General features: G+C 35.8%; 45 protein-coding genes and 2 tRNA genes (1 of these 47 cut by a window edge). 31 read left to right on the top strand and 16 right to left on the bottom strand.

Annotation, left to right across the window (positions count from 1 at the left end; all coding sequences use genetic code 11):
- Positions 1-592 precede the first annotated feature (592 nt).
- From BM084_RS03320 to BM084_RS03305, 4 genes are all read right to left on the bottom strand, one after another.
- Positions 593-1,801, bottom strand: a complete 1,209-nt coding sequence (locus BM084_RS03320; RefSeq protein WP_093302439.1) for a site-specific integrase — start codon at positions 1,799-1,801, stop codon at positions 593-595.
- Positions 1,802-2,022: 221 nt separating this feature from the next.
- Positions 2,023-2,097, bottom strand: a tRNA-Pro gene (locus tag BM084_RS03315).
- A gap of 215 nt (positions 2,098-2,312) precedes the next feature.
- Positions 2,313-2,394 (bottom strand) — tRNA-Ser (locus BM084_RS03310).
- 147 nt (positions 2,395-2,541) lie between these two features.
- Positions 2,542-3,780 carry an NAD(P)/FAD-dependent oxidoreductase gene (locus tag BM084_RS03305; RefSeq protein WP_093302739.1) on the bottom strand — a complete coding sequence of 413 codons (1,239 nt, stop codon included), beginning with the start codon at positions 3,778-3,780 and terminating at the stop codon, positions 2,542-2,544.
- Positions 3,781-3,899: 119 nt separating this feature from the next.
- On the opposite strand from BM084_RS03305, the gene BM084_RS03300 reads away from it, so the two are divergent.
- From BM084_RS03300 to BM084_RS03215, 17 genes are all read left to right on the top strand, one after another.
- Complete coding sequence (locus BM084_RS03300) at positions 3,900-5,432, top strand: flexirubin biosynthesis tyrosine ammonia-lyase FlxA (protein ID WP_075327969.1); 1,533 nt, start codon at positions 3,900-3,902, stop codon at positions 5,430-5,432.
- Positions 5,433-5,798: 366 nt separating this feature from the next.
- Positions 5,799-6,530, top strand: a complete 732-nt coding sequence (fabG, locus tag BM084_RS03290; protein WP_075326917.1) for a flexirubin biosynthesis SDR family reductase FlxB — start codon at positions 5,799-5,801, stop codon at positions 6,528-6,530.
- A gap of 3 nt (positions 6,531-6,533) precedes the next feature.
- Positions 6,534-7,412: an LpxL/LpxP family acyltransferase gene (locus BM084_RS03285; protein ID WP_075326916.1), complete on the top strand. Its 879-nt coding sequence runs from the start codon at positions 6,534-6,536 to the stop codon at positions 7,410-7,412.
- Positions 7,413-7,424: 12 nt separating this feature from the next.
- Positions 7,425-7,874: a hotdog family protein gene (locus BM084_RS03280; protein ID WP_075326915.1), complete on the top strand. Its 450-nt coding sequence runs from the start codon at positions 7,425-7,427 to the stop codon at positions 7,872-7,874.
- 1 nt (position 7,875) lies between these two features.
- Positions 7,876-8,295 carry an acyl-CoA thioesterase gene (locus BM084_RS03275; protein ID WP_093302737.1) on the top strand — a complete coding sequence of 140 codons (420 nt, stop codon included), beginning with the start codon at positions 7,876-7,878 and terminating at the stop codon, positions 8,293-8,295.
- Positions 8,295-9,437, top strand: a complete 1,143-nt coding sequence (locus BM084_RS03270) for a beta-ketoacyl synthase N-terminal-like domain-containing protein (protein ID WP_093302759.1) — start codon at positions 8,295-8,297, stop codon at positions 9,435-9,437. Before BM084_RS03275 ends, BM084_RS03270 begins: the two co-directional genes overlap by 1 nt.
- Position 9,438: 1 nt before the next feature.
- Positions 9,439-10,059 carry a hypothetical protein gene (locus BM084_RS03265; protein WP_075326913.1) on the top strand — a complete coding sequence of 207 codons (621 nt, stop codon included), beginning with the start codon at positions 9,439-9,441 and terminating at the stop codon, positions 10,057-10,059.
- Positions 10,034-10,291, top strand: coding sequence for a phosphopantetheine-binding protein (locus tag BM084_RS03260; RefSeq protein ID WP_075326912.1), 258 nt, complete (start codon positions 10,034-10,036; stop codon positions 10,289-10,291). Before BM084_RS03265 ends, BM084_RS03260 begins: the two co-directional genes overlap by 26 nt.
- A 3-nt stretch (positions 10,292-10,294) precedes the next feature.
- The gene (locus BM084_RS03255) at positions 10,295-11,485 is read left to right on the top strand and encodes a beta-ketoacyl-[acyl-carrier-protein] synthase family protein (RefSeq protein ID WP_093302735.1); all 1,191 of its coding nucleotides are present in this window, start codon (positions 10,295-10,297) and stop codon (positions 11,483-11,485) included.
- Positions 11,475-12,539 carry a beta-ketoacyl synthase chain length factor gene (locus BM084_RS03250; protein ID WP_075326910.1) on the top strand — a complete coding sequence of 355 codons (1,065 nt, stop codon included), beginning with the start codon at positions 11,475-11,477 and terminating at the stop codon, positions 12,537-12,539. Before BM084_RS03255 ends, BM084_RS03250 begins: the two co-directional genes overlap by 11 nt.
- Positions 12,529-13,299, top strand: coding sequence for a polysaccharide deacetylase family protein (locus BM084_RS03245; RefSeq protein WP_075326909.1), 771 nt, complete (start codon positions 12,529-12,531; stop codon positions 13,297-13,299). The genes BM084_RS03250 and BM084_RS03245 overlap by 11 nt, the downstream gene beginning before the upstream one ends.
- Complete coding sequence (locus tag BM084_RS03240; protein ID WP_075326908.1) at positions 13,286-13,906, top strand: flexirubin biosynthesis/transport protein LolA2; 621 nt, start codon at positions 13,286-13,288, stop codon at positions 13,904-13,906. Before BM084_RS03245 ends, BM084_RS03240 begins: the two co-directional genes overlap by 14 nt.
- Before the next feature lie 70 nt (positions 13,907-13,976).
- On the top strand, positions 13,977-14,348 hold the full coding sequence (locus BM084_RS03235; RefSeq protein WP_075326907.1) for an ApeI family dehydratase: 372 nt from the start codon (positions 13,977-13,979) through the stop codon (positions 14,346-14,348).
- Between the two features lie 60 nt (positions 14,349-14,408).
- On the top strand, positions 14,409-15,608 hold the full coding sequence (locus tag BM084_RS03230) for a DUF2062 domain-containing protein (RefSeq protein ID WP_093302732.1): 1,200 nt from the start codon (positions 14,409-14,411) through the stop codon (positions 15,606-15,608).
- Complete coding sequence (locus BM084_RS03225; RefSeq protein WP_093302730.1) at positions 15,609-18,584, top strand: MMPL family transporter; 2,976 nt, start codon at positions 15,609-15,611, stop codon at positions 18,582-18,584. It begins immediately after the preceding gene.
- Positions 18,585-20,255, top strand: coding sequence for a C45 family autoproteolytic acyltransferase/hydrolase (locus BM084_RS03220; RefSeq protein ID WP_075326904.1), 1,671 nt, complete (start codon positions 18,585-18,587; stop codon positions 20,253-20,255).
- On the top strand, positions 20,256-21,512 hold the full coding sequence (locus BM084_RS03215) for a flexirubin biosynthesis putative acyl-CoA ligase FlxY (protein WP_075326903.1): 1,257 nt from the start codon (positions 20,256-20,258) through the stop codon (positions 21,510-21,512).
- Positions 21,513-21,515: 3 nt separating this feature from the next.
- Here BM084_RS03215 and BM084_RS03210 read toward each other — a convergent pair whose 3' ends face one another.
- Together BM084_RS03210 and BM084_RS03205 are read right to left on the bottom strand one after the other, a co-directional pair.
- The gene (locus BM084_RS03210; protein ID WP_093302727.1) at positions 21,516-22,265 is read right to left on the bottom strand and encodes a C40 family peptidase; all 750 of its coding nucleotides are present in this window, start codon (positions 22,263-22,265) and stop codon (positions 21,516-21,518) included.
- 18 nt (positions 22,266-22,283) lie between these two features.
- On the bottom strand, positions 22,284-23,465 hold the full coding sequence (locus tag BM084_RS03205) for an acetyl-CoA C-acyltransferase (RefSeq protein ID WP_093302724.1): 1,182 nt from the start codon (positions 23,463-23,465) through the stop codon (positions 22,284-22,286).
- Positions 23,466-23,580: 115 nt separating this feature from the next.
- Between BM084_RS03205 and BM084_RS03200 the strand changes: the two genes are divergently transcribed.
- Positions 23,581-25,626 (top strand): HD family phosphohydrolase, encoded by a 2,046-nt coding sequence (locus tag BM084_RS03200; protein WP_093302722.1) that lies wholly within the window; start codon positions 23,581-23,583, stop codon positions 25,624-25,626.
- 4 nt (positions 25,627-25,630) lie between these two features.
- Here BM084_RS03200 and BM084_RS03195 read toward each other — a convergent pair whose 3' ends face one another.
- Positions 25,631-26,080 carry a transcription elongation factor gene (locus tag BM084_RS03195; protein WP_075326899.1) on the bottom strand — a complete coding sequence of 150 codons (450 nt, stop codon included), beginning with the start codon at positions 26,078-26,080 and terminating at the stop codon, positions 25,631-25,633.
- 189 nt (positions 26,081-26,269) lie between these two features.
- On the opposite strand from BM084_RS03195, the gene BM084_RS03190 reads away from it, so the two are divergent.
- A complete protein-coding gene (locus BM084_RS03190) occupies positions 26,270-26,923 on the top strand; it encodes a hypothetical protein (protein ID WP_075326898.1) in 654 nt (217 codons plus the stop codon).
- Positions 26,924-26,925: 2 nt separating this feature from the next.
- Positions 26,926-27,657 carry a DUF3307 domain-containing protein gene (locus BM084_RS03185; protein ID WP_075326897.1) on the top strand — a complete coding sequence of 244 codons (732 nt, stop codon included), beginning with the start codon at positions 26,926-26,928 and terminating at the stop codon, positions 27,655-27,657.
- On the opposite strand, the gene BM084_RS03180 is transcribed toward BM084_RS03185, so the two are convergent.
- A complete protein-coding gene (locus BM084_RS03180) occupies positions 27,634-28,041 on the bottom strand; it encodes a hypothetical protein (RefSeq protein WP_057483138.1) in 408 nt (135 codons plus the stop codon). The two genes, BM084_RS03185 and BM084_RS03180, sit on opposite strands and share 24 nt — an antisense overlap.
- Before the next feature lie 190 nt (positions 28,042-28,231).
- Here BM084_RS03180 and BM084_RS03175 point away from each other — a divergent pair, with 190 nt between their 5' ends.
- From BM084_RS03175 to BM084_RS03160, 4 genes are all read left to right on the top strand, one after another.
- Positions 28,232-29,590, top strand: coding sequence for an NAD-dependent succinate-semialdehyde dehydrogenase (locus BM084_RS03175; protein WP_093302719.1), 1,359 nt, complete (start codon positions 28,232-28,234; stop codon positions 29,588-29,590).
- Positions 29,591-29,596: 6 nt separating this feature from the next.
- Positions 29,597-30,472 (top strand): DUF72 domain-containing protein, encoded by an 876-nt coding sequence (locus BM084_RS03170; protein WP_093302716.1) that lies wholly within the window; start codon positions 29,597-29,599, stop codon positions 30,470-30,472.
- Between the two features lie 7 nt (positions 30,473-30,479).
- Positions 30,480-30,893: an NUDIX domain-containing protein gene (locus BM084_RS03165; protein ID WP_075326894.1), complete on the top strand. Its 414-nt coding sequence runs from the start codon at positions 30,480-30,482 to the stop codon at positions 30,891-30,893.
- A gap of 125 nt (positions 30,894-31,018) precedes the next feature.
- On the top strand, positions 31,019-31,414 hold the full coding sequence (locus BM084_RS03160; RefSeq protein ID WP_075326893.1) for an acyl-CoA thioesterase: 396 nt from the start codon (positions 31,019-31,021) through the stop codon (positions 31,412-31,414).
- Here BM084_RS03160 and BM084_RS03155 read toward each other — a convergent pair.
- From BM084_RS03155 to tsaD, 6 genes are all read right to left on the bottom strand, one after another.
- The gene (locus tag BM084_RS03155; RefSeq protein WP_075326892.1) at positions 31,411-32,589 is read right to left on the bottom strand and encodes a THUMP-like domain-containing protein; all 1,179 of its coding nucleotides are present in this window, start codon (positions 32,587-32,589) and stop codon (positions 31,411-31,413) included. The two genes, BM084_RS03160 and BM084_RS03155, sit on opposite strands and share 4 nt — an antisense overlap.
- Positions 32,590-32,599: 10 nt before the next feature.
- Positions 32,600-33,640, bottom strand: coding sequence for an AI-2E family transporter (locus BM084_RS03150; RefSeq protein WP_243870488.1), 1,041 nt, complete (start codon positions 33,638-33,640; stop codon positions 32,600-32,602).
- Positions 33,641-33,700: 60 nt separating this feature from the next.
- Positions 33,701-34,222 (bottom strand): TrmH family RNA methyltransferase, encoded by a 522-nt coding sequence (locus BM084_RS03145; protein WP_093302713.1) that lies wholly within the window; start codon positions 34,220-34,222, stop codon positions 33,701-33,703.
- The gene (locus tag BM084_RS03140) at positions 34,222-34,875 is read right to left on the bottom strand and encodes a DUF4159 domain-containing protein (RefSeq protein ID WP_075326889.1); all 654 of its coding nucleotides are present in this window, start codon (positions 34,873-34,875) and stop codon (positions 34,222-34,224) included. Before BM084_RS03140 ends, BM084_RS03145 begins: the two co-directional genes overlap by 1 nt.
- Positions 34,876-34,964: 89 nt before the next feature.
- Entirely contained in the window at positions 34,965-35,675 is a 711-nt protein-coding gene (locus tag BM084_RS03135; RefSeq protein WP_075326888.1) for a 16S rRNA (uracil(1498)-N(3))-methyltransferase, read from the bottom strand.
- Between the two features lie 3 nt (positions 35,676-35,678).
- Positions 35,679-36,701, bottom strand: coding sequence for a tRNA (adenosine(37)-N6)-threonylcarbamoyltransferase complex transferase subunit TsaD (tsaD, locus tag BM084_RS03130; RefSeq protein WP_093302711.1), 1,023 nt, complete (start codon positions 36,699-36,701; stop codon positions 35,679-35,681).
- Positions 36,702-36,827: 126 nt separating this feature from the next.
- On the opposite strand from tsaD, the gene BM084_RS03125 reads away from it, so the two are divergent.
- The 4 genes from BM084_RS03125 (at position 36,828) to BM084_RS03110 (ending at position 43,582) form a co-directional block, all read left to right on the top strand.
- Positions 36,828-41,198 carry a translocation/assembly module TamB domain-containing protein gene (locus tag BM084_RS03125; RefSeq protein ID WP_245764325.1) on the top strand — a complete coding sequence of 1,457 codons (4,371 nt, stop codon included), beginning with the start codon at positions 36,828-36,830 and terminating at the stop codon, positions 41,196-41,198.
- A gap of 121 nt (positions 41,199-41,319) precedes the next feature.
- Positions 41,320-42,306, top strand: coding sequence for a 6-phosphofructokinase (gene pfkA / locus BM084_RS03120; protein ID WP_075326885.1), 987 nt, complete (start codon positions 41,320-41,322; stop codon positions 42,304-42,306).
- 3 nt (positions 42,307-42,309) lie between these two features.
- Positions 42,310-42,675 carry a methylglyoxal synthase gene (locus BM084_RS03115; protein WP_075326884.1) on the top strand — a complete coding sequence of 122 codons (366 nt, stop codon included), beginning with the start codon at positions 42,310-42,312 and terminating at the stop codon, positions 42,673-42,675.
- Between the two features lie 16 nt (positions 42,676-42,691).
- Positions 42,692-43,582, top strand: coding sequence for a hypothetical protein (locus tag BM084_RS03110; RefSeq protein WP_075326883.1), 891 nt, complete (start codon positions 42,692-42,694; stop codon positions 43,580-43,582).
- Here the strand turns inward: BM084_RS03110 and BM084_RS03105 are convergent.
- Together BM084_RS03105 and BM084_RS03100 are read right to left on the bottom strand one after the other, a co-directional pair.
- Positions 43,579-43,962 (bottom strand): RidA family protein, encoded by a 384-nt coding sequence (locus BM084_RS03105; RefSeq protein ID WP_075326882.1) that lies wholly within the window; start codon positions 43,960-43,962, stop codon positions 43,579-43,581. The genes BM084_RS03110 and BM084_RS03105 overlap by 4 nt on opposite strands.
- Positions 43,963-43,982: 20 nt before the next feature.
- Positions 43,983-46,712 (bottom strand): putative LPS assembly protein LptD, encoded by a 2,730-nt coding sequence (locus tag BM084_RS03100; protein ID WP_075326881.1) that lies wholly within the window; start codon positions 46,710-46,712, stop codon positions 43,983-43,985.
- 136 nt (positions 46,713-46,848) lie between these two features.
- Here BM084_RS03100 and BM084_RS03095 point away from each other — a divergent pair, with 136 nt between their 5' ends.
- The 3 genes in view from BM084_RS03095 to BM084_RS03085 are tightly spaced (at most 55 nt apart) and all read left to right on the top strand, a layout consistent with a single transcriptional unit that may run on beyond the window.
- The gene (locus BM084_RS03095; RefSeq protein ID WP_075326880.1) at positions 46,849-47,955 is read left to right on the top strand and encodes an N-acetylmuramoyl-L-alanine amidase family protein; all 1,107 of its coding nucleotides are present in this window, start codon (positions 46,849-46,851) and stop codon (positions 47,953-47,955) included.
- Between the two features lie 55 nt (positions 47,956-48,010).
- Positions 48,011-48,967: an MlaD family protein gene (locus tag BM084_RS03090; RefSeq protein WP_075326879.1), complete on the top strand. Its 957-nt coding sequence runs from the start codon at positions 48,011-48,013 to the stop codon at positions 48,965-48,967.
- Between the two features lie 6 nt (positions 48,968-48,973).
- On the top strand, positions 48,974-49,378 hold the 5' end (the start) of the coding sequence (locus tag BM084_RS03085) for a 4Fe-4S dicluster domain-containing protein (RefSeq protein ID WP_075326878.1). It continues 936 nt past the right edge of the window; 405 of the gene's 1,341 nt are visible here — the first part of the coding sequence; the start codon lies at positions 48,974-48,976; its stop codon lies off the right edge, out of view.

The raw sequence follows: 49,378 nt of genomic DNA, 5'->3' as shown, positions 1-49,378 counted from the left end.
TGCAAAAGTTTTTAAATAAAAAACTTACCTCAAATAGCCTGAAAGCCCCAATAAAACCGTTGAAATTTGCAGTAAAACTAATTTGAATTAGACAGTATTTTTATACCGGAGTAGTGAAATGAACGCGAGATTACCAGTAAATGGACTGGAACACCCTGAAAATAGGTTAAAATTTACTGGTATTACAAAAACAAAATAGGTTTTGCGCCCTATGCTGTTTTTACTTTTCACTTAACTTCCCGTACGCTATAAAAACAGCATAGGATCCAGCGCTGTAAGTTATGGTAGATTTGGGACCATATTTTTTCTTTTTTAACTAGCTTATTTTATATCAAAACCTGCAAAATCTATACAAAGTTCAGCATCGTTTTATTTTTGATGACAAAGTGATGCGGAAATGATGCGGCTGAAAATCCCCAGTATTACTGGTCTTATTTATATCTGGCATCGATTCATCAAAAAAAGAAGAAATTATCGGAGGCTTTTCTCCTTTGTTGTATTCAGAATTTGTTGCTTTGATGCAGATCTTCCCGCAAGCCTTGATAACATTGAGCTATGACCCGCATCACTTCTGCATCGTTTCATCGCTTTTTTAGGAGAGTTTAGATTGCAATTGATCCATATCGTCTCCTAATTTTTGATCAACTACTCTGGCATAGATTTGCGTAGTTGATAATTTAGTGTGCCCCAGGAGCTTTGAAACGGTTTCTATGGGCACTCCATTGGATAGGGTGACCGTTGTAGCAAAAGTATGTCTGGCAACGTGAAAACTAAGCTTTTTAGGAATTTTACACTGCTCTGCAATTTCCTTCAAGTAAGTATTTGTTTTTTGGTTGCTATACACCGGTAATAGAAATTCTGAAGTTGGTTTTTCATATTTATACAAAATACTGCGGGCTTTTTCCAGTAGCGGTACCTTAATCGGTTCATTGCTTTTCTCCCGCCTGCTATAGATCCAGTCCTTCCCATTCACACCTTTTATCAGGTTATCTCGGGTAAGGTTTTTTATTTCCCCATAACACATACCAGTATAGCAGGAAAAAACAAAAATATCCTTAGTGGTCTCCAGTGTTACTCTTCTGAATCGGGTCTCCTCAATATAATCTAGTTCTCTTTGGCTCAAATACGCACGATCAAATTTTTCAAATTTCATTTTATAGTCCCGGAATGGATCCTTATCCAGCCAACCAAGTTTAATGGCTAAATTTGTGAGCTTCTTAAATCGCTCCATGTGTTTCATTATTCCGTTATTACTCAATTGCTTTTTGCCATTTTTCCCCTTTTTTCTTCTTAGAAACTTGTCGAAACTGGTAACGAATTGATAATCTATATTTTTAAGATAGATATCTTTGATTCTATGATCGTAGGAAAGGTAATCATTCAAATACTTTTCTGTAGCTCCGTAATTTTTTAGCGTTCCTGGTTTAAGCACATCAACCATAGTGGTTTTATGATATTCAAGAATTTCCTGGAGTGATTTAAAAGTCGCATCAGCCCCAAGAAAACGGGCTTTGATAGCCTTGGCTGTTATAATTCTATCTTCTTTGAGCAGGTCTTCATAACACTGCAATAGTTTCGAATACTTGGCGTCCAGATAATTATTCAAAACTGTCGCTTCAAGGTTTCTTCCTTTTAACCTGTGGGCGCGATCATCCCAGGATTCCGGGTCACATTGTCGTCTTAAACTAATTTCTGCCCGACGGCCATTGACAGTTACCCTTGCATAAATAGGTGCAAGAGTATCTTTTTTCTTGGCCAAATTCAGCCAAAAGAGAATACGAAAAGTGGGTTTTGTTTTCATTGCCTTTCATTTAGGTAACCGATTTAACATAATTGTCGAAGTCAAATCACGCTAAAGCCCTAAGGCAACTGAAAGGTAAGAAAAAATGGGTGACCGATTAGGTAACCGAATAGGTCACATTTTATTTGATATCAAACAAAAAAAAATGATTCCCAGTTTTGCTAAAAGCACTGAAAATCATTTATTTAGGTAGTTTTTGAGCTATTTTGATACTCAAAAAGTCGGGGTGGCAGGATTCGAACCTGCGGCCTCCTGCTCCCAAAGCAGGCGCGATAACCGGGCTACGCTACACCCCGAGTAATTTTTTAATCGCGCTCGGCGCGATAACTGGCCAGAGAATATCCCAACAATGTCGAGACTATACCCATAGCTTAAGCTTACTAGCTTAAAAATTTTAGCCTTTCCGATCCAAAATACTCTTTCAAAAAGCAGTCCGGGAGACGGAGGAAGATTATCCCTATCTTTTCCAGAAGAAAAAGGAGAATAATAATCCGCAGACTAAAAAATCTTGCGGAGAGACCGGGATTCGAACCCGGGCATCCCGAAGGATGACAGCTTAGCAGGCTGCTGCATTACCACTCTGCCACCTCTCCAAATATTTAAGAACGTGCAAACATTTTTGCGGTTGCAAATGTAACTTTTACTTACTTACCTTCCAAACTTTTTTGGGCTAAAGAATGCAATAAAATAAGTACTAATTTTTAAACGCTTTGACATCAGAATTTTAAGTTTAAAAATTTTTAAACATTTATTTCTTCCTGGTCTATTAAGCGCGCTACATTTTTAATAATTCGTTGGTGATTCTTTACAAACGGATTGCTTTTATCCCAAACATAGCCTGCGAGAACTGCGCAAATCTGTTCTTTTATTTCAGTTTTTGGCATTTCATGGAAAAACAATTTTTGCAAATTCCCAGTATACCATTCTTTTACATAATTGCTAAATACCGAAATTCCATTTTGCATATATTCAGCATAATCTTTTTCCCAATTTACATCCTTACCTTCAACTTCAAGTTTGGCAAGCGTGGCAGCCTGCAAACCAGATTCGGTTGCAAAGGCAACTCCAGATGAGAAAATGGGGTCAAGAAACTCGGCGCTGTTTCCGCATAAAGCGAATCCGTTGCCATACATTTTCTTTACATTTCTTGAAATACTTGGAATTTTTATCGGGTTAAAAAGAAATAATTCTTCGTCAAATCTGCCCCGGTAATATTTCAGCTCTTTGAGCATTTCCCTAAAGGCTACTGAATTATCACTACTAAAACCTTTAAACCACTCATCTTCGCTAACAAAACCGAGACTGGAATTTCCATTTGAAAAAGGAAAATACCAAAACCAGGTTTTTGTATCCAAAACTTCAAAAGTGATCAATTCACCTTCTTTTCCTTCTGGTCTATTTGTTTCTTTAATATGAGTAAAGATTGAAGAATTACCTGTGATTTTTGGAGAAGTATTCAAGTCTAATTGGTTAGCTAAAACCCGACCGTTACCGCTGGCGTCAATTATAAAATCAGCGTTTATCTCTATATTTTCTTCAAAATTAATAAGAATTTCAGTAGTCGATTTTTTCCCGTAGAAATTTACCTTTGAAACTTCGGCACCAAAGAATATTTCTACGCCCTGTCGCTGAATTTCATTTGCCAAAACCAGGTCAAAATCGGCTCGTGGTACCTGCCAGGTCCAATCCCAACCATTGCCATATTTTTCACTAAAATCAAATTCACCAACTTTACCGTTTTTTATAAACCTTGCCCCATATTTTTTCTGAAATCCGGCAGCCATAATAGCGTCCAGTAACCCAGCTTCCTCAAAATTTTCCATACTCTTAGGAAGTAAACTCTCACCTATACTAAAACGCGGAAAACTACTTTTTTCTACCACCAAACAATTAACCCCGTGCTTTTTTAAATAACCGGCAGCGACCATTCCAGATGGTCCCGCGCCAATAATTAAGATTTGGGTTTCAAGTTTTTTCATTTTAAAGGTTTCAACTATTTAGATCTCTAATGAATATTCATTCTAAATCGAAAAACGGCAATTTTAAATACGGTCTAAATATAGTACATTTGTTAAGATTCTTAACAATAATGCGGCCTATGCTCCAAATTAATGATGCCCTTAGCCTGGAAGATTTTTACAAGGTTTTGTTTGAAAATGCTGAAATTCAGTCGTCTTCACAAAACCTATCCAAAATTGAAGCCAGTTTTGAGTTTCTAAAAAATTTTTCTCAAAATAAGGTAATTTATGGCGTAAACACGGGTTTTGGCCCAATGGCGCAGTATAAGATAAAAGATAAGGACCGTATACAACTTCAGTATAACTTAATTAGAAGTCACGCTTCAGGTGCCGGTAAACCTATGGAACCGCTGTATGTAAAAGCGCTGATGCTTGCACGTTTAAATACGCTTTCCCTTGGGAAATCTGGCATACACAAATCTGTTGTTGAAGTTATGCAGCAGCTTATCAATAAAAATATTACCCCATTAATTTTTGAACACGGTGGAGTAGGAGCTTCGGGAGATTTGGTGCAATTAGCGCATTTAGCGCTGGTTTTAATTGGAGAAGGAGAAGTTTTTTATAAAAATGAACGTCGTGAAACTAAAGAGGTTTTTGCTGAAGAAAATATTCAACCTATAAAAATTGAAATCAGGGAAGGCCTGGCTTTAATGAATGGTACTTCGGCAATGACGGGCATTGGGATTGTAAATATAATTTACGCCAAATGCCTGCTCAACTGGTCGGTTTTTTGTTCTTCGGCTATTAATGAAATCGTTCAGGCTTACGACGATCATTTATCTGAAGAGTTAAACACCGCTAAAAAACATATAGGCCAGCAAAAGATCGCTGAAAAAATGCGAAATCATTTAAAAGACAGTAAACTTACACGAGACCGTAATGAGCATTTATATAATGATACGGCCGATAAAAACACGTATTTTAAAGAAAAAGTACAGGAATATTATAGTTTGCGCTGCGTGCCACAAATTTTAGGTCCGGTTTACGACACAATAGAACAAACCACCAAAATCCTTATTGAAGAAGTAAATTCTGCCAACGATAATCCTATTATAGATGTGGAAAACGAGCACGTGTATCACGGCGGAAATTTCCACGGAGATTATGTGGCCCTGGAAATGGATAAATTAAAATTGGTGGTTACAAAACTATCAATGCTGGCCGAGCGTCAACTTAATTATTTACTGAATAATAAACTTAACGATATTTTACCGCCATTCGTAAATCTTGGGAAACTTGGATTGAATTTTGGATTGCAGGGCGTGCAATTTACCGCGGTTTCTACAACTGCCGAGAATCAAACTTTAGCTAACCCAATGTATATTCACAGTATTCCAAACAATAATGATAACCAGGATATCGTGAGTATGGGCACTAATGCAGCGAATATTACAAAAACGGTTATAGATAATACTTTTGAAGTACTTTCGGTAGAAATTATTACTATTGTGCAGGCTTTGCGGTACCTGGATTTTGATGAAAAACTATCAAAAAAAACCCGGGAGATTTTTAAGGAAATGAATAAAATTATCCCTGAAATAAAAGAGGATTTCCCATTTTATAAAACCAACGCCGAATTAAAAGATTATCTAAAAAATAGCGCGGTTTATTAACCCTGCGAGTTTTTTTAATCTCGGCAAGGTTTAAACTTTGCAGGATAAAATTTTGAATATCGTTAAATGTTGATAATGAAATATTCTAAATTGGATTATGATTTTGGAGTTTTTAAATCCTTTTTCGCAGAATATGTAGACCAAACCGCGAGATTCAGGATAGCCGATTTTTTCAATCGGTTATCCGCGGGGTTTTGTTCACGGTTTTTGGCTTTTTTGCCAAAAAATTCCTTGAAAAAGGTGTCTTTTTCTTTGCTTCGTTTCTTTTGGACGAGCAAAAGAAATGAAGGGCAGGTTAAACCAAAATTTCATTGATAAGATTTACCCAGAATTAAGAGTTATTAATTGTTTTAAATTTGAGATTAAATGAAATACGCCCTCATCACCGGTGCTTCTCGCGGAATTGGAAAAGCTATTGCTTTAAAAATAGCCCAGGAATTGCAGTATAATATTTTGCTGAATTTCCAATCCAATGCCGAAGCTGCGGAATCTACCAAAAAACTAATTGAAGCTGAAGGTGTAAAATGCGAATTACTAAAGTTTGACGTTGCAGATGCTGAAAAAACTTCTAAAGCGCTTGAAAATTTCACTAAAAATAATCCGGAAGCAGAAATTGAAATCATTGTAAATAATGCGGGGATTAACCGCGACGGACTTTTTATGTGGATGAAACCTGAAGACTGGCATTCGGTGATCAATACCAGTTTAAATGGTTTTTACAATGTCACTCAGCCACTAATCAAAGATATGCTGAAAAGGCGCTATGGTAGAATTATCAATATTGTTTCACTTTCAGGATTAAAAGGCAATGCGGGCCAGGTAAATTATTCGGCGGCAAAAGGAGCGGTGGTCGCTGCCACGAAGGCCCTGGCACAGGAAATAGGTAAAAGAAAAGTTACTGTAAATGCTGTAGCGCCCGGTTTTATCACTTCAGACATGACTGCCGATTTTGATGACAATGAACTTAAAAAATTGATTCCCTTAAATCGTTTTGGCGAAGCCGAGGAAGTAGCCGATTTGGTAAGTTTCCTGGCCTCTAAAAAGGCTTCCTATATTACCGGCGAAGTCATTAATATTAACGGCGGACTCTATTCATAAATTATGTCTAATTGGAAAGGACAATCGCGTGGTACCGTTCTGGGATTAAGGATCTACGTTTTTATAATTAAAACTTTCGGGCTTTATGCTTCTTATTTTGTCCTTCTTTTTGTAGCTCTTTACTTTATTTTCTTCGCTTTTAATTCTACTAAAAGTGTTTATTATTTATTTCGAAAAAGATTAGGTTTTTCAAAAATTAAAGCGGCTTTAAATGTTTATAAAAGCTATTTTACCTTTGGAAGAATTCAATTAGATCGCGTGGCTATAGCTTCTGGATTAAAACATAAATATAGCTTTGAGTTTGATGGGATTCAGAATATCCAAAACTTACTTCAACAGAAAAAAGGAGGAATTTTACTTACCGCTCACATTGGAAATTTTAATCTTGCAAAACATTTTTTTGATGAAACCAACAATCATCATATTGTAAACCTGGTGGTAACCGATTTAGAGCACGAGGAAATTAAAGACTACCTGGATTCGGTTACAGGGAAATCGGCTATAAAACTCATTGTTTTAAAAGAAGATCTTTCCCATATTTTTGAGATGAACCGTGCACTTCAAAACAACGAGCTCCTGGTTTTTGCCGCAGACCGGTATACCGAAAATGCTAAGACTTTTACTCAAGATTTTATGGGAAAACCAGTGAAATTTCCGCAGGGACCATTTAAATTAGCGGCCCGTAATGAAATTCCTGTATTATTTGTACATATTATGCGAGAGAAGAATTTTCATTATCATTTTTATGCCAGGCCTTATAATCCTGAGAATAATGATGCGAAAAATCTATTAAAAGCTTATCTTGAAAACCTGGAAATTATGCTAAAAAAGTATCCGCATCAATGGTATAATTATTACGATTACTGGAACGATTTCAGCTAAAAAAAACAGCTTATGGCAGAAAATTTACTCAAAGAACCAATTAGAGAATTAGACCGAATTCTGCAGTTAATTCCACAAAAACCTCCATTTGTTATGGTAGACAGTTTATTGGAATACACCGATAAGACCGGCACTACCGGGTTCACCATACCTATGGATAATATTTTGGTGGAAGATGCCATTTTTTCTGAACCGGGTCTTATTGAGCATATGGCCCAAAGTATGTCGCTTTGGCGTGGTTACGAAGGATTTTTAAGCGGACTGGATAAACCAAAAACCGGTTTTATTGGCGCTATTAAAGCTGTTGAAATCCTTGAACTTCCAAAAGCTGGAACTAAATTAGTCACGTACGTAGAAATCCTTCAGGAGTTTATGAATGTAACTTCGGTTGGTGCACGTACTTTTGATGAAGAAGGAAAGCTTTTAGCCACTTCAGAAATGAAAACTGTTACTGTAGATTAATATGCTGGAGAAATCCTTAACCACCATTACAAAATTAAGAGTCCGTTTTCACGAGTGTGATCCGTTGCAAATTGTATGGCACGGCAACTATCTAAAATATTTCGAAGAAGGTCGTGAAGATTTTGGCCGCGAACACGGTATTTCTTACTTAGATGCTCAAACTAAAGGTTTTTCCACACCAATTGTAAAATCTATTTGCGAACACAAATTGCCTTTAAAATATAGCGATTCGTTTCAGGTGGAAACCACTTTTATAAATTCTGAAGCTGCAAAAATAAATTTCAGTTATAAAATTTTTAAAGGGGAAGACCTGATTTGCACCGGAGAAACGCTACAGGTTTTTCTGGATGAAAACCGGAAATTGATATTAAATAATCCGCCGTTTTTCTTAGATTGGAAAAAGAAAATGAAGCTGCTTTAATGAAGAAACTCTACCTGTTAGAAGATGCGATTATTTCTCCATTGGGATTTTCTACCAAAGAAAATATCCAGGCCATTCGTGAGGGAAAGTCGGGTTTAAAATTTCAGAAACCAGAATTTACCGAAAACCAATTTTTTGCCGGAATTATTGATGAAACACTATTAAACCAGGTTTTTTCAAAAATTGGAGCTATTGAAAAGTTTACCAAACTGGAAAAAATGATCCTGCTGGCAGTAAAGCAGCTCCTGGACAAAAATAAAAACCTGGATTTAACAGAAACTGCGCTAATTCTTACAACCACCAAAGGAAACATAAACCTTTTAAAAGAACCTGGCGATTTTCCTGAAAGTCGTTTAAAATTAAGTAAATTGGGTAAAATTGTTGCTAATTTTTTCGGTTTTAAGCAAACACCCATAATTCTTTCCAACGCCTGTATTTCCGGAGGATTAGGCCTTGCAGTGGCAAGAGGGTTGGGGAATTCTGGAAAATTTACAAATGCCATAGTTGTTGGAGCGGATTTAGTGAGTGATTTTGTGATCTCGGGTTTTAATTCATTCCAGGCTTTAAGCACTGAAGCCTGCAAACCTTTTTCAAAAGAACGGGACGGGATTAGCCTTGGAGAAGCCGCAGCAGCTATCATGGTAAGTACTGAAAAGCCCGAGATTTCAAATGTTATCAGTTTGATTGGTGATGCTTCTGCGAATGATGCCAACCATATTTCGGGGCCTTCGCGGACCGGGGAGGGTTTATATATAAGCATTCAAAAAGCGCTAAAAGATGCATCAATTTCCGCAGAAAAAGTCGGGCTTTTATCGGCACACGGCACGGCTACGGTATATAATGACGAGATGGAAAGTATTGCATTTCATAGATCTGGTTTGCAGGAAGTGCCAATTCATAGCTTAAAAGGTTTTTATGGGCATACTTTGGGCGCTTCAGCTTTATTAGAAAGTATTATAACCAAACATTCGATGCTGAATAATGAATTAATTGCTTCTAAAAATTTCGGCGAATTGGGAGTTTCGAAGTCTTTAAATATTATTCAAAGTAATAAACACAAAGAAATCTATTATGCCCTAAAAACCGCGTCGGGATTTGGCGGATGTAACCTGGCTTTGGTTTTTAAAGCAGAAAAAGAATAAAATGTCAAATCAATTTTACATACAGGATTGGGTAAAGATTAAAAACGGTGAAATTTTTAATTCAGGAAAATTGATTTTTGAATCTACAGAAAAGGAACTTAATCTTTTTCTAAAGGAATGCTATGAATTTTTAGAAATAAAGTATCCTAAATTTCACAAAATGGACGGACTGTCAAAATTGGGAATTTTGGGTTCAGAAATTATTTTCAGAAAAAATAAACCCACAAAAGATACCGCCCTGGTAATCTCAAACAATGCTTCCAGCCTGGAAACCGATAAGCAATTTCAGGAAAGCACAAAAACTTTTGCGTCGCCTGCGTTGTTTGTTTATACACTTCCAAATATAGTTTTAGGCGAAATAAGCATTAAATATAAATTGCAAAGTGAAAATGCCTTTTTTATTTCAGAAGATTTTAATGCCGGCCTGCTAAAAGATTATTCAGAATCCCTGTTATCTTCAGAAAAAACTTCCAGGGTGCTTTGTGGTTGGTTAGACTTGCAAAATGGCGAATATGATGTATTTTTGTGCCTGGTTTCAAAGGAAAAAAACATTCCATTTTCTGAAGAAAGCCTCAAAAAATTATATTGCGCTGAAAATGACAAACCTACACACCGAACTTAAAGAAAGCATCATCGAGCAACTTAACCTGGAAGATATGGAACCTGCCGATATAAGCAACGACGAACCGCTTTTTGGCGATGGTCTTGGCCTGGATTCTATAGATGCATTGGAGCTTATTGTGCTTTTGGAAAAAGATTATGGGATAAAACTCACCGATCCAGCTCAGGGAAAAGAAATTTTTGTCTCCATAAACCAAATGGCTCAATTTATTGAAGAAAACCGAACTAAATAATTTATGAATAAAAGTGTTGCCGTTACCGGAATGGGGATTATCTCTGCGATTGGCAACAACACTGCGGCAAATTATAATTCTTTAATTTCAGGAAAGCACGGTATTTCTACTCCTGAAGTTCTAAAAACAATTTATAAGCATTTGCCTGTGGGGGAAATAAAAATTTCTAACGAAAGCATTGCTAAAAAATTAAACCTTCCGGAAAATCATAGTTATACACGGGCTGCTTTATTAGGAGCGTTGGCCGTGAAAGAAGCCATATTCCAGGCTAATCTTAAATTAGATGGAGATACTGGTTTTATTTCGGGCACCAGCGTTGGGGGAATGGATGCTACTGAAACCTATTTCAAAGATTTTTCAGAAGGGAAAACTGATAATAACCGATTTATTCGTGCGCAGCATCCCGGTTTTACTACGGAAAAGATCGCGGAGTATTTTGAAGTTAACGGGTTTGTAAGTACAATAAGTACCGCCTGTTCTTCTGGAGCTAATGCGATAATGCTGGGCGCTAGAATGATTAAAACCGGAAAGCTGAAACGGGTAATTGTTGGCGGAACAGACTGTCTCACAAAATTTACACTTAACGGATTTAACTCTTTAATGATTCTATCTAATGAACAATGCAAACCTTTTGATGAAAACCGTAAAGGATTAAATTTAGGCGAAGGCGCTGCCTATTTAGTTTTAGAAGCTGAAGAGGAAATTAATGGTAAACCGGTTTTAGGGCGAATTTCAGGATATGGTAATGCTAACGATGCATTTCACCAAACTGCGTCTTCAGAAAATGGGGAAGGAGCTTTTTTAGCTATGCAAAAAGCTTTAAAAACTGCGGGAATTCCTGTCGAAAAAATTAATTATATAAATGCCCACGGTACCGCAACCAAAAATAATGATAAGGCTGAAAGTGCAGCTCTGGAGAGAATTTTTAGCAATAAACTTCCAGATTTTAGTTCAACAAAAGCTTTTACCGGGCATACTTTAGCAGCATCGGGAGCTTTGGAAGCGGTTTATAGCTTGTTAGCAATTCAAAATGAACAGGTATTTCCAAACCTTAATTTTTCTAATCCAATGCTAAATCCTGGGTTTATACCGGTGACTAATTTGAAGGAAAAACCTATAGATTACGTGTTATCAAACTCTTTTGGCTTCGGGGGAAATTGTACTTCTTTAATTTTTAGTAAAAATGGGATATAAGATCTATATAAATGGGATTGGGAGTATTTCTGCTCAGGAGGAAGATTTATTTTCCAGAGGATCTGCAACTATTTATCGGGAGAACATTTTTCCTGCAATTTCCCCAAATTATAAAGAATTTATAAAACCTATGGCTTTAAGGCGAATGTCTAAAGCCATAAAAATGGGAGTTACTTCAGCCAAAATTGCTTTAAAAGAAGCCAAAGTTGAAGTTCCCGGTGCAATTATTACCGGAACAGGCGAAGGCTGCAAACAGGATACCGAGAAATTCCTGGAAAATCTGCTCGATTTGGACGAGAAATTATTGACTCCAACTTCTTTTATCCAATCTACCCACAACACGATTGGGGGGCAAATAGCCTTAAATTTAGGATGTAAAAATTATAATGTGACTTACACCCAAAATTCGGTTTCCCTGGAAACTGCTTTGCTGGATGCCCAAATGCAGTTCAATGAAAATCCTGAAATTGGTTCAATATTAGCTGGAGGAGTAGATGAGATTTCAGAAAAAATCACTTCATTTCAAAAACTTGATGGTCAGTTAAAACTGAATCCCATTAAAAATCTTGATCTACTGAGGGAAGATTCTACTGGTACGATTACTTCAGAAGGTGCACATTTTTTTGTCCTTTCTAAAGAAAAGAAGGAAAATACTTATGCTGAATTTCAAAGTGTTTCTATAAAAAATGTGATTAAACCTGAAACTATTATTAATGAAATTGAAAATTTTCTGGCAAAAAACAACCTGAATAGTACAGCTATAGATGCAGTTATTTTAGGAAAAAATGGAGATAATAGGTACGATTATTTTTATAAAAATCTTCAAAGAAAATTGTTGAAAAATAAACCTCAGTTAGCTTATAAGCATCTTGTGGGCGACTTTGATACGGCGTCGGGATATGCAGTTTTTGTGGCTGCTAAAATTCTAAAAACTAGTAAGATTCCTGCAATTTTAAAGCTAAACAATGTTGATTGTAAAATCCCGAAACATATTCTTATTTACAATCAGTATCTTGGCAGGGATCACAGTTTAATGCTACTTAGTGCGGTTTAAAATTATAAATACGGTTATTATCTTTCTGCTTTGCGGAGCTTTGGTACTGACTTTCTTCGGTCTCACCTCATTTTGGTATGTCTTAACTTTTATTATTCTCTACCTGCTTTTTTTACTTACCGTCTCAACGAATGTTAGGTTCAATTTCTTTGTAAACTCTATTAGTGAAAATCGAAATATTATAAATAAACAAGTAGCGATAACTTTTGATGATGGCCCGGTGGAAAATACACTGGAAATTCTAAAGGTTTTAAAGAAATATGAGGTAAAAGCCGGGTTTTTCTGTATTGGAAAGCATATAGAAGCACAACCTGAAATTTTCAGAAAAATTATTGAAGAAAATCATTTGGTTGGCAATCATACATATAGTCATACCCGTAAAATGGGAGCTTTACCCGTTTCTACCCTGGTGCGTGAAATAGAAGAATGTAATAGAATTGCCGAAGAAACCGCCGGGATAAAAATGAATCTTTTTAGATCGCCTTTCGGAATTGTAAGTCCCAAAACGCAAAAAGCTCTTCAAAAAACAGGAATGCAATCTATAGGCTGGAGCATTAGGTCTTTTGATGCGGTACTTTCTTCAGAAGAAATTATTCTGAATAGAATTAAAAAAAGGCTTAAACCGGGAGCGGTAATCCTTTTGCACGATAATAATGCTAAAACCGTCAATATACTGGAACAGTTGTTGCTATTTTTGAAAAATAATCAATATGAGGTTGTAAGACCTGATAAATTATTGGAAATCAATGCGTATTCTTAATATTCTAATTTTATTTCTAAGTCTGAATTTAGCGGCACAGGAGGAGCTTTCTAAAGATGAAATATCTCAATTTCAGGAGGAAATGATGACTAAAGCTAACGAGCTCACCACTCTGGAAGCCGACTTTATACAAACCAAAAAGATTGAAATGATCACAGAAGAATCTGTGAGCCGCGGCAAACTTTATTATCAAAACCCTGAAAAATTAAAATGGGAATACGCAGAGCCACAAGATTATGTAATTCTTTTTGTAGAAGGTGAACTTCATATAAATGACGCAGGTGATAAAAGCGTGAGAAACACCGGCTCTAACAAGCTTTTTGATAAAATTGCCAAACTTATTACAGGAAGTGTTAACGGGAAATTGCTTCAGGATAATGAGAATTTTGATATTTCCTATAGTCGCGAAAACAATTTGATTGCTGCTTTAATAATTCCGAAGGATAAAAACTTAAAAGCAATGTTTGCTGAAATCCACTTATCCTTTAATGAAAAAAATATCGTTGAAAAAGTTGATTTGCGGGAAGAAGCAGGAGATATGACGACTATTGAGTTTAGTAATATTAAAATTAACCGCGAAATACCTGCTAGCCTTTTTGAACCATAAAATGTTTATGAAAGGTAAAATACCTGAATTTTTCTGTGTAATTTAGTAAGACAACAATACCAGCCAATACATGTTATTAAAGAATTTTTATTCAGTTTTAAATTCTTCCGAAGAAAACGGGAAGCAGCTTACCCAGATAAAAATTAATAAAGATCACGAGATTTACGAGGGCCATTTTCCAGGTAGGCCGGTAACTCCGGGTGTTATTTTAATGAATTTATTCAAAGAAGAAGCAGAGCGAAGGTGTGGATGTAAACTTCAGTTTAAAAAAGGTAATAACGTAAAATTTATGGCCGTGGTAGATCCAAATACCGATGCGGTTTTAAACCTTGAAACAGAAATTACAGAAGAGAATCAGGAAATAAAACTTAAAGGTATAGCTAAGAATTCTGAAGGTATTTCTTTGAAAATCAACTCTCTTTATAAAAAAGTTGAATCTTAAGCTTTTAGAAGTTTGTGCTTTACTTTTTAATTTTACTTTTGCAATTAAAGCCATTTTAATTTGAACCAAGAACCCATACACCAGTCCAGATTTGAAGCTTTAAATTGTTGTATCCTAATTCCTACATACAACAATGAAAAAAGCCTGGCCAGCGTTTTACAGGATCTATTGTTGTATACCTCTAATCTTTTGGTAGTAAATGATGGTTCTACCGATGCTACGGAAGAAATTCTGAAAGAATTTTCTCAAATAAATGTGCATCATTTTGAAGAAAACAGGGGGAAGGGAGAAGCTTTAAAACACGGATTTAAAATTGCGGAAAAAGTTGGTTACGAATATGCAATAACCATAGATTCAGACGGGCAGCATTATCCTGACGATCTGGATGTTTTTTTAAGTCATTTAGAGGAAAAAAGTCCCGATTCTGAAATTTTACTGGTTGGAGATCGCAATATGGGACAGGATGGAATTCCCGGAAAAAGTACCACCGGAAATAAATTTTCTAACTTCTGGTTTTTAGTGGTAACCGGTACTCAATTAACCGATACACAAAGTGGCTACCGACTTTATCCTTTAAGGGTAATAAACCAAATTAAGCTGTATACCAGTAAGTTTGAACTGGAGATTGAGATTATAGTAAAGGCCGCCTGGCGTAAAGTGAAGGTAAGAAACGTGCCTATTAAGGTTTTTTATGAAGAAAACCGCGTAACACACTTCCGGCCTTTTTGGGATATTACTAGGATAACATTACTGTATATATGGTTTGTTTTGGTGAGTTTTTTCTATATCCACCCCCGCGATACTTACCAGGATTTTAGAAAGAAAGGCTTTAAGCGTTTTTGGAAAGAAAATATAATTAAAAGTCAGGAACCTGCGCATAAAAAAGCTGCAGCGATTGCCCTGGGTGTATTTGTGGGAATTTTACCGTTCTGGGGCTTACATACTTTGCTTGTTTTTAGTTTAGCTGCAATGTTTAAGCTCAATAAAGTTGTAGCATTTCTATTCAGCAATATTAGTATTCCTCCGCTTATTCCTTTTATAATTTATGCGAGTTACCAGGCAGGATCTTTATTAACTGGCCGCGGATTTGCCTGGGAATTAAGACCGGAAGATTTTGATTCTACTGCCGATATTTTCCTTGGATTATGGCAGTATATAATTGGTAGTTTTGCACTGGCAGGAATTGCCGCTGTACTGCTTTGGATTGTGTTTTATTTCTTATTTTCGGTAAGAAACCAAAAACAGGTGGTAAAACCTTAAATGCACAATTTTTTCCTAAAGCTTTATTATTTTTTTAGAAGACAAAAGGCTGTTGGTTTTTTGTTACTGCTTCTCTTTGTGCTTGCCGGCGGATATTTCTCTTTTAAAATCCAACTGGAAGAAGATATCACCAAACTAATTCCTTCAGGGGAAAAGCAGGATGCTTTACGCAAGATTTTGGATAATACCGAGTTTTCAGATAAACTTATTATTACGATTTCTTCAGAAGATAAAAATCCGGAAGAACTTACTGCTTATGCCAATAAACTCACAGATTCTTTAGATAAAAAACTCCCGGAATATATTACCAAAATACAGGGAAAAATCCCGGAAGAAGGGATTTTGGAAGTTTATGATTTTGTTTATCAAAATCTACCATTATTTCTTAATTCAGAGGATTATGAAGAAATAAATGCCCGACTACGGGAAGACAGCATTCAGGAAAGATTGAAAAGCTCTTACAGAGACTTAATTTCCCCAACCGGATTTATAACAAAGCAATTTCTCTTTAAAGATCCACTTTCTTTAACCCACCTGGGATTAGAGAAATTACAGGAACTACAGGTAGACGACAATTTTAAGATTTACAATAATTACCTGGTGACCAAAGATGAAAAGCATTTGTTACTCTTTATCACACCTACATATCCGGCTTCTGAAACTAAAAATAATCAGGTTTTTATTGAGAGATTAGACAAAATTATTTCTGAATTAAATGGGAATTCAGAAGTAAAAGCTGAATATTTTGGAGGAGTTCTGTACGCCATTGCTAATGCAAAACAAATAAAAAGCGATATTCAGCTTACGCTTAGTATTGCTTTTTCTATTTTACTAATCCTCCTAATCCTATTTTACCGAAGATTTTACGTACCATTATTGCTTTTTCTTCCCAGTCTATTGGGCGCTTTTTCGGCAATTACTTTGCTATATTTTGTCAAAGGAAGTGTTTCAGCAATTTCTTTAGGAATAGGTGCGATTTTATTGGGAATAAGCCTCGATTATGCGTTGCATATACTCACCCATTTTAGAAATAATGCCGATGTAAGAATTCTATATAAAGAAGTGAGCAAACCTATTTTAATGAGCAGCTTTACTACTGCTATCGCATTTTTGTGTTTGCTTTTCCTGGAAAGTGAAGCTTTGAATGATTTGGGGATCTTTGCTGCTGTGAGTGTAATCACGGCTTCAGTATTTTCTTTAATTCTTATTCCGCAGTTTTATAAGCCGCCTAAAAACAAGCAGAAAGTTAAAAACAACTGGATAGATAAGCTCGCATCTCAGCGATTCTATAAAAATAAATTTTTAGTCGGATTTGTACTCTTGCTATTTCTCTGCGGATTATTTTTCTTCAGCAAAGTTGAGTTTAATGAAGATATTTCCCAACTTAATTTTGAGCCGGAAGACATACAGCAAACTGAAGAAAAAATTAAGCAGATTGCAGATGAAGCTGCTAATATCACTTATTTGGTTTCCTATGGGAACGATATAGAGGAGGCTCTTTCCAGAAATAACGAGCTTTACCGGGAACTTAAAAACCTGGAAAAAACAGGTGATATTAAGAGTTTTAGCAGTATTGGCGGGGTAGTCCTTTCTACCGATAAACAAACAGAAAGAATAGAGTACTGGGAAGAGTTTTGGACAGATTCTAAAAAGGAAAACCTAAAAAATACTCTTTTAAATGAATCTGCTGAACTTGGTTTTAAAGCAGAAAGTTTTAACCGATTTTACGAGCAATTGAATAAAGACTTTGACGGTATATTCCTGGACGATTACCGTGATGTTTCTACTCTTTATTTAGATGATTTTATAAATAATAATCCGGGTTTTTCCACGGTGACCAGTACGCTAAGTTTTGAAGAAAATAATCCTGAAATATTACAGGAACTGGAAGAAAAAGAGGGCATTATTGCTATAGACCGAAAGCAAATGAACGAGGATTTCCTTGGGGATTTAAAGAGCGAATTTAACCAACTTATTTTATTCTCTCTAATTGCTGTTTTTATTGTTTTACTCGTTTTTTACAGGAATTTGTTGCTTAGTTTACTTACTTTATTGCCCATTGCTATAACTTGGATCATCGCTTTAGGGATAATGGCCGTTTTAGGCATAGAATTCAACATTCTAAATATTATAATTTCAACATTTATTTTCGGGCTAGGGCTGGATTACAGTATTTTTATCACCAACGCCTGCTTAAAGGAATACGAGACAGGGAAACCTGCTTTAAAAACTTACCAGGCTTCCATTTTGCTTTCGGTAATTACTACTTTACTGGGCATAGGTGCTCTGGTTTTAGCCAAACATCCGGCTCTCCAATCGGTTTCTGTGGTTTCTGTAATTGGAGTTCTAACCGCGGTTTTGGTGGCTTTTGTAATTCAAACAAAATTATTCGATCTTTTATTTTTCCGAAGAAAATTGGTGCAGAAAGCTCCTTTTAGCTTCTATGCTCTGTTTAAAAAATCAGGGAATAAAGAGCAACTTTACTTAAAAAATGCTGTTTTGGGAAATTACAGGTATAAATCTGTGTATCCATTTGCTAAAAAGGAATTTACCCAAAATCGCGAACGATTTTTAAAAGTTTCCGAATTTATAGATTCGAAGGAGAAAATTTTTATGTTGAATTCCTCTTACGGGATTCTCCCTGTATTTTTAAGTCTGAAAAATCCTGAAAATAAATTCTTTGTTTTAGATATAAATAAAGAAAATAGAAAAATTTCCAAAAACACTGCTCAAAGTAATGCTGAGAATATTACTTTTCGCAAATCCTGGCCAGAAGATTTAAAGGAATATCCAGTTTATCTAATTAGTGAAAAACCTTCAGAAGAAATCGCTTCGGTATTAAAAGAAAATATTTCCCGGAACGCTAAACAAGTGATTATTTTAACTTCAGAATACGAGAACCGGTGGCTTATCGATTTAAATTTTGAGATTATTTATCGACAAAATAATATCCTGGTTTTAAAAAGAATGGATTAAATGAAGTTACTTTTTATTAAAATATCTATTGTTTTTGGGATTTTGTTCCTCTTAAATTCCTGCGGAGTAAAACGTTCCATGGAGGACCGGCCAGATATTACCGGAATAGAAAAAATAGATACTTCCAGAACCAAGATAAGCGACAATCATTATCGTTTAGGGAAGAATTCCCTTTATAAAAATAAACACGGAATTTGGGAGCTTTATATTGAAGGCAACGCGCTGGAACGTGGCGTAACTAGCGGAAGCCTAACCCGGGAGTTGATGCATAAACAAGAAACTGCCTTTATGGAGAATATCTATGAGTTGGTTCCTGAAACCGGTTACCGAAATTTCTTAAAGAAAACAGTCGCCTGGTTTAACCGAAAAATGTACCTGCACGTCCCCGAAGAATATAAACAGGAAATTTACGGCACCTCTCTTTTTGGATTGGAAAAGTACAATGATTTTGCCCCGGCTTATGTGCGTATGCTCTATTTCCATGGAGCACACGATATAGGTCACGCGTTGCAGGATTTGATGTTGGTAGGCTGTACTTCTTTTGCCGCCTGGGACGATAAAACTGAAGACGGACAATTACTACTTGGGCGGAACTTCGATTTCTATGCGGGAGATGAGTTTGCGGAAGAAAAGATTGCAGCCTTTGTTAATCCCGATAAAGGGCATAAGTTTATGATGTACACCTGGGCCGGGATGATTGGTTCTGTGAGTGGTTTGAATGAAAAGGGAATAAGTGTAACCATAAATGCTGGAAAAAGTAAAATTCCGTTGCAGGCCAAAACTCCAATTAGTTTGGTTGCCCGTGAAATTCTTCAATATGCAACTTCAACTACCGAAGCCATAGAGATCGCTAAAAAGCGTGAAGTTTTTGTTTCGGAATCTATTATGGTGGGGAGCGCAAAAGAAGGTAGGGCGATCTTAATTGAAGTAGCTCCGGGAAATTTTGGAGTTTTTGAAGTTGAAAATTCTAATAAATTAATTTGCAGCAATCATTTTCAAAGTGAAGCTTATGCGGAAGATAACCGAAACTTAAAAACCATTGAGGAAAGCCATACTCAGTATAGATTTGATAGAATGCAGGAGTTACTTTCTGAAAAAGAGAAATTAAACCCTCAAAAAGCTGCTGAAATATTAAGGAACAAAGAAGGTTTAGAAGGTGTTAAGCTGGGAACGGGAAATGAAATGGCTATTAATCAATTGCTTGCCCACCACGGCATTATTTTTAAACCTGAAGAAAATAAGGTTTGGATATCTGCGAATCCTTATCAATTGGGTGCTTTTGTGGCTTACGACCTTGATACTGCATTTAAAAAGTTTGAAGCTGGAAATGTTTCTGGCAGTGTTATGCTTGCTGAAGAAAACATTGCAGAAGATCTTTTTGTAAATACTGAAGCTTATAAAGATTACGAGAAATACAGAAAATTAAATGGGAAAATCATTGAAGCCATTTCTAAAGAACAAGAAGTTTCAGAAGATAAAATTAAGCGTTTAAAGTATTTAAATCCTCATTTCTGGGAAGTTTATAAAATTGCCGGAGATTATTATTTTCAGCAAAAAGAATTTAAAAAAGCGGTGATCAATTATAAGCAGGCAAAAAGGAGGCAAGTAACCACTTTACCAGATGAAGAATACTTAGATAAAATGATAAAAAAATCTTACCGCAAAATCTAAATGACTAATTTCTACGATATAAATAAGAATGAGGAATTGCTAAAAATACAGCTAAGTTACGTTGTGGCAAATTCTCCATTTTATAAAAAGCGTTTTACAGATTGTAAAATTGATATTGAAGGAATTCCATCTTATGAGGAATTCAGAAAGATCCCGATTACTACTAAAGAAGATTTACAGCATTATAATCAAGAATTTATTGCGGTTCCTAAAGATGAAATTATAGATTATGTTACCACTTCAGGAACTTTAGGCAATCCCGTTAGTTTTGCCTTAAATGACGCCGATTTAGATCGGCTGGCAGAAAATGAACGTCAGTCTTTTGAAATGGTAGGAGTCAAGAAATCTAGCGTGGTGCAACTTACTACGACTTTAGATCGCAGATTTATGGCCGGGATGGCTTACTTTTTAGGATTACGAAAACTGGGAGCCGGGATTATAAGAACCGGCAGCGGTCTGCCCGGATTGCAGTGGGAATCTATAGAACGATTTCAACCTGGTTTTCTCGTCGCAGTTCCATCATTTTTGTTGAAAATGATCGATTTTGCCAGGCAAAATGGAATTGATTATAAAAGCTCTTCGATTAAAGCTACTGTTTGTATTGGCGAACCTTTGCGAAACCCAGATTTCAGTCTGAATTCTTTAGGACAAAAATTAAAGGATTTATGGGATATAGAATTATTTTCTACCTACGCCAGTACAGAAATGGGTACGGCTTTTACCGAGTGTGAATTCCACACCGGAAATCATAGCTTGCCCGATTTGATTTTTACTGAAGTTTTAGATGAAAATGCTGATGCTGTGAATCCTGGTGAAATTGGAGAATTAGTAGTCACTCCTTTGCAAACCCAAACAATGCCATTGGTGAGATTTGCCACCGGGGATATGGTGAAATTCTATGGTGAAAATTGTGAATGCGGTAGAAAGTCAATGAGAATTAGCACTCCTGTTGGGCGTAAAAAGCAAATGATAAAATTAAAAGGAACTACACTTTATCCGCAGCAAATCATCAATTTACTTACGGCTTTTCATTCCCTGAAAATCTTTGTTATTGAAGCAAGTTCAAATGAAAATCAAACGGATGAAATCCTGATAAGGATTCCGAATGATTTTACTGAAACTAGTAAGCTTCAGGAGCATTTACAATCTGGATTAAAAGTGAAGGTCACATTAGAAAAAACTTCCGTAGAAAAAATAGAAAAACTAAAATTTCCCAGAGAAAGTAGAAAACCAAAACTTTTCCACGATTTTCGATAAATCTTAAATGATCTTTTTTATTACCCGCAATTGGTGGGTATGTCTTTTTAATTCGGCATTAAAAATTCCTGAATGATCAATGCGATCAATTCTAACCTTTCCATCTACGTGAATAATGTAGTTATCGTTCATCATAATACCTACGTGATCTATTATTCCTTCTTTATCATCAAAAAAGGCAAGATCTCCGGCTTCACTTTCTTCAATAAAACTAAGTGGTTCACCTTGTTTAGCCTGATCGGCTGAATTTTTATTTAATTGGTAGCCGTTTAGCTTATAAACCATTTGTGTAAGTCCGCTGCAATCAATTCCCAGCGGCGATTTTCCGCCCCAGGCATACGGACTGTTTAAATAGAGTAGTGCAGTTTTTACATTTTCCATTTTAGGTTTCTCTCCCGAAACCGAATGTCCCTCAAAGTGATGGTTTAATAAACCGATAGCATTAAGCGAAGCGCCAATAGGAATAGTTATAAGATGCCCGTTATGATCGGTCACAAAATCAAAAAGATCTGCAGAATATTTTGGAGTAGCCTGGTCTAACTGGAAGTAAGTTTCTTCCGAAATTTTAAGTAATTGTTTATTTGAGATCCAGGCCTCAAAATTATCGAATGCAACACGAATCCTGCTCCATTGAGCACGTTCTTCAAGTATTTTAAAATGTTCTCCATAAAGAACCTGAGAGACCATTTCGCTATTATTAGATGTGGTTTCGCGAAGTGGCACAATGCTTAGGGGGCAAATTCCGTATTGCATTCAATAAAAAATATAAAATTAAGAGTTTCGCTCTATTACCATTGCAGATGCACCGCCACCGCCATTACAAATTGCGGCTACACCTAATTTAGCATTATTTTGCTGCAATACATTTAGTAAAGTAATAAGAATTCTTACTCCGCTACAGCCCAGTGGGTGACCTAGAGAAACAGCACCACCGTGAACATTGGTGATCTCGTCGCTAATTCCTAAAATCTTCATATTGGCCAGTCCAACTACAGAGAAAGCTTCGTTAAATTCAAAGAAATCTATATCATCTTGAGCAACACCTGCGTTTTTAAGCGCTAAAGGCAAAGCTTTGGCTGGAGCAGTTGTAAACCATTTTGGCTCCTGTGCGGCATCAGCAAAACCTTTAATGCTGGCCAGGATCTCTACGCCCAATTCTTCTGCTTTTGCACGGCTCATTAAAACCACGGCACCTGCACCATCGTTAATGGTAGAAGCATTTGCAGCAGTTACCGTTCCGTCTTTACTAAACGCTGGACGAAGTGAGGTTATTTTATCCATTCTCACATTCTTGAATTCTTCGTCTTCTTTTACCACTAAAGGATCTCCTTTTCGCTGCGGAACTTCAACCGGCACAACTTCATTATCAAATTTTCCATCGGCCCAGGCCTCAGCAGAACGTTCGTAAGATTTAATGGCAAATGCATCCTGATCTTCTCTGGAGAAATTATGCTCCGTAGCACATAGATCGGCGCAAACACCCATCGCATTATGGTCGTAAGCATCTACCAAACCATCTTTTTGCATCCCGTCTTCCATTTTTGCAGGCCCAAATTTCTGACCTTTTCTATGGTATAAATAATGCGGAATTAAACTCATATTTTCCATTCCACCGGCAACAACTATAGAATTTTGTCCTAGCATAATAGATTGTGCGCCTTGCATCACGGCTTTCATCCCGCTGGCACATACTTTATTTACAGTTGTACAAGGAACAGTATCTGGAATTCCGGCTTTCAAAGCCGCCTGTCTTGCAGGTGCCTGGCCAACACCGGCCTGCACTACATTTCCCATTAAAACTTCCTGTACAAGTTCAGGTTTTAAATTAATTTTATTTAGAGCTCCTTTGATGGCAACAGCACCAAGATCTGTAGCTTCTACGGTAGATAAGCTACCTAAAAAACTTCCAATTGGAGTCCTTGCGGCGCTTACAATTACTACTTCGTTATTCATCATTTATGTTTTAGTTATTTCTTCTTTTGCGAATTTAGTGATTTTATAAGGAACTTAACAAGAGTGCTCCTTTGGGCGCTATTTTTTAGTACATTTGAGCAATAGCACGATTTATATGAAGAAATTCGTAAATAACCTGTATAAGAATCAGGCATTATTTTACAAGGTATTTTTATTTGCGCTTACCGCAGTGCTAATTGTTTACCTGCTTCCTAAAGGTGGAAATTTTAAATATGAAATTCCTAAGGGGAAGCCGTGGCAATATGAAAATTTATATGCGCCTTTTGATTTTGCTATATTAAAATCTGAAGAAGAAATCCAGGATGAGCGCCAGCAAATAATAAACAACCATACTCCATATTTTCAGTTTAACAAGGAAATTCCCAATCAGGTAAAATCTGAAGTGCCCGAGGTAGTAACGGAAGTTTTTCCCGACTCTATTTTAAAAAACAGGGAAATTCAAATTATTGGTTTTGTAAATGAAACCCTGGAAGGTGTCTATGAATATGGTTTATTACAGGACAACAACAGGTTAGAAGATAATCAGTTGGTTTATTTACGAAAGGGAAATGAAGCCTTTGAAATTTCTTATAAAAATATTTTAAAACAAGACCAGGTAAGGGATTTTTTAAATTCTGAAATTGAAGAATCTAATCTTTCAGAAGTTGAAAATGAATTATTAGAAGTATTTTTCAACCTCATAGAACCTAACGTAAGTTTTGATAGCGAATTTACCCAGAAAGAGCTACAAAGTAAACTGGATAACATCTCTTATACCCGCGGTAATATAGAACAGGGCAGTAGGGTAATAGCCCGGGGGGAAGTGGTAGAAGGCAATAAATATAATATTCTTAGATCGCTTAAAAATGAATATGAATCCCAGGTTTGGAGTGAAAGCAATTATAAGTGGATTATAGTTGGATATAGTGTACTAGTGGCGCTGGCGCTTTTAATGTTACTGCTATTTATTAGGAAATACCGGCAGGAAATTTTTGAGAATAATGTGAAGGTAACATTTATTTTCTTCAATATTCTCTTTATGGTGTTGCTCACCACCCTGGTGGTTAATTTCAATATAGATTACGTATATGTAGTACCTTTGTGTATTTTACCACTTACTTTAAAAGCCTTTTTTGATGCTCGTTTAGGAATGTTCACTCACGTGATTACGGTGCTATTATTAGGTTTTATTGTACCTAACAGTTACGAGTATATGTTTCTGCAAATTATAGCAGGAATTGTTACTATTCTAACTGTTTCTGAACTTTATAAGAGGGCAAATCTTTTTATATCTGTAGGGCAAATTACCCTGGTTTACATTATTTCATACTTTGCTTTCACCGTTATTCAGGAAGGAAATATTGCCGATGTAGAAGGTGAAGTTTTACTAACCTTCCTACTTGGGGGATTGGCCACTCTATTTGTGCAGCCTTTGATTTATATCTATGAAAAGATCTTCGGAATGGTTTCAGATATGTCTTTGTTGGAACTCTCAGATACCAATTCAAAATTACTGAAAGAGCTTTCAGAAAAAGCACCTGGAACATTTCACCACTCTCTCAATGTTGCTAACCTGGCTGAAGCTGCCGCCAATGAAATTAATGCAAATGCCATGTTGGTTAGGGTAGGAGCGCTTTATCACGATATTGGGAAAATGAAAAATCCGACTTATTTCTCTGAAAATCAAACTTCAGCGGTGAATTCACATGATGAACTGGCGCCCAAAGAAAGCGCACAAATTATTACCGATCACGTAATTAACGGAATTGAAATCGCTAAAAAACATAATCTTCCAGATAGGGTTATAGATTTTATTAGAACACATCACGGGACCACCACGGTTTACTTCTTTTATATGAAAGAGAAAGAGCAAAATGATAACGCGGTAGCAGATGATTTCAGGTATCCCGGCCCTATTCCTTTCAGTAAAGAAACAGCAATATTAATGATGTGTGATAGTGTAGAAGCCGCCAGTAAAAGTTTAAAGGAACCAACTGCTGGAGTAATAGATAATTTTGTAGAGAAGATTATTGATAAGCAAATGAAGGAAGAGCAATTTTTAAATGCTAATATTACTTTTAAAGAAATACAAGTGGTGAAAAAGATCCTTAAACGTAAGCTTAAGAATATTTTTCACCTCAGGGTAGAATATCCGGAATAGGTTTTTAACCTACTGCGGTAATTTTCACTTCCTCATCATTGAATTTAAAGGTATCTCCTTCTTCTTTTCCTTCCATTTCCTGGTAGATTGGAGCTTCAGTAGAAATTGCATACACGCTACTTCCATCTTCCATAGAAATTTCACCAATAGGGACTGAGATAAAATAATAGTTCCCGCTGGTTTCTACAACGCTACCAAAACTAATTTTCTCGCTATAATGATCTGGATCTATGCGGCTTAAACTTTCTTTCATCTCACGGGCATCGCTCAAACGACTCGCATTTTTTTCGAAATCGCTTAGTAACTCACCTTTATTATCTTCGTCATAATCTGTTTTTACATCGTTGGCCTCCATAGATTCTTTTATGAGGTCCATTTCTTTTTGATATCGTTCTATTTGCTTATTTACAGTATCTAAACAGTTTAAATAGAGTTCTTTTTTATTACTTACCATATTATTTTTTTGTTGATTTTTTTTAAAATTAAATAACCTAAACAGTCTACAAGAACATTTAGCAAAAGTTTAATAAGACCGGTTAATCTGTATATAAGTCTGTAAGCTTATAATGCTTAAATATAAGCCTATAAACTTATAAAGAGTTAATATAAGCTTACAGACTAATATTTTTATTATATTTGAAATATGATAGCCGTAATCACAGCCGATTTAGTGGATTCTTCCAATTATTCAGAATCGTTTTTAGATGAAATTTTAAAGAATCTAAATTCAGAATTTGAAAAATTGCAGCAGGATTATGCCGAAAATGAAATTGATTTTGAAATTTATCGCGGCGATAGTTTCCAGGGTATTATTTCAAAATATCAGGATTCATTAAAAATAGCTTTGCGAATAAAGAGCCTTATTAATAAAGTAAAATCCAAAGATCAAAAAACTTCAAGTAGTTTGGCCGATGTGAAAATTGCTATTGGAATTGGCACTTTCGACTATAAAGGAGATTCTATAGCCGAATCTAACGGACAGGCTTTTCAATTATCGGGAAGAACTTTAGACGAGATGAAAAACGATTCCAGGAAAATTCGTTTAAAGACACCGCTGGAAAGCTTAAATTCTGAATTTGAGGCAAGCTTATTTCTATTAAATGCGGTTATGGAAAAATGGAGCCAGGCTTCAGCAGAAGTGGTTTATTTTCTTTTAAAAGGAATGAAAGAAACCGAGATTGCCAAAATATTGAATATAAGTCAATCGGCGGTAAATCAGCGAAAAAAGGCTTGTGGTTGGGAAGCAATTTCGGTCTTACTGAAACGTTTTGAAAATGTAACCGCCCAGAGCTTTTAATTATGGAAGAAATTACCTTAATCTTGCTTCAACTTCTCCTGGCACATATTTTAACCGATTTTGTGCTGCAACCCACCAAACTGGTAAAACAAAAAAGAGAGAAAAAAGCGAAGTCCTGGTTTTTATATTTTCACTCATTTTTAGCGGGTTTCCTAACTTATCTCTTTCTTCAGCAATGGCATTTATGGTATATACCTATTGTAATTAGTGTAAGCCACTTTTTTATCGATCTATGGAAACTTCAGCATAAAAAAGATACTTTAAAACTGTTTTTATTAGATCAATTATGGCATATACTCATCATAATTTTGATTTGGCTTTATCTTATTGAAGGCTTTTCAGAATTGATTCCTTTTGTTGCTGAAATATTTTCTTCACAACAGATCCTTGCAATTTTGATGGGATATTTACTGGTTATTTTTCCAACCGGTTTTCTAATTGGGAAAGCTACCAGCCGCTGGCATAATGAACTTGAACCCAATGGCGAAAGCCATAGCCTGGAAGCTGCAGGAAGATATATAGGTATTTTTGAAAGGATTTTAGTACTAACCTTTATTCTCACTCAAAATTTTTCGGCCATAGGTTTTCTTATCGCTGCTAAATCTATTCTACGCTTCAGCGATAAAACCGATGCCAGCGCCAGAAAGCAAACCGAATACGTACTTATAGGAACATTAATGAGTTTTGCGATCACTATTTTAATCGGGCTTCTAGTACGCTACTTCCTCTTCTAAAAGCTGAATATTGCTTTGTAAACGCTCTTTTACAATATTCATCATACGTTTATTTAAGGCCGAAGAATTTTCAATATAGGTAGCATATTCTTCTAAAGTGAATTGTCCTATTATAATACCCTTTAAACTATTTCTGAATTTTATATCCTTTTGGATTGCGTTTTCAATATAAATAAAGCGTTTTTCCAGCTTAAGTTCATAGAATTTATTCTTGTGTTTTTTGGTGTAATTTCTAAAGACTTCCAGTAACAATTCATCCTGAAGTTTGGCGATTGGCCGTAAAGTTCTGTTCTGAAATTGTTCGTCTAAACTCATGTTTTCTGAAACTCGGGCCGAAGGAATTTCTGGCCTAAGTGCTACTAATTGAAGGTCACGTGGTATCATAAGAACTGTGTTTTTCTTAAATTTAATAAACTTTAAACCTCAAAAGTCGGGCCTCATTAAAGACTTGTAAACTAGTTATAAACATTTCTGCACGTTAAAATCGTCTTAATCGGCCTGCCTAAGCCTATTCTTCTTTTTATCTTTAAATGAAAGCCTGGATCAACCAAATTCTAAAAACATTAATTAACCAATGATAATTTCAAGGAATCCATATACAGGAGAGGAAATTTCTAACCATCACGAATTAAGTGATACCGAAGTTGAAAAATGTATACAAAAAGCTCATTCCAGGTTTAAATCCTGGAAGGAAACTTCATTTGCAGAGCGCAGTAATTTAATGATGAAAGCTGCAAAAGAGCTTAAAGATAATACCCAGGAATATGCAGAAGCTATTACAAAGGAAATGGGGAAACCTATTACCCAGGCTGTGGCAGAAATTGATAAATGTGCCTGGGTTTGTGAATATTACGCTGAAAATGCAGAATCTCAATTAGAAAATGAAAAGATAAAAACCGATGCTAAAAACTCTTACGTAGCTTATGAGCCTTTAGGAGTAGTCTTGGCAGTGATGCCGTGGAATTATCCTTTCTGGCAGGTATTTAGGTTTGCGGCGCCTGCACTTATGGCTGGGAATATTGGAATTCTAAAACACGCCAGTAATGTGATGCTTTCCGCCAATAATATTCAAAAAGTATTTGAAAGGGCAGGTTTTCCAAAAGATTGTTTTCAAAACCTGGTAATTGGCAGTAAAAAAGTTGAAAATATAATACGAAATACAAATGTAAAAGCCGTAACCTTGACCGGTAGCGGTCGTGCAGGAAGCAGTGTCGCTTCTATTGCCGGCGAAGAAATAATGAAATCGGTTTTAGAGCTTGGAGGAAGTAATGCGTTAGTGATATTTAAAGACGCTAATATTGCTGAAAGCGTTAAAACATGCGTACAAGCTCGGTTTCAAAATACAGGTCAAAGCTGTATTGCCGGGAAACGTTTACTATTACATAAAGATATCGCTGAAGAATTCCTGGATGAATTCACCAGGCAGGTTCGCGAATTAAAAAGTGGCGATCCTATGAATAAAGAAACCTTTATTGGGGTCATGGCCAAAGAAAGCCTGGCCGAAGATTTGGAAGACCAGATCAAAGATTCTGTAAAAAAAGGTGCAAAAATTATCCTGGGCGGAAAACGCGATGGAACTTATTTTGAACCTACTATCATCACAGGAGCCAAAGAAGGAATGCCTGTTTTTGATGAAGAAACTTTTGGACCTGCGATCTCTGTAACCGAATTTAAAGATGACCAGGAAGCGGTAGATCTCGTTAATTCTTCCAGTTTTGGTCTTGGCGTTTCTATTTTTACAGAAGATGAAAAATTCGCGCTTAAAATGGTTCCCAAATTTGAAGATGGAGCTGTGTTTGTGAACGAGCTTGTTAAGAGTGACCCCAGACTACCTTTTGGCGGTACTAAGATTTCGGGCTATGGGAGAGAATTATCGCATCACGGGATCAGGGAATTTACCAATAGAAAAACTGTTTACTTTAACAAATATTAGTTTAAAATGAATTTTGGAAAAGTAGACCATCCCGAAAATATGGATTTTACGCTGCCTGAGACTCATTCAGACACCATTAAAGTACTTAATAAGAGTGGAAATAAAAATGGGTTTAAAGATGTGCGTATTGGCTGTGCAAAATGGAACAAAAAAGACCTGAAGAACTTTTATCCGAAGGGTACAAAAGATGAGTTGAAATATTACTCTTCCCAATTTAATAGTATAGAATTCAACGGTTCTTTTTATAGAATGTATCCCGAAGAACAGTTTGAAAAGTGGTATGGAAAAGCCGATGATAATTTTAAGTTTTTCCCAAAAGTTCCAAGAATTATTAGTCATATAAAAAGGCTTAATGGGACCGAGGGGCTAACTGATGATTTTGTAAAAAACCTGCTTCAATTAAAAGAGAAATTGGGAATGGTTTTTCTTCAAATGCGTGACGATTTTGCTCCAAAGTTTATAGATAGGTTAGATGATTTCCTTGCACATTGGCCAAAGGAAATTCCGCTCTCATTAGAATTAAGGCACCCGGATTGGTATGCTGATGAAAACACAGCTAATGAACTATACGATGTTCTGATAACAAGAGATGTGGCACATATAATTACCGATACCGCCGGAAGACGCGATCTAATTCATATGCGGTTAAGTAATACCACCGTTTTTATTAGATACAACGGCGCTAATCACAGTTCAGATTATACAAGGTTAGACGATTGGTTAGATAAGCTTGAAGAATGGCATAAAGAAGGTTTGGAGAATGTATACTTTTTTATACATCAAAATGTAGAAGAGGCTTCGCCATTGCTTTCAGCATATTTTATAGAACGCTTCAATAAAAGATTTAAAACAGATATAAAAATACCTAAAACTTTAAATTAGAATAATAATGAAACAGCAAGAAGTAGCAGTAACCGTAGATAGTGTAGTTTTTTGTAATGCAAATAATGAATTCAAGGTTTTACTTATAAAAAGAAAAAATGATCCTTACGGAGGCCAGTGGGCATTGCCTGGTGGCTATATTAATGAGGCCGAAGATTTAGAAACAGCCGCCAAAAGAGAACTCGAAGAAGAAACAGGAGTTGCGGTAAAAACAATGGAACAGGTGAGAGCCTTTGGAGCTCCGGGTCGGGATCCAAGAGGAAGAACTATTTCTATAGCCTTTGTAAGCCGAATATTCTGTGAAGAGGAACTTAAGGCTGGGGACGATGCAGGTGAAGCCTCATGGGTAAATGTTAATGATTTACCGGAATTAGCTTTTGATCACGCCCAAATAATTGATGCTGCAAAAAATTATTTATAGAATTTAAAAATTCTTATGCTCTTAATTATTAAAATCTGAAATAATCCATTTGATTTTAAGGAGCCGGTAAAAATTTTAAAAGTTTTTATCAGCCTGTATTTTATGGTTATTTTTAAAACAAAAATATGAGATTTCATACCAGAAAATGGATTAAACCAGAAGACCTAAACCCCAATGGTACTTTGTTTGGCGGGAATTTACTGGCCTGGATAGACGAAGAATGTGCTTTGTACAGTATTATTCAGCTGGAAAATTCAAAGTGTGTCACTAAATATATGAGTGAGATAAATTTTCAGCATTCTGCGAGACAGGGAGATATTGTTGAAATAGGGATTGAAGTGCTTAAATTCGGTAATACCTCGCTAACCTTAAAATGCGAGGTTAGAAATAAAATGACACGCCATACTATTATTACTATAGATAAAGTGATTATGGTAACTTTAGATGAAGAGGGCAAGCCAACCCCGCACGGGAAAACCAAGGTTGAATTTGTAAAAGACAGGTTACAGAATCGCGCCTAAACCTTTTCGCAAACCAGCACTATTTTTTGATTATTGATATTGGTGGTAAAGAATAAATAGGTTTTTCCGCCGTCTTTTATTTTTAATTTTTTTCTCAAAATAACAACGCTTTCAGGAAAATTTCTGGTGGTAATATTAGCTTTAAGGTTTTTAAACTTCTTCTTTAATAAACCGGGTTTATATTTTTCAATTTCAAGTATTTTGAATTTTCTTCCCGGGAAATTAATTTCTTTTTCTGAAGTATACAAATGAGAATTGGTATGAAGTTTTGAAGTTTGCGTTTGTAAAGCAATTTCCTTGAAAAGTCCGCTTTTCATAATGGCGGCATTAGGCTCATATAGAAAATTTTTAGGTAAAGAATATGCTACTTCGCCAGTGAGTTTGTCTAAAATACCTTCAAATTTTTCTACACCTTTTTTCGTAAAGTTTAGCGTTGTGATTTTCATTTCCTGATTATCGCCTTTCTTCAAAAACCAGAGTAATTCTTTAACTTCATTATTTACCGCTATTATATGTATTTCAGTAACAAACTGTAATTCTGAAATTCCGGATTGTAAATCGAGTAGTGGAGAGGTTTTTATAAGAATTATATCGGTTTTCTTGAAAAGCAAGTCACGATTTGCAGGAACATTTGGTAAACAATCGGCCAGTCTAAAGACTTTACCACCTGCATTATCACGCCGCGCGGGATCTACATAAATACAATCGAAATTTTGATCTGTATTTTTTAAATATTCAATACTATCTTCATTTTTAAAGGAAATATTTTCCCACCCTAATTGTTTTAAATTATGTGCTGCGATTTCAGATAATTCAGCATTTAATTCGCAATGAATTACTTCTTTAAAATTCTGAGCAAAATAAAAATCATCTATTCCCAGTCCGCCGGTTAGATCTATTAAAGTTTTACCTTTTACAAGTGAAGCCTTGTATTTTGCGGTAGTTTCAGAAGAAGTTTGCTCTAAATTTAATTTTTGTGGATAATAAATCTGGGAGTTTTTAAACCAGGTTGGCAACTTTTTTTCAGCCTTTTGTAATCCTGTTAATTGCTGCGCTAATTCTGAAGAAGAAATTCCGCTAAAAGAGCTTCCGCGTAGCGCTAACTCAGCAGCAGTGGTTTTCAGGTTATTTCTAAGAAATTCCTGAACCTCTTCATTTAAAATCGCTTTATTCAAAATTAAGGATTTAAAGGTCTCGGGTAAGTCGTTTTACGATCTTATATTCACTTAAAGATTCTTTTGCAATTACTTTAAGCGCCGTATAGAAGGGAACTGCGACCACCATCCCGGTAATTCCAAAAATAATACCTGCAATTAAGATTATTAGAAAAATTTCTAATGGATGTGATCTTACGCTGGCACCAAAAATCATAGGTTGGGAGATCATATTATCTATAAGCTGACAAATAGCATAGCCCAACATTATATACCCTAATTTTGGGAGTATAATTAGTTGAAAATCGGCACCAAGATTACTGGAAATAACAAATAATGCCATTAAAATCCCGGCAAAAAGAGGACCTAGATAAGGTACCAGGTTTAAAAATGCACAAATAAAAGCAATGGCTATAGGATTATTAATTTCGAAAACACTTAATAAAACCGCGTAAAGAACAAATAGTACGGTTATTTGTAAGGTAAGCCCAACAAAATAGCGCGATAGTAAAATTTTAATCTTATTAAAAACACGCTGAAATTTCTTTTCGTCACCACGGTTTGCAAAAACCAGGATACTATTCAGCATTAACTTACTGTCTTTAAGCAGAAAAAAGGAAATAAATAGTATAGAAAAAATAGCAATAATAGTAGCTCCCAAAATGCTAAAAACATTGTTTAAAAGCCTGGGAACCGCACTTATATCAAAGTTTCTAATAAATTCACTTTGTTTTAAGCCTTCAATTAAATTAATCTCCTGAACTCCCAGATAATTATTTATTTGATCGTTAAGTTCATTTAGATCGCTCCTAAAAGCTTCCATATCTATTCGGCTTAAATACTGACTTTGCTCTACCACGATGGGGACAAAGACGAAAATAATTCCCGCAAATATGGAAAGGACAAGAATGAGCACAAGAATTACCGAAAGTTGGTTTGGAATCTTTAATCTTTGTCTAAAAAAGATAACTACAGGCCGGCCAATAAGCGAAATTACTGCTGCAATAGCGATATAAACCAATACCGATTGGATTTCCCATAAAAAATACAGCAAAAGAACAATGCCAATCATTATTCCTGCCGCTCTTAATATCCCTAAAGTAATCGATTTTGAGTTCACGAGGTAAATATATTATTTCTTAGTGAAAGCGAATATTGTTTTTGATATTTCATATAATGCAATTCCTGCGGCCTGGGCAACATTCATACTACTATTTTGCCCAAACATATTGATATGCAAATGTTTATCTGAAATTTCTAATAATTCTTTATTTATTCCTGAAACTTCATTTCCCAGGATTAGAATAACGTTCTTTTTTTCTTCAGAATATTTAAAATCTTCAACAGGAATACTGGCTGAAGTAATTTCAAGCGCATAAACGTTACTATTGTCTTTTAAATCTCTTATAAAACCCTGTGCATCCTGCGTAAATTCATACACTACGGTTTTATGAGTATTTCTGGCCGTTTTTTGCAGTCTTCTGCTATCAAGATTAGGTTCAGTGCCCGAGAATACAATCTTTTCTACATTAAAAGCATCGGCGGTTCTAAAGATGCTACCAATATTCGCTTCCCCGGTAATATTGTCTAATAGAAGAATAACCGGAGATTTTTCTTTATTGAATTTTTCGTCAAAATGGGTGAGTTGTTCCATTAATTCTCAAATACGTATTTTAAAATATTTGCTCCCATTTGCAGTGCTTTTAATCTTACTTCTTCGGGATCCTTGTGAACTTCGGGGCTTTCCCAGCCATCACCTAAATCACTTTCTACAGTAAATAAGAGAACAAGCCTGTTTTTATCAAAAATCCCTAAAGCCTGTGGCGGTTTATTATCATGTTCGTGAATTTTAGGCAAGCCACGCGGAAAATTAAATGCTGAATTAAAAATAGGATGATTGGCCGGCAATTCTTCAAGTGTTTCTTCGGGAAAAATTTTCTTTAGCTCTTTTTCTAAATATTGCTGCATTCCGTAATTATCGTCTATATGGAGGAAACCACCGCTTAATAAATAATTTCTAAGATTTTCGGCTTCTTTATCATTGAAAACTATATTTCCATGGCCCGTCATATGCACAAAAGGATATTGAAAAATATCTGAATTCTCTGGGGTAACCGTAACCGGTTTGGCGTTTAAATGTGTACCGATATTATTGTTGGCAAAATTTATAAGATTGGGTAAGGAAGTAGGATTTGCATACCAATCGCCACCGCCATTATATTTTAATAGCGCTATCTCCTGAGCTGCTAAGAACTGGCAGCAACCAAGAAAAATAATTAAGAATAAATATTTTTTTAAATTCAACATTTGGGTAAAAATATCAATAAAAAAGGGAGTTTACTAACCCGGAATAAATTTCAAAATATTTTGAAAAAATTTAGGTTAATTCTATAGGCTTAATCCTGGTTTATAAGTGCTAAGGTATGGCAGGCAACTACGGCTGCAGTTTCTGTTCTTAAGCGGCTTTCACCCAAACTCACAGGTTTCCAGTTATTTTTAAGTGCTAATTTTATTTCTTCAGGAGAAAAATCACCTTCGGGACCAATTAAAATAGTTATATTTTCTTGTGGTTTAGCTTGATTTTTTAATAAAAAACGTTCCATTCCATCTTCACAATGAGCAATAAATTTTTGCCCTTCGGTTTCAGTTGTTATAAATCCTGAAAAACTAATCGCTTCATTAAGAATAGGTAAATTATAATGTAAAGATTGCTTCATCGCACTTTGCAAAACCCTTTCGTAACGATTCAATTTTATGGTTTTTCTTTCGCTGTGATCACAAATTATAGGGGTGATCTCATCAATCCCAATTTCGGTAGCTTTTTCCAGGAACCACTCGTACCTGTCATTCATTTTGGTAGGCGCTACTACAAGATGCAAACGATAAGGTTTAGAAGCTTCTTCTTCAACCTTAATAACCTTAGCTAAACACTGCTTAGGGTTAGCTTCAATTATTTCTGCCGTAAATAAAAATCCTTTTCCGTTGGTTACTTTTAAAGTATCACCAGCACTTTTTCGCAAAACCTTCGCAATATGCCGACTTTCATCTTTTGGAAAGACAATTTGTTTATCGGTTTTTTCAATATTTGGCGTGTAAAAAAGTTGCATTGATTAAAAGTTATAACGTGCCTGGGCAGTAATAGAATAGTCTGAAAAATCTTTTTCCAAATATTTGTAATGGCCCGCGATAGCAATCATCGCTGCATTATCTGTAGTATATTCAAATTTTGGAATAAAACAGTTCCAGCCGTATTTTTTTTCAGCATCCATAAGCGCATTTCTAATCCCGCTGTTTGCTGAAACCCCACCGGCTATGGCAATTTGATTAATTCCGGTTTGTTTTACTGCTTTCTTCAGTTTATCCATTAAAATTCTAACTATTGAAAACTGAATGGAAGCGCAGATATCTTTCAAATTTTCAGCAACAAAATCAGGATTTTCTTTGGTTTGTTTCTGCACAAAATAGAGCACTGAAGTTTTAAATCCGCTAAAGCTAAAATTCAAATCAGATACTTTAGGATTGGGAAACGGAAAAGCTTTATGATTCCCTTCTTTAGAATATTTATCTATTAAAGGCCCGCCGGGATAGGGTAGACCTAGAATTTTAGCGCTTTTGTCAAAAGCTTCCCCCACGGCATCATCGGTAGTTTCACCAATTACTTCCATTTCAAAATAACTAGAAACTTTTACGATTTGGGTGTGGCCACCGCTTATGGTTAAAGCCAAAAAAGGAAACTCTGGTTTTTTAAAACCATTTTCTTCAATAAAGTGCGCTAAAATATGCGCTTGCATATGATTCACTTCAATAAGTGGAATTCCTAAACCAAGCGATAAAGACTTGGCAAAAGAAGTGCCCACAAGCAAAGAACCCATAAGGCCGGGACCACGTGTAAAAGCAATTGCAGATACATCTTTTTTACCGATATTTGCGCTGGCCAATGCCTGGTGAATTACAGGAACTATGTTTTGTTGGTGAGCCCTGGAAGCGAGTTCTGGTACTACACCGCCGTATTGTTTATGAACTTCCTGGGTTGCTACAATGTTAGATAGTATTTTACCGTTATGCAGTACAGCTGCAGCAGTATCGTCGCAGGAAGATTCGATCCCTAATATGTAAATATTTTGTGAAACCATTAAGAAATAAGGGGCATAGAAATTGTTAATATTGTGTACAAAGTTAAAATATAAAAGCGTATCAAAAAATTCTGGAAAATATTAACTAGAACAGTGGTTGCGCTGGTTTTACTTTTTGTCATAATTTTGATCGTATTCTCCATTCCTGCCGTCCAAACCGGTATTGCAAACCGCATTACTACTTCAATTAACGAAAATAACCAGGTAAATATTTCTGTAGACCGTGTTAGTCTCACGTATTTTGGCCGGGTGAAAATTAATGGAGTTTACATTGAAGATCATCATAAAGATACCTTAATTTTTTCTAAAGAATTACGTACTTCACTATTAGGAATTTCAAACCTCTTTAGCAATAACCCACATTTAGGAAAAACCTATTTAGAAGGTTTAGAACTAAATATGAAAAAATATAAAGGCGAAGACAGGGATAATCTTGCTTATTTTATTCAGCAATTAAGCACTAAACCCTCTGGCAATTCTACACAATTTGAACTTCTGGTAGATAGGGTAGAGATTAATAACGGTTCTTACAGTTTTATAAATGAAGATAGTGAAAACCCGGAATTCGTAGTTCTGGACGATTTAAATATTTATGCCACAGATTTAAAAATTAAGGGGCCAGAAATTAATGTTGATATTGAAGGACTTAAGGGTTACGAAAAGCGTGGCTTAAGGGTAGATAACCTAAGCACGAATTTTTTCTATAGTCCGCAAAAAATGGTTTTTGATAATCTCAGGATTCAAACTCCCCAGTCTTTTGTAAAAGCAAACCTGGAATTTAATTATGAAACCGAGTATTTCTCTGATTTTGTTAATAAAGTTGAAGTAACAGGAACTTTTACTGAAAGTATTATTTCCAGTACCGATCTTCAGGCTTTTTATTCAAGTTTTGGAGATGACCAAATAATGCAATTAACTACCGATATTGATGGAACGTTAAACGATTTTGTTCTTCCCAATTTGCAATTAACCGGGATGGATCGTAGCAGGATTGAGGGAGAAGTTAATGTTGAAGGAGCATTTTCTCGCGGAGGTGAAAATTTTAAATTAACAGGAGATTTTAGTGATTTTACTACTAATTATTACGACCTGGTGAATTTATTGCCGGGTGATCTTCAGGGAAAACTTCCCGAAAATCTTCGGGATTTTGGTAATTTAAGAATGCGTGGTGATGCTATTGTTACCGGTTCAAATTTAGATGCAGATGTAATTATAAATACGCAATTAGGCTCGGCTGAAGCAGATCTAATTTTACGTGGTTTTGATAACCCGAGAGAAGTAACCTACCAGGGTAAACTAATTTTTGAAGATGTAAACATTGGTAAACTCGCTAATAATTCAAGCCTGGGAAAAACCAGCTTTAACCTGGATATAGATGGTAGCGGATTTGATGCTGAATCGCTGGATGCCGAATTAAAAGGACAAATTTCTAAATTGCAATTTAACGGGTATACCTACCAGGGCATACGGGTTATTGGGAATCTTAGAAATCCGGTTTTTAATGGTTTATTAATGGCCAGCGATCCTAATTTAAAAATGGAATTTAATGGTTTGGCCGACCTTTCTGAAGATATAAATAACTACGATTTTGAAGCTTCTGTTGGTTATGCCGATCTTAATGCCCTAAATTTTGTGTCTCGCGATACCCTTTCTATTTTTAAAGGAGACGTGATTATGAATATGAAAGGCACCAGTATAGACGATGCTTTTGGTGAAATTTTGCTGCTTAACACTTCCTACCAAAATCAAAATGATCTTTACTTTTTTGATGATTTCAGCATAACTTCCAGTTTTGAAGGCAGGGAAAGAACTTTAAGTATAAACTCTCCCGATGTGATAAGCGGTGAAATTATTGGAGATTTCAATCTTTCAGAAATAAGACCTTTAATTGAGAATTCGCTGGGAAGTATTTATACCAATTATCAACCCAGAACCATTACCAATAATCAATACCTTGAATTCGATTTTGATATTTATAATAAGATTATAGAAGTTTTTTACCCCGAAATTAATCTTGCACCAAATACATTTATTCGTGGTCACTTAGCTTCAGATGAATCTGAATTTAAAGTGAATTTCCGTTCTCCCAGAATAGATATTTTCGGGAATATGATGGAGACCGTAAATCTAAACGTAGATAATACCAACCCTATTTATAATACCTATTTTGAAGCCGATAGCGTTTCTACAAATTTTTATAATTTTTCTGAATTCAGCTTTATTAACGTAACTCAGCGCGATACGCTTTTTATAAGATCTGAATTTCAGGGTGGCAAAAACAATGAAGATTTTTTTAACCTTAACCTTTTTCATACTATTAACGAAGAAAATAAATCGGTTGTTGGGATACAGCGGTCAGATCTTACTTTTAAAAATAATACGTGGTATATAAATGAGGAAAGCAATAAAAGCAATAAAATAGTTTTTGACCTAGATTTTAAAGATTTTGCGATAGATTCTTTGGTGATGAATCATAAAAATGAAGAAATAAGGCTTAGCGGCGTTATGAGAGATTCTACGTATAAAGATTTTAAAATGGAATTTGATAATGTAGATATTGGCAAAATCACTCCCCATATAGATAGCCTGGACCTTGCCGGAACGCTAAATGGAAAATTCGATTTACTTCAGGAAAACGGGGCTTATTATCCCAATACAAATCTTAAGGTAGATTCTTTAAATATTAACGACAATTTACTGGGTAATTTGGTACTGGATGTAGAAGGAAATGAAAATCTCACCAATTATAATATAAATGCCAATTTACGTAAAAATGGCAATGAATCTTTAAATGCCATAGGAAGTATAAATGTGAGTGGGAGTGAACCCACCATAGAAATGGATGTAGATTTAGACGAATTAAATCTTGCTGCATTTAGTTCTTTGGGAGGTGAAGTACTTAGTAATATTAGGGGTGGTGCCTCAGGAAATGCCCAGGTTTCGGGAAATTACAAAAATCCCGATTTTTCAGGAGAAATAAGTCTTGAAAATGCAGGTTTACGGGTTCCATATCTTAATATAGATCTGGATTTTAAAGATGAAGCAATAGTTAATTTAACCCAGCAGGAGTTTGTATTTGATGATGTTGAAATTGAAGATACTAAATACAAAACCACCGGAACCCTTAATGGAAGTATTGGGCATAAAAATTTCAAGGAATGGGATTTAGATCTAAATATTGATACAGACAGGCTTTTGGTTTTAGATACCGAAGGTGATGAGGACGCCCTGTATTACGGAACAGCTTTTATAAGTGGAGACGCAAGTATAGCCGGCCCTACAGATCAATTGGTTATAGATGTTACCGCCACAACCGAGCGCGGAACGGTTTTTAAAATTCCGTTAAGTGATACAGAATCAGTAGGAGATAACTCGTACATTCATTTTTTAAGTCCAGAAGAAAAAGCTGCCCGTGAAGCCGGTGAATCTATTGAGCTGCCTGAAGTCACTGGCCTGGAACTTATATTTGATCTTGATGTTACCAATGATGCTGAAGTAGAAGTAGTAGTAGACCAAACCAGTGGAAGTACATTGAAAGGCCGTGGTTCAGGAAACTTACTTTTGGAGATAAATACTAACGGAAAATTTAATATGTGGGGTGATTTCGTAGTATATGAAGGAGTTTATAATTTTAAGTATGCGGGGCTGGTTCAAAAAGTTTTTAATGTAGAATCTGGCGGAAGTATCAATTGGAATGGAGATCCTACCGATGCTCAACTTGATGTGAGTGCAATTTATTCCTTAAACGCAAACCCAGCAGTTTTACTTGAAAATCCTTCAATTAACAGAAAAATTCCGGTGGAAGTAGTTATAAATTTGCAGGGAGAAATAGAACAACCCGATATTACTTTTGATATTGCTTTTCCAAACGCCAGCTCTGTGGTTAGATCTGAGTTAGAATATAGAATGGACGACCGTTCCAGTAAAGAGCTACAAGCGTTATTCCTGGTAACCCAGGGAGCTTTCTATAGTGAATTCGGATTAAGGCAAAATGCAATTACAGGAACTTTGGCTGAAAGGGCTTCGAGTATAGTGAACGATATTTTTGCGGGAGATGATGGTAAATTTCAGGTTGGCGTTAATTATGTACAGGGAGATCGCACGCCAGACCAACAAACCGTAGACCGGTTTGGATTAACACTTTCTACCCAAATTAACGACCGGGTAATTATTAATGGCCAGGTAGGTGTGCCCATTGGAGGGGTTACCGAATCTATTATTGTAGGCGATCTGGAGATAGATTTTCTTTTAAACGAAGACGGAAGCTTAAGAGCAAAGGTTTTTAATCGGGAAAATAATATTCAGTTTATAGGGGAAGAAATAGGCTTCACACAGGGAATTGGGTTGTCTTATTCGGTAGATTTTGACACCTTCAAAGAATTGATTAGAAAAATTGCAAATACCGAAATTCAATCTTTAAATAGCGAAACCGAGCAAGAAGAGCCTGCAACGCGTCCCCAGTCTCCTGATTATATTCGTTTTCCAGATGAAAATTAAAAATCAGGAATATTAAGCAAATCAATTAAGAATATTCAAATCTCGAATATTGGGTAAAACTTATTCTTTTTTCTTTTCAGGTAGCTTCTGAGTTTGTAATTTTAGGCAAGAATTTTAAAGTATGACAAAAAGAATTAAACGAATAGGAGTAATGACCTCCGGCGGAGATTCCCCCGGAATGAACGCTGCAATAAGAGCTGTGGCAAGGGCAAGTTCTTATTATCGTGTTGAATGTCTCGGGTTTATGAGAGGCTTCCAGGGAATGATAGAAAACGATTATATAGAGCTTAATGCACGTAGCGTTAGAAATATTATCAATTTAGGCGGAACTATCCTAAAATCGGCCCGGTCTAAAGAATTTCTTACTGAAGAAGGTAGGGTGAAAGCCGCGGCCAATCTTAAAAAAGCTAATATAGATGCAATGATTCTTATTGGTGGTGACGGGACCTTTAGAGGTGGAAAAGTTTTTAGTGAAGAACATAATATCCCTGTAATTGGCGTGCCGGGAACTATAGATAACGATATTTTTGGAACCCATTATACCATAGGTTACGATACGGCTTTAAATACAGTTATAGATGCTGTAGATAAAATTCGCGATACTGCCAGTTCCCATAATAGATTATTCTTTGTAGAAGTAATGGGTAGAGACGCGGGATTTATTGCGCTAAACAGTGGAATTGGAGCAGGAGCAGAAGAAATTTTAATTCCAGAAGAAGATCTTGGTTTAGATCGTTTGCTAAACTCCCTGGAGCGCAGCCGTAGATCTGGAAAAACATCAAGTATAGTTATTGTTTCTGAAGGTGACAAAATTGGTAAAAATGTATTTGAGCTGGCAGCTTACGTAAAAGACAATTTACCTTATTACGATGCAAAAGTTACCGTTTTAGGGCATATTCAACGAGGTGGAAGTCCAACTTGTTTTGATCGTGTTTTGGCCAGTAGATTATGCGTGAAAGCAGTAGAACTTGCCCTGGACGGTCAGCAGGATATTATGGTTGGAATGATGAATAATGAAATAAAATCTATAGAACTGGTAAATGCATTAAAATCAAAACCTACAATTAATAAGGAATTACTTCGCATTTCTGATATTTTATCTGTCTAATTTATGAAAACAGTTGCAATCATTGCCCACAACGGGAAAAAGGCTGAGATGGTTCAGTTTTTAAATAACCATAGAGAAGCCCTTCAGGCTAAAAATATTACCTTAATTGCTACGGGAACTACGGGCGCAAAAACAGAATCTGCCGGTTTTGAGGTTGAAAAACTACTATCAGGCCCCTTAGGTGGAGATGCGCAAATAGCCTCCCGTATTGCCGAAGGTAAAGTAGATATGGTAATCTTCTTTAGAGACCCGCTGGACAAGCACCCACATGAACCCGATATTTTTATGTTAATGCGTTTGTGCGATGTACACGATATTCCCCTGGCTACAAATCCCGCCAGTGCCCGTTTATTAATGCAGGCTTTCTAAAATCTAATTTATTTAATTGAAATTTTCACCCCGCTTTCTTCTATTTTTAATTATTGTTTTATTGATCTCAACCTCCCAGGCACGGTCACAGAGCAACCAAACTGAAGCGGCTATTTTTAATATAGGAATAGGGACGGTTTTTAGTGGAATTGGTGCTGTAATTAATAAAGAACCGCAGGAAAAGTTCGGAAAAGTACTGGTTAAAGGAATGGCACAGGGTGCACTCGGCGGCTACCTGGTTTATGAAAGTAAAGTTATTGCCGGAAGAATTTCTAACCAAAAAAACCTTACTTATGGCTGGCCGGCAAAGTTTATGAACTCTGCAGGAACTTCAATAATAGAGAATGCCGCTTCTAATAGAAATTTCTGGGAACAATGGAACCTGAATATTGGCTTTAACCGAATTGAATTTCACACTAAAGACCGTTTTCATCTTAAATACAGGATACAACCGGTTTCTTTTCTTCTTACTGCTTATACCGCGGTTCAGAATAAATTTGAAGCTGAATTAAGCCTAAGAGTTGGAGAATTTGTTTTCTCAGGCAATAATACTTTTGGCTATGAAGATAATAACGATTATTACCTTGGCAGAGCCATAAGCACGGCAATATTACTAAATCCTGAAGCCGGCGGATTCAATTATAATACCGTTGCCCACGAATTAATTCACGTGTTCCAGTATCACGATTTTAATGTACTAAACGCTTATGCAAATAAACCATTGAAAGAATTCAAAAAAGGCTCTGGCTTCTTCCGGAAAATGGATAAAATCTTTCATTACGATTTTAATATTTTCGTTTTTGCCGGTTTATATAAAATGGAGCATTTTGGAAAAGACCAAAAATCGTTTGAAGGCTATTATTCCAATTATTTTGAGCGTGAAGCTTATCTTTTTAGCAATTATTAATCTTTTACCGCAATTGCGCTAATCTCTACATTTACAAATTTAGGGAGGTTTGCAACTTCTACCGTTTCTCTTGCAGGAGCAGTTTCTGCATTAAAATAAGATCCATAAACCTCGTTGATTTTAGCGAAATTATTCATATCGCTTATAAAAATTGAAGTTTTTATTACATTTTCAAAATTCATCCCGGCTTCAGCTAAAATTGCCTTTAAGTTTTGCATTACCCTGGTAGTTTCTTTTTTAAGTTCGCCTGTTTCCAGTTCGTTAGTTTCTGGATTAAGCGCTATTTGACCAGAAATATAAAGCATATTTCCGGTTAAAACTGCCTGGTTATAAGGCCCAATTGGAGCCGGAGCTTTGTCGGTTTTAATTATTTTTTTCATCATTTTTAAACTTTTAAATTTTATAAACTTCGGTCTGGTTCGTTTCGTTTATCGTATTTAATATCACTTAAGATAGACGATTTTATCCCGATAAAGAAATACCAGGATCTACGCTCACTAAAAGGCACCCAGTTAAAACTTAATCGCCAGGTATTTAAATCACGCTGAAATCTTAATTGGGTATAAGTAAAGCCTAACTCTTTTAAATCGTAACCCGAGGAAGCTCCAACTACCCATTTTGGCGAAAGTTCCACATCTCCCGAAAACATTATAGAGTGGGAGGTAATTTCATTTTGACGAGCCGTATTATTGTACGTCATGGTATAAGAGAGCCGTAAATCCCATGGGATTTTATAATTATACCAGTTATCGGTTCTTTCTTCACGATCTTCATCTGCAAATGGGTCTTCTTCTTCATCGTAGAACTTTCCTTCTAAATCAGATCCTTTTCCAAAAAGGTCATCACGTCTTCCGCCACCGCGATAAGTATCGTTATCTATTTCATCTTCACTTTCGTCTTCGCCCTCGTCTTCAAAATCTTTACTGGAGAAAGCATAGCCAAAGCTTACATTGGCGTTGGTAAACCTAAATAAACTACCACCGTTATTTATATTTAGTTTATCGGTTCTTCGGTTATTATTATCTAAAGCATAAATATCCATATTACCGGCAACATTAATATCCAATTTATCGCGAACTATGGGAATACTACCTCTAAGAGCAATGGGAGACAGCTTTGGTTGGCCATCTTCCCCGGCAAGGTTATATGCCGTACTCATACTAAAATTATTAAGTAGTGTGATCTTCTCGGGTTCGGTAGCGGTACTGTCTTTAGAACGCACTTTGGCTTCCAGGGTATTGCTTAAACTAAGCCCCAGCGAACTTGAAAACCTGTTTCCCGGTGCTCCATATAATGTCCCATTAAACCGGGAATAATCTACCATATTGGTTTCAATAGGGTTTGCAGGATCAATACGCTCATATGTATCGTAATACTGGTCAAAAGCGGGGTTTACATTATAACTAATCGAGGGTCGCATCACATGCCTAATAGCCTGGATTTTTTTGTCCTTTCCAAAATTCTTTAATCCATATAAGGTGGTACCAATACTGGCTCCAAAATTATAGGTTCTGTAAGAATCAAACCCGTTTATAGTATCAATTACCACCTCGTTATTAAACTCATCGTAAGATTGTTCGAAGGTTTTGAAAACCCAACTTTCTTCGTAATTAGCATTAGCACTAACACTTAGATAATTGAAAAGCTTAAAGTTTGTGGTAACCGGAATAGAATGCTGTGCGCCATAATTGGCATCCTGGAACATTTCGGGTTTAAAAAACAAAGAATCTGTTGTTCTAATTTGATTCTCGGCCCTTACGTTATACTGAAAATTTATATTTTCTATCAATCCTTTTTTTGCGCCGGTTTTTGGAGCAAAAGGATAAATACGCGTCATACTCGCCTGTAAAGTTGGCAAACTCATATTTATAGTTTGCGTCCTTGTATTTTGTTGATGCCTTGCTGCAAGGCTTAAATTAATCTGAGGTTCACCGGGAAAGGTTTTACTATACGAAACCGAAGAACTTAAAGTGTTTGTTAAGAAGTTTCCTGTATTCATTTGATTTACAGAATTCTGATAATAAGTACTACTCCCTAAGTTTACCGAGGCACTAAACCTGGAATTAGGATTTGCCTTGGCATCCTGGTTATGGGACCATTGAATATTATAGACAGATTGCTCAGCAAAATCTGGGAATCCTCGTTCACTTTGAAATAGGTTTTCGTACCGTATTCTTACGTTACCGCGGTAATTATAACGCTTGGCATAATTACTTTCCAGGCGTACAGCATAACTTCCATTGGTATAATAATCGCCTAAAGTTAGTAAATCTACATAATCGCTAATCGCAAAATAATAACCTCCGTTTTGCAGAAAATAACCACGACGGCTATCCCCAAAACTGGGGATAATGAATCCTGAAGTTTCTTCTTCGGTTAAAGGAAAATATCCAAAGGGAAGCCCCAACGGTGTAGGTACATCTGCCAGGTACATATTAACAAAACCTGCCACGATCTTTTTATCTGGAACAAATTTTATTTTTCTCGCATAGAAATAATAATCGGGATTATCTAAATCGTCATCTGTGGTAAAGCGCACATTTTGCATAAAATACACCGAATCGTTTTCACGTTTGGTAACTTCACCTCTTACATTAAAATTGGCTTGTTGTGTCCTGGAATTATAAACCAGTGCTCTTTCAGTATCAAAATTAAACCGAATAGAATCTGGCTCTACGGTTTGATTTCCCTGTACAAAAACCGGTTTTTGAGAATATGCACCGGTAGAATCGGGAATTCCGTAGGCATAGACTTCATTTTTTTCATTGTCCATTATTATAAGCCCGGCATTTATCTGCATATCTCCATAAATAATTTGTGCTTCATTATAGAGATACATGCGATTCTCTTTCTGGCTAATACGCATATAATCTTTAGCCTGGTACTTTACCGCATCAGTAATTAATTGGTTGCCCCGTTGCGGAGTTTGCAACGAATCTCCCACAATACTATCGGTTAGCCTTATGGTTTCGGTAAGTGGTAAGGAATCGCCCACAGTAACCAGCGAATCTCGTTCCCGGGCTTCAATATCTATTTCCTGATTATTCCCTATTTCCTGTGCGTTTAGACAAACGATAGGAAGCAGTATAAAAATACAGCGAAAAAGTATATTAGGTATGTTTGTTTGCAATGCTCTAAGTGCTATTTTTGTAAAGAATGGCTTGCTTTTTGCAAAATCAAAATTACATATATTTTTTCAGCTTAGATTTGAGATTTCCTGAAAAAAGTAATTAAAATAATTAGCCTAAACTTAGCGTTACCTTTTTATGAGAACGAACCTACTTAAACTTTTCGTATTTTTCTTCATTTTTATTGCAAGCTTGCAAAGCTTATTTGCAAATAATGATAAACCGAGAGATAGATTTGTGGTGGTTTTAGATGCCGGGCACGGTGGGAAAGATCCCGGAAATATGGGAAATGGTTTTAAAGAGAAAGATATTGCGCTTAATATTATTCTAAAAATTGGAAAGGCATTAGAAAAACAGGAAGGAATAGAAGTGATCTATACCCGCGATTCTGATATATTTATTCCTTTAGATAAACGAGCACAAATTGCCAATGAGGCCGATGCTGATCTTTTTGTTTCGGTACATTGTAATTCTCATAATTCCCAGGCTTACGGTACCGAAACCTTTGTATTGGGACTTCATAAAACCGAAGAAAATTTTGAAGTAGCCAAGAAAGAAAACTCGGTAATATTTTTAGAGGAAGATTACGAAGTAACTTATGGTGGTTTTAATCCCAATTCCCCTGAATCTTATATAGGAATGGCGCTAATGCAAGAGGAATATTTAAATCAAAGTATTCTTTTAGCCGATTTTGTTCAGAAAAATTTCACCCACGAATTAAAAAGAAAAAATCGTGGAGTTAAACAAGCCGGTTTCGTGGTATTAAAAATGGCGGTAATGCCAAGTGTGCTTATTGAAACTGGATTTTTAACCAATAACCACGAAGGCCCATATTTAAACAGTGCGGGCGGCCAAAACAAAATGGCTGCGGCTATTGTAGAAGCAATAAATAAATATGCTAACACCATAAACCTGTCTAACCTTGAGAGTATTGGGAGTACTTCCTCTTCAAACATCCCACCTCAAAGCCAAATTTATGAGGGAATTACCTTTAAAATTCAACTTGCGGCCGGTTCTAAACGTTTAGAAACCAAAGCCTACAATTTTAAAGGATTGCAAAATGTAGAGCGAGCAAAGGAAGAGGGAATGTATAAATACTATTATGGAGCTACTTCAGATTATATAAAAATAAATAAGCTTCATAACGAGGCAAAACAAAATGGATATCCTTCAAGTTATATTGTTGCATTTAAGGAAGGCAGCAAGATTACAGTTAATGAGGCGTTAAAATCTAAGGTGAATTAACGGTTCTTTTCTATTTTTATTTCTAAATTTGTCCATATTCCTAAAAAAATAGCTTTTGAAATTTACACGTGAAGTAAAAACTGCATTCCTAGCAATAATTGCTATCCTCTTATTAATATTTGGTTATAGTTTCTTAAAGGGTAAAAACCTGTTGGATTCCAGCAGAACTTTTCATGCAGTTTATAACGATGTAGAAGGGCTATCACCTTCCTCGGCAGTAACCATAAACGGTCTTAAAGTAGGGCAGGTAACCCAAATTAATTTTCTTGATGCCCAGGGAACCCTGGTAGTTAGCTTTACTGTAGAAAATGATTTCGAATTCTCAAAAAATAGTACTGCGCAAATTTATGGTGGGAATATAATTGGCGGAAAATCTCTTGCTATTCTTCCAGATTACGAAATTAATCAAATGGCAAAATCTGGAGATACCTTAAACAGTGATATTGAAGAAGGTATTATGGAGTTGGTAAACGATAGGTTGACCCCGCTTCAGGATAAAGTTGAAAATACCATAGTTAGCGCAGATTCTTTAGTTACAGCAATTAATAAAATTCTAAACGATAGTACCAGGTATAATATTCAAAACACTTTTAAAGATCTTAATGCAACTGTTGCTTCGTTTAAAGTAACCGCTAATGCACTAGAAGGAATTGTAGGTAGAAATTCAGGAAAAATAGATAATACTTTTACTAATCTTGATGAAATGACTACCAATTTCAATTCATTTTCAGATACTTTAACCAAAATGGATATTGGTAAAATCACTGCTGATCTTGAAAAAGTGGTAGCCGATTTTGAAAGTGTTTCAGACAAACTAAATAATAAAGAAGGTACTGCAGGGAAGTTAATTAATGATGATGCCGTTTATAATAATCTGGATAATGCTACCAAACAGTTGGAACAATTACTACAAGACGTAAAACTGAATCCTAAAAGATACGTACATTTCTCTGTCTTCGGTAAAAACCCGAAACCATATCAGGAACCCAAAGAAAAGGATTCTATTAAATAACCAACTATGCAAATTATTTCCCAGGTCTTATTTCTAATTGCCTTAGTGGTAGGTATAGGTTTTTTTATTCGAAACATCCGTAGGTTATTAAGAAATATAAAATTAGGAAAAGAAGTAGATCGTAGCGATAATAAAGGAGAGCGTTTCGCTAAAATGGCCAGGATTGCGCTTGGGCAAAGCAAAATGGTGAAAAAACCAGTTTCAGGCTTTCTTCACGTAATTGTTTATGTAGGCTTTATTATAATAAATATTGAAGTTCTTGAAATTATAATAGATGGTTTATTCGGAACTCACCGGGTACTCTCTTTTATGGGCGGCTTCTACAATGTTCTTATCGCTTCTTTTGAAGTTCTAGCGCTATTAGTTTTAATTGGAGTTATTGTATTTTGGATTAGAAGAAATATCTTAAAC

Source organism: Salegentibacter agarivorans, from assembly GCF_900113135.1.
In the GTDB taxonomy this organism is placed as follows: domain Bacteria; phylum Bacteroidota; class Bacteroidia; order Flavobacteriales; family Flavobacteriaceae; genus Salegentibacter; species Salegentibacter agarivorans.
Note: the sequence above shows the minus strand (reverse complement) of the source record. Positions and strands in the feature narration are given on the sequence as shown.

Excerpts from the sequence above, each read along its gene's own strand:
- BM084_RS03320 (WP_093302439.1), bottom strand. The coding sequence starts at position 1,801 with ATGAAAACAAAACCCACTTTTCGTATTCTCTTTTGGCTGAATTTGGCC.
- BM084_RS03305 (WP_093302739.1), bottom strand. The coding sequence starts at position 3,780 with ATGAAAAAACTTGAAACCCAAATCTTAATTATTGGCGCGGGACCATCT.
- BM084_RS03300 (WP_075327969.1), top strand. The coding sequence starts at position 3,900 with ATGCTCCAAATTAATGATGCCCTTAGCCTGGAAGATTTTTACAAGGTT.
- fabG (WP_075326917.1), top strand. The coding sequence starts at position 5,799 with ATGAAATACGCCCTCATCACCGGTGCTTCTCGCGGAATTGGAAAAGCT.
- BM084_RS03285 (WP_075326916.1), top strand. The coding sequence starts at position 6,534 with ATGTCTAATTGGAAAGGACAATCGCGTGGTACCGTTCTGGGATTAAGG.
- BM084_RS03280 (WP_075326915.1), top strand. The coding sequence starts at position 7,425 with ATGGCAGAAAATTTACTCAAAGAACCAATTAGAGAATTAGACCGAATT.
- BM084_RS03275 (WP_093302737.1), top strand. The coding sequence starts at position 7,876 with ATGCTGGAGAAATCCTTAACCACCATTACAAAATTAAGAGTCCGTTTT.
- BM084_RS03270 (WP_093302759.1), top strand. The coding sequence starts at position 8,295 with ATGAAGAAACTCTACCTGTTAGAAGATGCGATTATTTCTCCATTGGGA.
- BM084_RS03265 (WP_075326913.1), top strand. The coding sequence starts at position 9,439 with ATGTCAAATCAATTTTACATACAGGATTGGGTAAAGATTAAAAACGGT.
- BM084_RS03260 (WP_075326912.1), top strand. The coding sequence starts at position 10,034 with ATGACAAACCTACACACCGAACTTAAAGAAAGCATCATCGAGCAACTT.
- BM084_RS03255 (WP_093302735.1), top strand. The coding sequence starts at position 10,295 with ATGAATAAAAGTGTTGCCGTTACCGGAATGGGGATTATCTCTGCGATT.
- BM084_RS03250 (WP_075326910.1), top strand. The coding sequence starts at position 11,475 with ATGGGATATAAGATCTATATAAATGGGATTGGGAGTATTTCTGCTCAG.
- BM084_RS03240 (WP_075326908.1), top strand. The coding sequence starts at position 13,286 with ATGCGTATTCTTAATATTCTAATTTTATTTCTAAGTCTGAATTTAGCG.
- BM084_RS03235 (WP_075326907.1), top strand. The coding sequence starts at position 13,977 with ATGTTATTAAAGAATTTTTATTCAGTTTTAAATTCTTCCGAAGAAAAC.
- BM084_RS03225 (WP_093302730.1), top strand. The coding sequence starts at position 15,609 with ATGCACAATTTTTTCCTAAAGCTTTATTATTTTTTTAGAAGACAAAAG.
- BM084_RS03220 (WP_075326904.1), top strand. The coding sequence starts at position 18,585 with ATGAAGTTACTTTTTATTAAAATATCTATTGTTTTTGGGATTTTGTTC.
- BM084_RS03215 (WP_075326903.1), top strand. The coding sequence starts at position 20,256 with ATGACTAATTTCTACGATATAAATAAGAATGAGGAATTGCTAAAAATA.
- BM084_RS03210 (WP_093302727.1), bottom strand. The coding sequence starts at position 22,265 with ATGCAATACGGAATTTGCCCCCTAAGCATTGTGCCACTTCGCGAAACC.
- BM084_RS03205 (WP_093302724.1), bottom strand. The coding sequence starts at position 23,465 with ATGAATAACGAAGTAGTAATTGTAAGCGCCGCAAGGACTCCAATTGGA.
- BM084_RS03200 (WP_093302722.1), top strand. The coding sequence starts at position 23,581 with ATGAAGAAATTCGTAAATAACCTGTATAAGAATCAGGCATTATTTTAC.
- BM084_RS03195 (WP_075326899.1), bottom strand. The coding sequence starts at position 26,080 with ATGGTAAGTAATAAAAAAGAACTCTATTTAAACTGTTTAGATACTGTA.
- BM084_RS03190 (WP_075326898.1), top strand. The coding sequence starts at position 26,270 with ATGATAGCCGTAATCACAGCCGATTTAGTGGATTCTTCCAATTATTCA.
- BM084_RS03185 (WP_075326897.1), top strand. The coding sequence starts at position 26,926 with ATGGAAGAAATTACCTTAATCTTGCTTCAACTTCTCCTGGCACATATT.
- BM084_RS03180 (WP_057483138.1), bottom strand. The coding sequence starts at position 28,041 with ATGATACCACGTGACCTTCAATTAGTAGCACTTAGGCCAGAAATTCCT.
- BM084_RS03175 (WP_093302719.1), top strand. The coding sequence starts at position 28,232 with ATGATAATTTCAAGGAATCCATATACAGGAGAGGAAATTTCTAACCAT.
- BM084_RS03170 (WP_093302716.1), top strand. The coding sequence starts at position 29,597 with ATGAATTTTGGAAAAGTAGACCATCCCGAAAATATGGATTTTACGCTG.
- BM084_RS03165 (WP_075326894.1), top strand. The coding sequence starts at position 30,480 with ATGAAACAGCAAGAAGTAGCAGTAACCGTAGATAGTGTAGTTTTTTGT.
- BM084_RS03160 (WP_075326893.1), top strand. The coding sequence starts at position 31,019 with ATGAGATTTCATACCAGAAAATGGATTAAACCAGAAGACCTAAACCCC.
- BM084_RS03150 (WP_243870488.1), bottom strand. The coding sequence starts at position 33,640 with ATGATTGGCATTGTTCTTTTGCTGTATTTTTTATGGGAAATCCAATCG.
- BM084_RS03145 (WP_093302713.1), bottom strand. The coding sequence starts at position 34,222 with ATGGAACAACTCACCCATTTTGACGAAAAATTCAATAAAGAAAAATCT.
- BM084_RS03140 (WP_075326889.1), bottom strand. The coding sequence starts at position 34,875 with ATGTTGAATTTAAAAAAATATTTATTCTTAATTATTTTTCTTGGTTGC.
- BM084_RS03135 (WP_075326888.1), bottom strand. The coding sequence starts at position 35,675 with ATGCAACTTTTTTACACGCCAAATATTGAAAAAACCGATAAACAAATT.
- tsaD (WP_093302711.1), bottom strand. The coding sequence starts at position 36,701 with ATGGTTTCACAAAATATTTACATATTAGGGATCGAATCTTCCTGCGAC.
- pfkA (WP_075326885.1), top strand. The coding sequence starts at position 41,320 with ATGACAAAAAGAATTAAACGAATAGGAGTAATGACCTCCGGCGGAGAT.
- BM084_RS03115 (WP_075326884.1), top strand. The coding sequence starts at position 42,310 with ATGAAAACAGTTGCAATCATTGCCCACAACGGGAAAAAGGCTGAGATG.
- BM084_RS03105 (WP_075326882.1), bottom strand. The coding sequence starts at position 43,962 with ATGAAAAAAATAATTAAAACCGACAAAGCTCCGGCTCCAATTGGGCCT.
- BM084_RS03095 (WP_075326880.1), top strand. The coding sequence starts at position 46,849 with ATGAGAACGAACCTACTTAAACTTTTCGTATTTTTCTTCATTTTTATT.